The 46,386-nt window shown below is 55.7% G+C and carries 46 protein-coding genes (1 of these 46 running past the window's edge); 25 read left to right on the top strand and 21 right to left on the bottom strand.

Going from position 1 to position 46,386, the window contains the following annotated elements; all coding sequences use genetic code 11:
* The 3 genes from GOV91_RS18665 to GOV91_RS18655 all read right to left on the bottom strand — a co-directional run.
* Positions 1 to 301, bottom strand: a 301-nt coding sequence (locus GOV91_RS18665) for an arginase family protein (RefSeq protein WP_171236534.1), incomplete at its 3' end; no start/stop codon positions are given.
* Positions 301 to 975 carry a hypothetical protein gene (locus tag GOV91_RS18660; RefSeq protein ID WP_170417821.1) on the bottom strand — a complete coding sequence of 225 codons (675 nt, stop codon included), beginning with the start codon at positions 973 to 975 and terminating at the stop codon, positions 301 to 303. The genes GOV91_RS18660 and GOV91_RS18665, both read right to left, overlap by 1 nt.
* Positions 968 to 1,645, bottom strand: a complete 678-nt coding sequence (locus GOV91_RS18655) for an arginase family protein (RefSeq protein ID WP_170474326.1) — start codon at positions 1,643 to 1,645, stop codon at positions 968 to 970. Before GOV91_RS18655 ends, GOV91_RS18660 begins: the two co-directional genes overlap by 8 nt.
* Before the next feature lie 178 nt (positions 1,646 to 1,823).
* Between GOV91_RS18655 and GOV91_RS18650 the strand changes: the two genes are divergently transcribed.
* The gene (locus GOV91_RS18650; RefSeq protein ID WP_170417827.1) at positions 1,824 to 2,531 is read left to right on the top strand and encodes an IclR family transcriptional regulator; all 708 of its coding nucleotides are present in this window, start codon (positions 1,824 to 1,826) and stop codon (positions 2,529 to 2,531) included.
* 8 nt (positions 2,532 to 2,539) lie between these two features.
* On the opposite strand, the gene GOV91_RS18645 is transcribed toward GOV91_RS18650, so the two are convergent.
* Genes GOV91_RS18645 through GOV91_RS18630 form a run of 4 tightly spaced genes read right to left on the bottom strand, consistent with a single transcriptional unit; the run spans position 2,540 to position 6,460 of the window.
* Positions 2,540 to 3,343, bottom strand: coding sequence for an ABC transporter permease (locus GOV91_RS18645; protein WP_170417829.1), 804 nt, complete (start codon positions 3,341 to 3,343; stop codon positions 2,540 to 2,542).
* Between the two features lie 10 nt (positions 3,344 to 3,353).
* Positions 3,354 to 4,256, bottom strand: a complete 903-nt coding sequence (locus tag GOV91_RS18640) for an ABC transporter permease (RefSeq protein ID WP_170417832.1) — start codon at positions 4,254 to 4,256, stop codon at positions 3,354 to 3,356.
* Positions 4,253 to 5,341 carry an ABC transporter ATP-binding protein gene (locus GOV91_RS18635; RefSeq protein WP_170417835.1) on the bottom strand — a complete coding sequence of 363 codons (1,089 nt, stop codon included), beginning with the start codon at positions 5,339 to 5,341 and terminating at the stop codon, positions 4,253 to 4,255. The genes GOV91_RS18640 and GOV91_RS18635 overlap by 4 nt, the downstream gene beginning before the upstream one ends.
* 60 nt (positions 5,342 to 5,401) lie before the next feature.
* A complete protein-coding gene (locus GOV91_RS18630) occupies positions 5,402 to 6,460 on the bottom strand; it encodes an ABC transporter substrate-binding protein (RefSeq protein ID WP_170417838.1) in 1,059 nt (352 codons plus the stop codon).
* 520 nt (positions 6,461 to 6,980) lie between these two features.
* Between GOV91_RS18630 and GOV91_RS18625 the strand changes: the two genes are divergently transcribed.
* On the top strand, positions 6,981 to 7,613 hold the full coding sequence (locus GOV91_RS18625) for a tyrosine-type recombinase/integrase (RefSeq protein WP_093037018.1): 633 nt from the start codon (positions 6,981 to 6,983) through the stop codon (positions 7,611 to 7,613).
* Between the two features lie 122 nt (positions 7,614 to 7,735).
* On the opposite strand, the gene GOV91_RS18620 is transcribed toward GOV91_RS18625, so the two are convergent.
* The 5 genes from GOV91_RS18620 to repA form a co-directional block, all read right to left on the bottom strand.
* Positions 7,736 to 9,397 (bottom strand): caspase family protein, encoded by a 1,662-nt coding sequence (locus GOV91_RS18620; RefSeq protein WP_170417841.1) that lies wholly within the window; start codon positions 9,395 to 9,397, stop codon positions 7,736 to 7,738.
* Positions 9,398 to 9,726: 329 nt separating this feature from the next.
* Positions 9,727 to 10,836 carry a Fic family protein gene (locus GOV91_RS18615; RefSeq protein ID WP_170417844.1) on the bottom strand — a complete coding sequence of 370 codons (1,110 nt, stop codon included), beginning with the start codon at positions 10,834 to 10,836 and terminating at the stop codon, positions 9,727 to 9,729.
* 154 nt (positions 10,837 to 10,990) lie between these two features.
* The gene (locus GOV91_RS18610; RefSeq protein ID WP_170417847.1) at positions 10,991 to 12,046 is read right to left on the bottom strand and encodes a helix-turn-helix domain-containing protein; all 1,056 of its coding nucleotides are present in this window, start codon (positions 12,044 to 12,046) and stop codon (positions 10,991 to 10,993) included.
* Positions 12,047 to 12,223: 177 nt separating this feature from the next.
* Complete coding sequence (gene repB / locus GOV91_RS18605) at positions 12,224 to 13,192, bottom strand: plasmid partitioning protein RepB (protein ID WP_170417850.1); 969 nt, start codon at positions 13,190 to 13,192, stop codon at positions 12,224 to 12,226.
* Complete coding sequence (gene repA / locus GOV91_RS18600; protein WP_170417853.1) at positions 13,192 to 14,376, bottom strand: plasmid partitioning protein RepA; 1,185 nt, start codon at positions 14,374 to 14,376, stop codon at positions 13,192 to 13,194. Before repA ends, repB begins: the two co-directional genes overlap by 1 nt.
* A gap of 836 nt (positions 14,377 to 15,212) precedes the next feature.
* Here repA and GOV91_RS18595 point away from each other — a divergent pair.
* Together GOV91_RS18595 and GOV91_RS18590 are read left to right on the top strand one after the other, a co-directional pair.
* Positions 15,213 to 15,470: a type II toxin-antitoxin system ParD family antitoxin gene (locus GOV91_RS18595; protein ID WP_170417856.1), complete on the top strand. Its 258-nt coding sequence runs from the start codon at positions 15,213 to 15,215 to the stop codon at positions 15,468 to 15,470.
* On the top strand, positions 15,467 to 15,811 hold the full coding sequence (locus GOV91_RS18590) for a type II toxin-antitoxin system RelE/ParE family toxin (protein ID WP_170417859.1): 345 nt from the start codon (positions 15,467 to 15,469) through the stop codon (positions 15,809 to 15,811). The genes GOV91_RS18595 and GOV91_RS18590 overlap by 4 nt, the downstream gene beginning before the upstream one ends.
* Positions 15,812 to 15,865: 54 nt before the next feature.
* Here the strand turns inward: GOV91_RS18590 and GOV91_RS18585 are convergent, their stop codons facing one another.
* Positions 15,866 to 16,921 carry a tyrosine-type recombinase/integrase gene (locus tag GOV91_RS18585; RefSeq protein ID WP_170417862.1) on the bottom strand — a complete coding sequence of 352 codons (1,056 nt, stop codon included), beginning with the start codon at positions 16,919 to 16,921 and terminating at the stop codon, positions 15,866 to 15,868.
* 230 nt (positions 16,922 to 17,151) lie between these two features.
* Here GOV91_RS18585 and GOV91_RS18580 point away from each other — a divergent pair, with 230 nt between their 5' ends.
* Positions 17,152 to 17,817 carry a hypothetical protein gene (locus GOV91_RS18580; RefSeq protein WP_050605729.1) on the top strand — a complete coding sequence of 222 codons (666 nt, stop codon included), beginning with the start codon at positions 17,152 to 17,154 and terminating at the stop codon, positions 17,815 to 17,817.
* A 4-nt stretch (positions 17,818 to 17,821) separates the two neighbouring features.
* On the opposite strand, the gene GOV91_RS18575 is transcribed toward GOV91_RS18580, so the two are convergent.
* Positions 17,822 to 18,931, bottom strand: coding sequence for a transporter (locus tag GOV91_RS18575; protein WP_170417865.1), 1,110 nt, complete (start codon positions 18,929 to 18,931; stop codon positions 17,822 to 17,824).
* A gap of 236 nt (positions 18,932 to 19,167) precedes the next feature.
* Here GOV91_RS18575 and GOV91_RS18570 point away from each other — a divergent pair, with 236 nt between their 5' ends.
* The 5 genes from GOV91_RS18570 (at position 19,168) to GOV91_RS18550 (ending at position 23,939) form a co-directional block, all read left to right on the top strand.
* On the top strand, positions 19,168 to 21,162 hold the full coding sequence (locus GOV91_RS18570; protein WP_170417870.1) for a heme lyase CcmF/NrfE family subunit: 1,995 nt from the start codon (positions 19,168 to 19,170) through the stop codon (positions 21,160 to 21,162).
* 4 nt (positions 21,163 to 21,166) lie between these two features.
* On the top strand, positions 21,167 to 21,736 hold the full coding sequence (locus GOV91_RS18565; RefSeq protein WP_170417873.1) for a DsbE family thiol:disulfide interchange protein: 570 nt from the start codon (positions 21,167 to 21,169) through the stop codon (positions 21,734 to 21,736).
* The gene (locus GOV91_RS18560; RefSeq protein WP_170417876.1) at positions 21,733 to 22,221 is read left to right on the top strand and encodes a cytochrome c-type biogenesis protein; all 489 of its coding nucleotides are present in this window, start codon (positions 21,733 to 21,735) and stop codon (positions 22,219 to 22,221) included. The genes GOV91_RS18565 and GOV91_RS18560 overlap by 4 nt, the downstream gene beginning before the upstream one ends.
* A complete protein-coding gene (ccmI, locus tag GOV91_RS18555; protein ID WP_170417878.1) occupies positions 22,218 to 23,366 on the top strand; it encodes a c-type cytochrome biogenesis protein CcmI in 1,149 nt (382 codons plus the stop codon). Before GOV91_RS18560 ends, ccmI begins: the two co-directional genes overlap by 4 nt.
* A gap of 114 nt (positions 23,367 to 23,480) precedes the next feature.
* Complete coding sequence (locus GOV91_RS18550; RefSeq protein ID WP_170417881.1) at positions 23,481 to 23,939, top strand: ATPase; 459 nt, start codon at positions 23,481 to 23,483, stop codon at positions 23,937 to 23,939.
* Between the two features lie 9 nt (positions 23,940 to 23,948).
* On the opposite strand, the gene GOV91_RS18545 is transcribed toward GOV91_RS18550, so the two are convergent.
* From GOV91_RS18545 to GOV91_RS18535, 3 genes are all read right to left on the bottom strand, one after another.
* Positions 23,949 to 26,075, bottom strand: coding sequence for a protein-disulfide reductase DsbD (locus GOV91_RS18545; protein WP_253285959.1), 2,127 nt, complete (start codon positions 26,073 to 26,075; stop codon positions 23,949 to 23,951).
* An 87-nt stretch (positions 26,076 to 26,162) separates the two neighbouring features.
* Complete coding sequence (locus GOV91_RS18540) at positions 26,163 to 26,336, bottom strand: hypothetical protein (RefSeq protein ID WP_170417885.1); 174 nt, start codon at positions 26,334 to 26,336, stop codon at positions 26,163 to 26,165.
* A 39-nt stretch (positions 26,337 to 26,375) separates the two neighbouring features.
* Complete coding sequence (locus GOV91_RS18535; protein WP_255612174.1) at positions 26,376 to 26,687, bottom strand: DUF2933 domain-containing protein; 312 nt, start codon at positions 26,685 to 26,687, stop codon at positions 26,376 to 26,378.
* Positions 26,688 to 27,061: 374 nt separating this feature from the next.
* Here GOV91_RS18535 and GOV91_RS18530 point away from each other — a divergent pair, with 374 nt between their 5' ends.
* From GOV91_RS18530 to GOV91_RS18490, 9 genes are all read left to right on the top strand, one after another.
* Complete coding sequence (locus tag GOV91_RS18530) at positions 27,062 to 27,715, top strand: L,D-transpeptidase (RefSeq protein ID WP_050605720.1); 654 nt, start codon at positions 27,062 to 27,064, stop codon at positions 27,713 to 27,715.
* A 634-nt stretch (positions 27,716 to 28,349) separates the two neighbouring features.
* Positions 28,350 to 28,940 carry a L,D-transpeptidase gene (locus GOV91_RS18525; protein ID WP_170417888.1) on the top strand — a complete coding sequence of 197 codons (591 nt, stop codon included), beginning with the start codon at positions 28,350 to 28,352 and terminating at the stop codon, positions 28,938 to 28,940.
* Between the two features lie 67 nt (positions 28,941 to 29,007).
* A complete protein-coding gene (locus GOV91_RS18520; protein WP_170417891.1) occupies positions 29,008 to 29,457 on the top strand; it encodes a cytochrome c in 450 nt (149 codons plus the stop codon).
* Positions 29,458 to 29,610: 153 nt separating this feature from the next.
* Positions 29,611 to 29,793: a hypothetical protein gene (locus GOV91_RS18515; RefSeq protein WP_157054267.1), complete on the top strand. Its 183-nt coding sequence runs from the start codon at positions 29,611 to 29,613 to the stop codon at positions 29,791 to 29,793.
* Positions 29,794 to 29,853: 60 nt separating this feature from the next.
* Positions 29,854 to 30,423 carry a cytochrome c gene (locus GOV91_RS18510; protein ID WP_170417895.1) on the top strand — a complete coding sequence of 190 codons (570 nt, stop codon included), beginning with the start codon at positions 29,854 to 29,856 and terminating at the stop codon, positions 30,421 to 30,423.
* Positions 30,424 to 30,432: 9 nt separating this feature from the next.
* Positions 30,433 to 31,332 (top strand): cytochrome c, encoded by a 900-nt coding sequence (locus GOV91_RS18505; protein WP_170417899.1) that lies wholly within the window; start codon positions 30,433 to 30,435, stop codon positions 31,330 to 31,332.
* A gap of 39 nt (positions 31,333 to 31,371) precedes the next feature.
* Complete coding sequence (locus GOV91_RS18500) at positions 31,372 to 32,742, top strand: multicopper oxidase family protein (protein ID WP_170417903.1); 1,371 nt, start codon at positions 31,372 to 31,374, stop codon at positions 32,740 to 32,742.
* Entirely contained in the window at positions 32,742 to 33,215 is a 474-nt protein-coding gene (locus GOV91_RS18495) for a c-type cytochrome (RefSeq protein WP_170418019.1), read from the top strand. The genes GOV91_RS18500 and GOV91_RS18495 overlap by 1 nt, the downstream gene beginning before the upstream one ends.
* 37 nt (positions 33,216 to 33,252) lie before the next feature.
* Positions 33,253 to 33,945, top strand: a complete 693-nt coding sequence (locus GOV91_RS18490) for a DsbA family protein (RefSeq protein WP_170418016.1) — start codon at positions 33,253 to 33,255, stop codon at positions 33,943 to 33,945.
* A 37-nt stretch (positions 33,946 to 33,982) separates the two neighbouring features.
* Here the strand turns inward: GOV91_RS18490 and GOV91_RS18485 are convergent, their stop codons facing one another.
* On the bottom strand, positions 33,983 to 34,180 hold the full coding sequence (locus tag GOV91_RS18485; RefSeq protein WP_170417905.1) for a heavy-metal-associated domain-containing protein: 198 nt from the start codon (positions 34,178 to 34,180) through the stop codon (positions 33,983 to 33,985).
* A 173-nt stretch (positions 34,181 to 34,353) separates the two neighbouring features.
* On the opposite strand from GOV91_RS18485, the gene GOV91_RS18480 reads away from it, so the two are divergent.
* Positions 34,354 to 36,864 carry a heavy metal translocating P-type ATPase gene (locus tag GOV91_RS18480; RefSeq protein WP_170417908.1) on the top strand — a complete coding sequence of 837 codons (2,511 nt, stop codon included), beginning with the start codon at positions 34,354 to 34,356 and terminating at the stop codon, positions 36,862 to 36,864.
* Positions 36,865 to 36,879: 15 nt separating this feature from the next.
* Positions 36,880 to 37,266, top strand: coding sequence for a Cu(I)-responsive transcriptional regulator (gene cueR, locus GOV91_RS18475; RefSeq protein ID WP_152460772.1), 387 nt, complete (start codon positions 36,880 to 36,882; stop codon positions 37,264 to 37,266).
* Positions 37,267 to 37,568: 302 nt separating this feature from the next.
* Here the strand turns inward: cueR and GOV91_RS18470 are convergent, their stop codons facing one another.
* The gene (locus tag GOV91_RS18470) at positions 37,569 to 37,760 is read right to left on the bottom strand and encodes a hypothetical protein (RefSeq protein ID WP_170608328.1); all 192 of its coding nucleotides are present in this window, start codon (positions 37,758 to 37,760) and stop codon (positions 37,569 to 37,571) included.
* Between the two features lie 123 nt (positions 37,761 to 37,883).
* Between GOV91_RS18470 and GOV91_RS18465 the strand changes: the two genes are divergently transcribed.
* The 4 genes from GOV91_RS18465 (at position 37,884) to GOV91_RS18450 (ending at position 44,812) form a co-directional block, all read left to right on the top strand.
* Positions 37,884 to 40,079, top strand: a complete 2,196-nt coding sequence (locus GOV91_RS18465) for an efflux RND transporter periplasmic adaptor subunit (protein WP_170417912.1) — start codon at positions 37,884 to 37,886, stop codon at positions 40,077 to 40,079.
* A complete protein-coding gene (locus tag GOV91_RS18460) occupies positions 40,076 to 43,255 on the top strand; it encodes an efflux RND transporter permease subunit (RefSeq protein ID WP_170417917.1) in 3,180 nt (1,059 codons plus the stop codon). The genes GOV91_RS18465 and GOV91_RS18460 overlap by 4 nt, the downstream gene beginning before the upstream one ends.
* Positions 43,256 to 43,284: 29 nt before the next feature.
* On the top strand, positions 43,285 to 43,626 hold the full coding sequence (locus tag GOV91_RS18455) for a copper-binding protein (RefSeq protein WP_170417920.1): 342 nt from the start codon (positions 43,285 to 43,287) through the stop codon (positions 43,624 to 43,626).
* 565 nt (positions 43,627 to 44,191) lie between these two features.
* Positions 44,192 to 44,812 (top strand): trans-aconitate 2-methyltransferase, encoded by a 621-nt coding sequence (locus tag GOV91_RS18450; RefSeq protein ID WP_170417923.1) that lies wholly within the window; start codon positions 44,192 to 44,194, stop codon positions 44,810 to 44,812.
* 73 nt (positions 44,813 to 44,885) lie between these two features.
* Here GOV91_RS18450 and GOV91_RS18445 read toward each other — a convergent pair whose 3' ends face one another.
* A complete protein-coding gene (locus tag GOV91_RS18445; RefSeq protein WP_050605707.1) occupies positions 44,886 to 46,283 on the bottom strand; it encodes an ATP-binding protein in 1,398 nt (465 codons plus the stop codon).
* Positions 46,280 to 46,386: the end of a response regulator gene (locus GOV91_RS18440; RefSeq protein WP_170417925.1), read on the bottom strand. Its footprint extends 619 nt past the window's final position; only the last 107 of its 726 coding nucleotides appear in the window; its start codon lies off the right edge, out of view — the gene reads right to left on this strand; the stop codon is at positions 46,280 to 46,282. The genes GOV91_RS18445 and GOV91_RS18440 overlap by 4 nt, the downstream gene beginning before the upstream one ends.

Here is a 46,386-nt window from a genome sequence, read left to right as displayed (position 1 = left end):
GTGCAATATCTCCGAGATCACAAAGCCGCTCGTGCAGGCCATCGGTACTGATATCCTGACGCGCATCGATATCTACGGGGTGACTGAATTGTGGATTTGCGTGCCAACCGAAATAGACCGAGGTTTCGCGTAATGCACGCGGCGCCAGAGATTGCCCTGCATGAGGTGCGTTTGTATCTTCAAACGGGATGCCCAGTACGGCCAGATCTCCAGACCGGACGTCGCCGATTGCTTTGGTCTGAGAGCGCATGAACGACAGATGCCCTGCCATGCGCGGCAACGGGGCCGAACGTAGAGGCATCAGCCTGCTCCTTTCTCAAGACGAGCTGTGACCGCTTGCAGGATCGCCAGTGCAGCGCGGGTTTCAGCCTTGCCACGGTTGTCCAGTTCCGGGGCAAGCCCAAAAACCGCAGCCGCGATGGTATCGCCCGGGGTGGCGTCAATTTGCGCGATCATTTGTGCTGGTGACATTCCCGTCAGGCGATGCGGGTGCGATACCCATTTGCCCGCAAGCTCTTGTAAATCCACAGACAGGATGACCGGTTGGGTGCGGGGCAAATGGCTCACTGCGCCGCCATTGACCCCAATGATGGGAACATCCGCACCTGTGACCTGTCTTGCGGCGACGTCAAGCGCTTCCAAACCGCTGGAATCGCCGCCTACCAACACCATGCGGGCACCGGTTTCAAGAACCGATTCACATTGCGAGGCAACTGCGAGAAAATGCTTGTCAGGTTCTAGCGGAAAGACGTTCACGTCCCCAAGGTCAATTGCATTCGCGGGTGTTACTGTGGGGCAGGACGCATACCGAAGCTGGCGCGCGAGATAGCGTTGCCCTGCCGATGGCCGGGCGAGATTGTCACAAAAATAGCCTGCAATCGCGACCTGACCGGGCACGAGATCTTCCAGATCGCCAATGGATGCGCCCAGAAAACTGGGGATCGCGTCAAACTGTATTTGCGCCGCTTCACTCATTGTGCAACGCCGCGTTCAGGGTTTCGATCGCCGCCAGTTCCGACATTCCCCTGGTGTCGCGCGCAGGCGCAAGGCCGGTGATCACAATCGCCTGCCATTTACAGGACATGGCACCAATGACGGAAACCAGCGTTTCAGGTTTCATCCCGCCGGGATTTAGGCCGACGCTGCCAGCTGCATGCCCCAGATCAATGACCGATATGTCGATCCACAAGACAGCGCGCTCGGGCGTGTCAGAATAGTCGCCGTGCCCTTCATCCAACTGCCGCGCGGTGCGCCAATCCATCTTGCGCTGGCTGATCAGATCCCAGACACCAGCAGGTTGATCGCCGTTCAATCCCACCCAGATCGTGTTGGCTGTTCGCGTCGCGATATCACGCCGGGCCAACGGCATGGCCGCGACAACTGGCAGATCAGGCAAGGCCCCCAGCACACCCGAGGCGACATCAGACGCGCCACCCAAGACAACGGGTACAACACCGTGATCCACCATTTGCGTCACAAGTTGTTCCAACGCGGCAGGCCAATCCCCTGACAGGTCCAGATTGCCAAGATCCCGACCATCTACAGGCAGTCCGATCCCAAGTTGGGCAGTCATTTTGCGCAGCGCATCGGGTGCCAGAGAGGTGCCGGATCGGGGCCCGGTGTTAACTTCGCTCGGAACGCCCATAACCCCAACACAATCAGCCTTACATTGCGAATGAATGCCAAAAGGAAGGTCCGCATAACCAGCTGTTATCATTTGTTTCCGCGCGCTATTCATTGCCAGACGCCTTCGTTATTTGCGATTTCCAATTGCGCTCAAACCGGCTATAAAAAGCGACGGATTTGCGTCGAAAGGTCTGCCTATGCCCGACAAGCCCCGATCCCCTGACGCCAATGGTGGTGTCGAAGCGGTAGAGCGCGCATTGCGTGTGCTGGACATCTTTGAGCCGGGCGATGCAGGCCTCTCTTTGAAGGAGGTTGCGGACCGCAGCGGGGTCAACAAGGCGACAATTCTGCGTCTGAGCGTGTCGCTTGAAAAGTTTGGTCATATTACGCGAGACGCCGAGGGTCTGTTTCACCTCGGGCCGTCTTTGTGGCGTCTTGGATCCGTGTTTCGCCAAAACCTGCGGATGGGGCCAATTGTGCGACCGGTGCTTGCGAATTTGGTGAATGCGACCGGCGAAAGTGCGTCGTTTTATGTGCAACGCGGCAACTCTGGCGTGTGCCTCTACCGGGTCAATTCGCCAAGGCTTGCGCGGGATCACGTTCAGGAGGGCGAGATCATTCCGCTGAGCATGGGCTCTTCGGGTCAGGTGCTGGATGCTTATTCCATCCGGCAGGGAAAACAGGCGGCCAGCATCCGAAAGGCCGGGTATTATCTCAGCCTTGGTGAACGCGATCCTGACGTCGCCGGACTGTCGGTTCCTGTTCTTGGGTTCGAAGATGAATTGCTGGGCGCGATCAGCTTGTCCGGCCTGCGCGTCCGCTTCAATGACACAGCCGTCGAAAAGTATCGCGCGGCGGTCCTTGATGCCGCCCGCCAGATTCGGGTGGAGTTTGGCGAAAAATAAGACCCGCATCATTGTGCCTTGTCTTTCCGACGCCCGATCATCTGCACACCGATAAGCGCCGTGATGGACACGACAATCAGACAGGTCGAGATCGCCGCGATTGTCGGATCAAGCTGATCACGCAGTGAATTGAACATGCGCCGGGTGATTGTGGCGTTTTCCCCGCCCGAGACCAGCATCGAGATCACAACCTCGTCCAGCGACGTGATAAATGCCAGAAAAGCCCCTGTCTGGATCGAGAATTTCACCTGCGGTACGGTGATTGTCCACAATGCGTATGCACGGGACGCCCCTAAGCTGCGCGCTGCAAGCTCCTGATCGAAATCATAATTCTGCAATCCCGACATCACCGTCACGATCACGAATGGCAGCGCCAGCGCAGTATGGGCGATCACGATCCCGGTCAGTGTGTAATTGAGCCCCAGCTTGGCATAGAGGCTGAACACTCCAACAGCGATCAGGATCACTGGCACGACAATCGGCATGATCACAAGGATTTGAGCCGCGCTCCTGATACGAGGCGCAGAGCAATGCAGACCATAGGCACAAAGTGAGCCCAGGGGCGTCGCGATTGCCGTGGTCAGCGCCGCCGCGATCAGCGAGGTCTTTGTTGCGCTCATCCATTCCGGCGACGTGACATAGGCCACGTACCAGCGAAACGAGAGCGATGTCGGCGGGAATTCCAGATAGGATGCCCCCGAAAACGACATCGGGATAACGATCAGCGTGGGCAGGATGAGAAAGAACAGCACAGCAATGCCGACCACTGTCAGCCACAGGCCGTCGATTTTACGTTGTCCGACTTGTTCCATTTTCAGATCCTCAGCGCATAAACAGTTTGTCGAGCCCGAAGACACGGTTCATCAGCCAGATCATCGCCAGCGCCAGCAACAGCAGGACCACGCCCAGGGCTGATGCGGCCCCCCAGTTCGAATAGACTGTGATGGTGCTTTCGATACGCTGCGCCAGCATCTGAACCCGGCCACCGCCCAGCAAAGCCGGTGTGACAAAGAACCCAAGCGACAGGATGAAAACCAGCACGATGCCGGCAAAAAGGCCCGGCAGGGACATTGGGAAAAATACCCGCCAAAAGGCCCCGCGCGGGCTGGAACCAAGGCCCACGGCGGCTCGGACCAGGTCGCCGTCAATATTGCGCATAGTGGCGTAGAGCGGCAGAACCAAAAAAGGCAGCATGATATGCACCATGCCAATGATGGAGCCGGTCAGATTGTGCGCCAGTTGCAGCGGTTCTTCGATAATGCCAAGTGACATCAGCGACGAATTGATGATCCCATTGCGCTGCAAAAGCACCAGCCACGCATAGGTCCGCACCAGAACCGAGGTCCAGAAGGGGACCAGCACAAACACCATCAGAATGGCCGCTGTTTTGTTCGGCATCTTTGTCAGCCAGTAGCACAGCGGGTAGCCGAGAAGGACGCAAATCACCGTCACGGCAATGCTGATCTGAAACGTGACGACAAAGGTTCGCCGATAGAGAGCACTACTAAAGATGCGCGTGTAATTTTCCGTGCTCAGTTCGCCTGCCGCATTGAAAAACGACAGCGAAGACAGCCAGAAAATCGGCAGGAAGACGACGATCAAGATCGTCAAAACCGCAGGCATCGAAAGCCCAAGAAACGTCAGTTTTTCGCGGCGTTCTTCGGATTTGAGCGTGCTGGCATTCTGAAGAGTCCCAGCACCTTCATACGTCTCGGCGATACTCATGCCACATGTTCCGGTACGATGATCGTATCTTCGGGATGCAGGGCAAGGCCGATTTGCTCTCCCTTCGACGGCAACCCGGTTTGGCCCGCGCGATTGGCAGGCACACGCACATTGATCTGACCAGCGCTGTCGTGCTGAACGATCACTAGAACGCTGTCGCCCTGATAAATGATGTCATGCACTTGGCCGGACAGGTCATTGGCGGCGTCTGGCACCGCGCCTGCTGTGACTTCCAGCAACTCGGGCCGGATGATCAGACGATGGCCTCCGCTGCCCAGCGCAATAGGCGTATTGGATTTCAGAACGCGCTCGCCAAGCTGCGCCGTGTCATTCGCTACACTAACCGGCAGGGAAATGGATTCCCCGATAAAATCCGCCACAAAGAAACTATGCGGCTGGCGATAGAGCCGCTCAGGCGTCGCGATCTGTTCGATCCGCCCATGATTGACCACTGCAATCCGGTCCGACATCGTCAGGGCTTCGCGCTGGTCATGGGTCACGTAAACGACAGTTGCATCCAGCTTTTCATGCAGCGCCTTCAATTCGATTTGCATATGTTCGCGCAACTTCTTGTCGAGCGCTGACAACGGCTCATCCATCAGAATGATCTGCGGCTCAAAAACCATGGCGCGGGCAAGGGCCACGCGCTGTCTTTGTCCCCCGGATAATTGCGTGATGCGCCGGTCGCCATAACCGCCCAGCTGCACGGTCTCCAGCGCGCGCTCGGCGCGGGCCTTCTGATCGCTTTTGGACACCCCGCGAATTTTCAACGGATAAGCCACGTTTTCTGCGACCGTCATGAACGGAAACAACGCATAGCTTTGGAACACCATGCCAAGGCCGCGCTTGTGGGGCGGCGTTGCAATCATTTCCTGTTCGCCAAACCGGATCGACCCGCCATCAGGACGCACAAATCCGGCCAGCGCCATCAAAAGCGTCGTCTTGCCGGAGCCTGATGGCCCCAGCAATGTCAGGAACTCGCCCGCGGCGATGTTCAAAGACACGTCATTCAGCGCTTTGACCGATCCGTAGGCCTTGCACAGGTTGGATATATCGATGGGAAGGGAGTGGGCTGCAGGTGACATGGGGGCTCCTAACCTGACAAAAATGGGCGCAGCACAAGATGTGCCGCGCCCAGATATTTTTTACTGTTGGATCAGCGTGTCAAACTCTTCGGTCAACTCGCCCAGCTGGCCGATGTAAAAGTTCGGATCGACCAGAAGCTGCTTGCCATAGTTGTCGGGATGTGTGTTGACCTTCACTGCCATCTCATCCGAGATTATCCCGGTGCCGAAGGCACCCGAATTCACCGGACCCAACGGCATGGTCACCGCCAGCCTCGCCTGTGCTTCGGCGCTCAGCAATTCGTTGATAAGGCGCATCGCGTTGTCTTTATTCGGAGCCCCCTTGGGAACCAACAAGCAGTCCACGTCCATCGTGCCGCCATCAAAGGCATAGGCCACATCAATGCCCGACGCGATCACGCTTTCTACGCGGTTATGGCCCATATGGATCACGTCCACTTCGCCGTCACGCAGCAACTGCGCCGATTGCGACCCGCCGCGATACCAAACGGTAACTTCGGGGGCAATCTCACCCAGCTTGTCCCATGCGCGCGCCTTGCCCTCATTCGTGGCCAACGTGTCATAGATCTCGGCCATCGGCACACCATCCGCCATGAGCGCGGCTTCGAGGTTATAGTTCACCTTGCCGTGCATACCGCGCTTGCCGGGGAAGTTTTCCAGATCCCAGAACTCTGCCCAATTGGACGGGCCATTGTCGCCAAATGCATCCTTGCGATAGGCAATCACCTTGGTGAAGTTGATGAAGCCGATGTAATTGTCATGGATCAGCTCTTTCGGAATGCCTGTGGTGTCAACAATCGAATAGTCGATCGGCTCAAGGCTGCCTTCCCGGCTCAGGGTTTCACACGAAGGCAAATCCTGTTCTGTAACGTCCCATGCAACGGCACCCGCCGTGATCTGCGCGCGCACGTCCTGAATGCCGTTTGTCGTATCTTCCTTGACAGTGATATTCAGCGCACCAGCGGCAGGTTCCAGCATGGCTGAGCGCAAGGCATCCTGAAACGAGCCTCCCCAGGACGCAAACACGACCTCTCCCTCGGCAAAGGCAGGCGAAGCAATGGCCAGGCCACCTGCCACTAGCGCCGTGGTGAGCTTCAGTTTTTGGTTATCTTTCATCATGTCAGGCTCCTCCCGAACTGTTGGTTGGTTTGTGGCTTCGCGACATGCGCGGCTCCACATAATCATTCGCAATCGTTTCATCTAGCAAAACGTCATTTCAGTTTTACTAGAGCTGATGTTGGAATTGGTCAAGGATTCTTTTGCCCCGTAGGATTCACACTCCCGTTTCCTGAGCATCAGAGCCTGGAAAATCTCGCAATTCGCGCATTGGTGCAGCATTCATCTGGGTTCGATCTTGCACATATGGCGTCTGAAGCGATCTTCGTCTGACCCGAAGTTAACTGCCACCGATTGAAGCATTTGGTGGAACGTGCGGACCGCAAACTCTCACTCGCTTTGCGTTGATCCGCGAATTTGAGTGGCAGCTTCTTGACAGTATGCGCCAATTGATCCTGACGACAGAATTGGTCAATTTGGGCTCAGCCCCGACCTCGGATGCGACGCAGCATCCCGTGATATGGAGGCATCGTCAACGTCAGGTTGTCGTTGTGGGAGGGCATGGCGGATCGGAGGATCAGTCATGGAAACACCAAACTTACCGGCCATTCGTGCGCTTCGCCCGGCTTGGAACAAAGGGCGCATCGTTGGGCAAAAACGGCCACTGAAACCAAAACACGTCTGGGCAATCCGTGTTCGACTTGAACTCGCCGAGAACCATCGGGACCTGGCGCTGTTCAATATGGCAATCGACAGCAAACTGCGTGGCTGCGATCTCGTGAAGATGAAAGTCGTCGACGTGATGGCGTCCGGCCAGATCAAGGAACGAGCTTCGGTGTTGCAAAGCAAAACGCAGAAGCCGGTTCGTTTTGAAATCTCCGAAGGCACACGCGCCTCGGTTGAAAAGTGGATGGAAGATGAGCTCATGGTCGGCTCGGAGTACCTATGGCCGGGTCGTTTCCATGAACGCTTGCACATCTCGACACGCCAGTACGCCCGGATCGTCCGGGATTGGGTCACGTCGATCGGTCTGGAGGCCAGTGCATACGGAACGCATTCGATGCGGAGGACAAAAGTCACACAGATCTACAAGAAGACCGGCAACCTGCGGGCGGTCCAGCTGCTACTTGGGCACACCAAGATGGACAGCACCGTCCGGTATCTCGGTGTTGAGCTGGAAGATGCGCTTGCGATCGCAGAGGCCATTGAAATCTAACAACTTGGGCCGTCTTCGCGGACGGCCCAAACAAGACCTTGGCGAAATCTGCGGCGAACAGCGACGAGGAGCCCAGAGCGACGGTCTTCTTGCGGAGCAGGCAAGGACATCGCTTTAAAGTTTCAACTGACACGGCGTATTAGAAAATTCAGAAAAAACTGCCCGTCAATCCTGCGCGGCTCGTAGACAAGCCTTCTTCCTGGCGAAAGTCCTTCGGGCAGTTTGACGCTTATATTGACCTTATAGGGTGTCGCCTGCCCGAAATGCGAACTCAATGTGAAGCGCAATTTCAACTGACCGGAGTCATCGAATTTGCCAGTGAAGTCCCTAAACCAAGGCCCTTCGGCCGCAAAGCCTTGGGCAGATAGCAAGGTCAGCTTGTCTCCATTGCGATTGATGCGCAAGGCTGCAAGTGGCTCGATTTTTCCGGGGAAATAGGCCTTGTCGGGCCGACTGGTTGTTTGCCAATAATCATCGTCCCATCTGCGTCTGATTAAGACAATGTAGTCACCATCAAAAGTCGCGAAAGACGGCGCGACCAACTGATTACAGACTCTTCCTTGCTCTCCTCGAAGTGCGGCAAGAGTTTCACTGGTCTCGAGGCTCTCAGGCGTCAGTCCAAGATTCTCTCTAGCGCTGATATACCGAGAGAAAGCAGATCTCGTGCGTGGGCCCGCAACACCGTCCGCTGTGCCAGCGCTGCAGCCAACGCGATTTAGCTCAGTTTGTATATCACGGATCAGGCTGCGCGTCTCTGTATCATCCTTCGCGCTTTGAGGCGATGTCGGCACAAGAGCTGCTACTTTGTCTCGCGCAGTACTACTGTTGCCCGGCACTTCGTCCTTCTGGTGCTCAGCAAGCAAGTCGTCCCGCAACGAAAGGGCGAGCGCGACTGCAAAATGATCCCTTTCGCCTTCGTATCGCTCCAGAAACATCTCGATCGCATCAAGCCTTCCGAGCGAACGCGCAAGTTCAAAGTCCGCATAAATCTGGTCTTCGACACGCTCAATTTCTTCCTCTGGCGTCGAGCCTGCAGCCGCATCTGGAACAAGAAAAATGTCTCTGGCGGGAAGCGAGCCATAAGTAAATGGCTCCTGATAGCCTTCTGTCAGAGTGTAAACCCTGTCGCGGACTCGCCGAAACAACTTGCCAATCTCAAGTCCGGGTTCCTCGATGTGGTTGAGCAGAGCCTGAGCATAGGGGCTGTTGCGGCCATCGCCGTCAAGCGCCAGCGTTCCGCTCCTTGCAGCATATCCAACCAACACACCTCCCGGATCGATACGTGCAAGTCCGCGTCCAATTGAGCGGGTGCTGTTTGTGCGCTCCATAGTCGCGAGGAATGGATTGTTGCGGCAGGCGTCAACCAACACGATCTTCAAGCCGGGTGCGCCCGCGATGGAGCTAATCAATGTGTTGAGGCGGATTGCCTCGAGTTCGATGTCACGGTCGCTCCGCAGTTCCGCACTGACAGGGATCAGGAAGTTCGTGTTGTCCAACTCGATGCCGTGGCCGGCGAAGTATACGATGACCGACTCGGCGTTTTTTGCCTTTTCTCCAAAGTCACGTATGGCAAGGCGCATGTCGCGGTAATCCAGATCAAGACCTGTTGTGACCTCAAACCCGATCCTGCGCAATGCCTCTGCAATGTCGATCGCATCATTCGACGGGTTTTTGAGATTGCTGACATGTTGGTAGTTCGCATTGCCAATTACCAAGGCAACTTTGTCCGCCAGCACCATCGCAGGCAGAAAACAAAACACAACTGAGAACAGGATACGCTTCATGTGAAATATCGCCGTTAACGCGTCTACCATATGAACGTTTCCACACTTTCGGAATTCAATCAATATGACCGGCGTGGACAAGCTCTAGCTCGGCTTAGGCCGCATAGCGGAGTTCGGGATTGACACGACGAAGGTTCGTTTCCCGCCCATTGCGCCAGTTTCGGCATGGACCATTCATATGAAGTACGAACTCGGAGCCGCCTTGCGGCGGGACAGAAAGATGCTCGCTTGGGAAGCTATCTAAACGTCAGCTTCCGCATTTCCTGCGAGCATGCGTAGCGACTGCAGCGAACTTCCACTTCCCGCGCTTCGTGCCGTACTTCAGCCCCCTACCCGTCCCGATCTAGCTTTAACCAATATCGCGTGTACCGGAGTTCACCCGTTCGGATCAAAGCGCCCTTCTCTACCAGGTTCTGGAGATCCCGCGTTGCTGTGGCGCGCGATGTTCCCGTGATCGAGATATAGTTCTCAGCGCTCAATCCCCCTGTGAACCCATCCGGCCCAGCCTTGAACAAACGGGCGATTACCTTGCTTTGGCGAGTGTTGAACTGATCACGGTACCGATCATAGAAGTGCGTCTTGGAAATAAAGAAACCAACCCGCTCAAGCGTCACCTGCTGTGCTGTAAGGACAGTTTCGGCAAACCAGACGAGCCACGGTGTGACTTCCAGCGTCTTTTGATGGCGTTCGAGTTGGTCGTAGTAAGCCTTCCGCTCTCGCTCGATCGTGAAAGCAAGGGCAATCAGACTTGGCTGACCGATATTCTGGGCCAAGGACTTTTCAGCCAGCGCCCTACCCAACCGGCCATTGCCGTCCTCAAAGGGATGAATGCTCTCGAAATACAGATGGCTCAAACCGGCCCGGATCAGTGCGCGCAATGGTTCGGGACCATCCGGTGCGGTCCGGTTGAACCAGGCTACGAACTGGTCCATTTCAGCCGGAACCTGATGTGAAGGTGGAGCTTCGAAATGCACCGTTGGGCGGTCGAGCCTGCCTGAGACGATTTGCATCGCATCCTCATGGCTCCGGTATGATCCAATCGTTTCCAGATGCCTGTCATGGGACAGAAGCATGTCATGCCACCGAAACAGGGTGTCGTGTGACAGTGGTTCCGAATAGTTGGAATAAACATCCACCATCATTTCAGAAACGCCCTGCTCGCGCGGTTTGGATGGATAGCTGTCGGGAGCCAGTCCAAGATGTCGGCGCAAGGAAGATTGCACGCTGAGACGATCCAGCATCTCACCTTCGATCGCGCTGGTCTTCATTGCTTCTTCGCTTAGCAGGTCGATACGCAATTGATCTCGATCCGATGTGTTCACATGATGAACCGCTCCAAGAACTTCCCCTGAGGACAACAGGAACTGTTGCTCGTATGGTTCGAGTCTTGCGGCGTCGTAACGAAAGGTAGGCCAGTCAGGGTTCTGCCAGTTCCACATCGTGAGGTATAAGCTTCCTTTCTATAACTCACTATTTATGGTTGCGTGATTTATAGAGGTCAATCCTATAGCTCACCTTTTTCAGACCCTTCGATCCAGTCATCACTTGGAGGTGTAATCTGAAAACGGTAAATTTCATCCTGTTTCCCCAAATTTACGTAGCATTGGATGTCCGCGAGAGCATTGCCTTTGGAGACAATTCGCCCTTTTCGATCTTGGCCAGCAACGAAATCAGGTAAGCCCCTGGAGATTGTATGTTCTCAGCACGTTGAAAGATGTATCCGAGAACAATGAAGCGAATAGCTGGGCCAAAAGTTGATTTCATTGCATACCAGGTTTGGCCAAGCCGTAGATACTCGGCGATATCATCCATAAGCCGATCACAGTGGTGCTGATCTTTTGCAAAGCGTAGTTCTGAGCATAGCCGTGGAAAACTGCGCTCCATTTGGTCTGGAGAAACCTGAATCTGAGAAAGCTTTTCTTTCTTAACTTCCGGATTCAAAGAGTCCTCTTTGTGCCCCTCAATTTCACTGTCACTGGCCCTCAAATTTTCTGTATCAGTCTGTGTTATCTCGGAGATTTCCACAGAGATTTCTGCCAACAGCTCGCTGAGTACATTCGCATCTGGTTTGCGACGCAGAGCATTGCGTACGGTGGTCACCAAATCAGAGATCGCGGTGTCATTTGCTACGAGTTCCTTAAGGCGCGCCAGAGCGGCGGAAACTTTGTCACGGAGTACAGTGAACTCGAGAACGCGATCAGCATGCCTCTGGGCTTCCTGAATGAACTCAGCGTGCCGTTCAGACAAAGGCATCAAGGAGAGCCCAGTTGCGGTGACCACCCTGCCCTGGCGATCCCGGCGCGCCCATCGCTTACCGTTTGCGCTCATGACGCGGCGGATAAGTCCAAGGTCCACCAGCGTCGAGATATGACGCTCAACTGTCTGCACGCTGACATGAGTTCGTTTGGCTATCGCCGCGTTGGACGCGAAACAGATGTGATGATCATCCTGGTCCGCAGCAATCTGATCACCGCCCATAAAGGAAACCATCGCTCTCAGGACATTGAGAGTTGTGGATTTTAACCCAAGAGGTTCTCTGGCCTCTTCAACGGCGCGAAGAAGTATCCATTTTTTGGGCGTACTGTTCCCCTGCCCTGCCGTTCCCGACAAGGTCGCTCCAATTGGAGCCAATGCTGTTAGTGTTTTCATGATTATCTATCGGCAGACAAAAATTACCCGTTCGCTCAAGAGCGTTTTTTCTTGTGTGGCGATTCGGGTGCTGCTAGATTCTAGGTGTCTAATCTAAGAATTGCGCTTTGCGCAGCAGCCCTCGAAGCTCCGGTTTCGGGGGTTTTGTTTGTTTGCCTTCCTCCTTTCTGCTCGTCCTCAGTTCTTTTTCTTGGCGTTTACAGCTGTAAACTCAGCGTGTGAGCGCTTAATGATTTCAGCCATGTTTTCGTCCAACCAGCTAGCGAAGCCAGCGTTAGCTCCGGTCCTTTTGACCGAAACAGTTAGTGATCCGTTGGTAGATTTGATTGTAACGCCTTCGATTGGGTTGAGTTCGGCTGCACCTTCTCTTTGTCTTGCACCGCGTTTGGCAGCTGCTTTTAGGAGCATTTCCAGCCGATCATCTGACGACATCGATGGCTCAATGGTTGCAAGAAGATTTGCAGCTTCATCTTCCGCTAGCTTGCCTGCAACGAAGTGCTCTGCAAGCACGGTCCATTTTGGGCGGCCTGATTTTGGGGCTGCGCCGATCATGTCACCAATCTTTGCAGGAACATGTTGCGTAATTTTTGTCAGGTGAGACAGCCCTGATTTCGAAACGTTCAATACTTGCCGCACCGTTGCCGTGTCATGCCCGGAAGTCAGGATCGCCTCGGCGAAACGTGCTTTCTCGTAGAAGGAAAGATTGCGCCTCGCAGCATTCTCAAGCCCTTTGGCGAGAAGCGCTGAAGCATCGTCGATATCCTGAACATTGGCGCGGACTTTAATACCAAGTTCACGACAGGCTTTGAGCCTCCTCCGTCCATAAATTGCCTCGTATCGACCGTCGGATTTCGATCTTCTGACAAGAATGGGAACTTGTTGGCCACCGTCTTGTATACTCGACATCAAGCTTTCAAAACTATCGTCTTCTTCGTCAATGTTTACAGCTGTAAACTCACCGAGCCTATCGGCAGGCCCCCAGTCGTCGATCAGAGCAGGGTCAATTTCCCTGATTGCGGCAAGAGAGCCCTGAAGCGCACCAAGAGCAGGGGCATTGGGTTTTGGAGTTTTATCGATGGCCTTGGGGCCAGAGCGCGCGATGGTGTTTGCGATCCCCGACATCTCCTGAAGCGACTTTCTAGCCATTAGCTGCGTCCCCATGCTTGATGGATCATTTGCTCTACCTCAGAGCCGATCGCATCCATTGAGTTCTTTGCCCGATCATAAGTTGCGCGTGTCATTTCTGACCGCACGACTTCGTAAATTGATTGTTTGAGCATTGTGGCGTCACTGACCGCGGTGCTTTTGAGGGCTGTGGCTGACATAACGCGATCCTGAAACAGTGCCCGCATGAACGAAGCCAGTTGTTGAGACGGTACGTCTGTTGGCTCGTCACGCGTTATCAGGAATTTGAAGTTGTCGTATTCGAGCGTAGCGCCGGCATCTTCAATGACTGCCATGTAAGCACCAGCGAGTTCGAGAAATTGAGCCGTCGAAGACACGTCCAGCATCGAAGGTGTAAGTGGCACAAGCAATGAACTGGCGGCCGCCATCCCAGCAATTGTCAAGAATCCTAGCTGAGGTGGGCTATCAATCAGAACAAGGTCAAAATCTCCTTCCACCTGGGCCAGGGCATTCCGTATTCTTGTAAAGAACGGATGGTCTGGGTTGGAGTGAACGGCAGATTCTGTCTCAAATTCGGAAAGAACAAGCCGTGACGGAGCCACAGAGAGACCGGGGAAGTACGTCGGAAGCACGACGTCCGCCATATCTACCGGATCTTCATATCGAATAGCATCGTAAATCGTCAGCCCGTCAAACTCTATTTCGGGGCTTATGCCGCACATGGATGTAAGAGAGCCTTGAGGATCCAGATCAACAGCCAGCACACGGTAACCGCGAAGCGCAAAATAGTGAGCCAAGTGAATTGTTGTGGTGCTCTTACTGCTGCCGCCTTTGAAGTTCATCAACTGCCAGACTTGGAGCTTTTCTCCTTCAGTCCGGCGAGGGACATAGCGCCCTTTTTTGCGTGAGGTTTTCTCAAGCGTTTCGCGAGCCTCCCAAAGTTCTTGGGCAGTATAGTAACGCCTACCGCTGCGTACGTCATTCGGTTCAGGAATCGTTCCCTCTGCGTGGACTTTGCGCATGAATTGACCTGAGACTCCTAAGAGTTCAGCAGCTTCTGGCGCTGCAAAATTTCGCAGTGATTTGGTGTTGTCGGGGGCAAATGCAGCAAGTAGATGTTCCCGGATAGCCGAGTTTAATCTCTCAGATATTTCCGTGGCGAGTGCCGATGGTCTTTCTGCCGCAAGTGGTGTCACGGGAATCATGTAGTTGCCTCAAATTAAAGAATGTGGTCATTTTTGCGCCACTTGAGATAAACAGCCGTGATTCATAGCACTAAGTCAAGGATTTTCGCCTATATTGTAGGTTTTCCAACGCGGAGGACTACATACGCTTTGCATCAGAGCAGGGTGGTTTACAGTTGTAAACTCGGTTGAGCGGGATCATGGGTTCTTTCAGTCGATGAAGTTCTAACGTAGGCATGCGAAGGCATTCCTGTAAAACTCCTCCCTATGCTCCGCTTTGAGTAGAACGCCTCTAGCATGGAGTTGGAGTGAAGGCCGAACGGCTTTTGGCGCAAATTGCGCAATTGGGAAGGGCAGGGAGCTAGTTGAGCTGATTGGTCAAATTCTCTCACCAACAATTTCGTTATCGAGTTTTCTGCGATACCAACTTCGTAACAATACTTCTGCGCCAGTACGGGAGTACGATGCGGTGAGAATGGCATGGCGATCTGGGTCAGATACACCGAGCTCAGCCCGTGCGCAGAGGAAAACACGCGAACATTCCGGCTAGAGTCAGCCGCTCGCCAATTGCCCAAGAAATGGCATACCGTGAGGGCGGGGTTTCGGGAATTGTGCGCCTGTAAGTTGCGACGGAACACGGAACTGTCCTCGATCCAGTGCAGCTGTGCTTGCGCGGCGCGGCTTTTGACGCAAGTCTCTACCGTCATTGGATTCATATGGGATCACAGACATGATCCGTGTGTTCACGTCCCATTAGCGTCCATAAAACCAGCTTGCTCGAATTAGTGATTTTGGGCTCCTCAATCGTTGAACAGACGGTCTCGTTGGCATATATTGCCAAAAAGGAGGCTTACGCCATGGTAACCCGCAATGTTGTACTTACAGAATCGCAGGATCAACTGGTGCAGAATCTGGTTGCGTCCGGTCGATATCAGAACGCCAGTGAAGCGTTGCGCGCCGGCCTTCGGCTTTTGGAGCGGGAAGAAGCGGGGCTGGAGTCTCTCAAACAAGGCTTGCAGGAGGGTGTAGCGCAGGCTCAGGCCGGAGATTTGGCAGAAGGCAGGGGTTCGGATGCGATCCGTCGTGCCTTTGCAAGGGCACGAGCCAAGGCGTGACCAGACCCTTTCGACTGACACGCCGCGCTGAATCCAGCCTGGTGGAAATTGCCCGATGGACCATCGACAAGTTTGGATCGCATCAAGCCGATCTTTATGAACAAGAACTAATAGCGCGCTGTCAGGCCATCACAGAGGGCAGGGTGGCCAGCCGAAGTTGTTCTATATTGGTCGAAGAGGCGGCGGATCTCAGATATGTGCGCGCAGGAGAGCATTTCCTGGTTTATCTGGATCAGCCGGACGCGGTGATCATTGTTGATATCCTGCATTCCCGTTGCGATCTGCCGCGACATGTTTCCGCGCTGGCCACGTTAACAGATGCGACAGGAAACAAGACATAGGCACAGCAGCCGGAGTTTCCCTCAAGCGGGGATTATTAAATAGTCAGTAACTACTCACCCCAGTAGATCAGTCGCCGGGTTATCCGCGATGTCCACATCGTCGTAGTATTTCTGCGCCTGGGCCATGGAGCGATGCAGGGAGAGGCGCATCGCGGCCTGGATCGGGGCGCCGTCCAGCGCGGCCTGGGTCAGGAAGCCCGAGCGCAGCCCATGGGGGGAAGCGAACCCGTCCGGCAGGCCCGCCAGTTTCGCCCGACGCTTGACGATCTGCGCGATGGCATCCGGGCTGAGGCGGCGGGTTAACACCCGATCGGCTTTTGAAACAGGCCGGAACAAGGGGCCGTCCTGAATCTCACCCACCTCGATCCAATGGGCCAGCGCTTGGGCTGCGCGGCCTTTCAACACCAGCCGCGGCGTTTCACCTTTGGTTGTCGTCTTGGTCTCCAGCAGTGAAATCCAAACCAGGCTTTTCTCGTCGAACTCCTTCAGCGAGACGTCTTCAAACATCAACCCGGTGATCTCCGAGCGCCGTCTACCACCCGAAGCCCAACCCAGCATCAAGATGGCGCGGTCGCGGCAATCCCGCCGGGACCCCCGACAAGTGGACAGCAACTGCTCGAGCACATCGCGGGTAATCGGTTGCTGCGATTTTGGGGCAGGGGGCCGGGCGGCGGCGCGGCGCGCCTTGGCACGGGCCTGCTTCACCTGCGGCGCATCAAAAGGGCTGGTCAGGTTCTTCATTCGATGAAAGGCCAGCCAGGAGGCGATGCGCCGGTCCAGCGTAGAAGGGGCCGGGCAGGCGAGGGACTTGCGTAGCCCTTGCGCGATCAACATCTCGGCACTCTGACGCGCGACATCCTCGGGCGCGGCATCTCCCAGATCGCGGGCGTGATCGAGAATGAAGGCCAGCGCTGTGGCCTCGCTCTCGGGCCAGTCCAACGGCACTCCGAACCGTGCTGCCTTCCAGGCCGTTACATAGAGCAAATCGCGCTCATAGGCCCTGAGCGTGTTGGCGGGTGTGCCGCGGACATAGAGATCGGTCAGGGCGTCCTGGTCAGACTGCGACAGGGCAGGGGAGGGGGCGGGGAGATAGGGCTCAGGGGTGCTCATACGGCCCACTCTGCGCCCATTTTCCCGCAAAATCAATTATACTTGATAAGGGATACTTATCGAGTGTAACTTGAAACTGATAGCGCAACAAAAGTAACGAGCAAAAGTAACAGATTTTGCGCGTAAAGTAGGTAGAGGGCTTGCGGAATAATAAAATCGGAGGTTCTGTCGCAGGTCTGTAAACCAATTGGCATCGACATTGCGCTGGAACCGTTGGCAAACTAAATGAAATGAACAGATATTTTGCCACTGAATTGCCTTTCTGGAAGTTTGCCAGAAACACGCTGATCGTCAGTTGCCTTGCGTTGTTTCCGCTGTTGGCCATCTTCGTTTTGCGCACGCCGGGCTTTGCGACGCACCTCCTGAACAGTGGTCCCGCGTTTGTTCGGTTTTTGCGTCAGGTGGTGACGAATGGGTTGCCGGTCGTTTTCCTTTTAAATTATCTCAGCTTTTTTCTTTTCGCCGTTGGGGTAAGGGCGCGGGGCAGGGGGGCCATCCCGGCCCGGTATCTGCTAATTGACCTGCTGCTACGGGCCGTCCTGTTCATCGCGCTGCACGCGCTGATCTACGCGCTTTCGGCAGACTGGTTCGGGTCTTTCGGCGGTGATCCCGTAGTGGCGTTGCGGGTAGTCGGTCCGACGCTGGTACGCTCCGCCTACTTCGAGAACATCTCAGGCGTTTACCTGTACGCCACGCTGGTCGGAGCGCTGCCGCTATACCTATCCGTCGTTCAGAGCCAGATCGCCCACGGTACTGGATTTGCAGCCCAACTGGCACGTCGCGTACCTGGGCGCGGCGGACCTGTGACATTGGCCCTGCTACTGATGGCGGTGTCAGTGGTCGTTCTGACCACCGCGGCGGCGCTGATTGTCCGTTTACAGTCGGTTTGGGGCTGAAGGGTCAGAACGCCCTGCGTATCGCGAAGGAGACTGCGTAATCGCGTTCAAGCTGGGGCCCATCCAGATCTTGATACACAGGGATCACGCCCTCGATACCCAGGCGCGTGCCCGCCAAAACGCCCGACCCCGGCACAAGGTAATTCACTCCGATTCCGATACTCAGAAACTGGCCGCCGCGCAGGGTCGGATCAGCGGTGGGCACCATGCCTGGGTTCAGGCGCGCATCCGACCCGTCAATGTTTTCCACGATGTCGCCGACCACCCGCAACGAGGAGCTGAACTGGTCATTCCAGCGCCGTGCACCCCAAACTGTTGCTGAATAGACGTCACCCAAGGTGTAACCGGCATCATTCTCACCCATCCGGATCACGGCGGCCAGCTGGGCGCCCCAAGACCAATCCGCGTTCTGGCCCGTATAGGTGACGCCCGGCAGCAGGTCGTAGGTGCCTGAACCCAGTTGCATGGGGTAGGGCAGCAGCTGGTCCGGCCCAGCTGGCGTGGTGTCGGTCTCGTCTATCGAGCCAGTCGGCAGACTGAGGCCAAGAGATAGTTCCAGCACCTGCCCGTCGGATTTGTAGATATCATATCCGCCGATGATCTTCAGATCGCCAAACCCCTGTGCCCTGGTCTTAAAGGTCTGGCCCATGCGGGTCTGGTGCTTCATCGTCTTGCGGGTATAGGGCAGCATCGCCATCACCGAGATCTCGTCGGTCACACCGTACATCAGGCCGACCATCGCCATGTTCATGCTCATGCTGAGCGGCGCGATCGGATACTGCGACAGAACGTTCGAGGTAGACAGCGACTGCGTTCCGGTACGATTCCCGTCCATCTCCATGTTCATGTAAGAGAACACAGGCATCAAAACACCCTCGGGTGGATGCATACCGCCAACGACACCCGTTGGCGGCACCGCGTCGGGGCGCATCATCCTGGACATGCTTCCCATACCTGACATGTTGCTGGAGGCTTGCGGGTTCATCGCCACGTTGTCAGCCGGACGGGTTTCCGGTTGGGCCATGGCAGTTGACCCAAGGCTCAGCCCCCCAGCCAGTATTACAGCCTGGAGGCGTTGCCAGACGCACGTAATCTTGCTGTTGCTCCGTGTCATGATGCCCTCGTGTTCGTTTGTTTCCTGAGTCCCTGCCCTGAAAACAAAGTGTTCGGTACGTCCATCGGTGAAGTCGAAATGGTGGGGGTCTCCAGCGCTGGAAGGTCAAGGCCGCCGGCCAGATTTGCGCTCGTCAAGCATGCATCAGCCGAAGGGGGTGCGGCAATAATGCGCTTGACCCTCCAGCGCTGGATTGTCGGACAAGGCCGCAAAACCGGAAATCCGGAGGGATTGGAATGATACCGGAAATCGGGCAGTTCGCCCTGGCGCTTGCCCTGGCCGTGTCCTTGGTGCAAAGCGTATTTCCCTTGATTGGAGCAGCACGGAACAATGTCATGTGGATGCGATCGGCATCTGCGACCTCGGTCCTACTGACAGCGCTGGTTGCTATCGCCTTCGCCGCTCTGATGTGGTCCTTCGTGGTCAGCGATTTCACTGTGCTAAATGTGGCCAGCAATTCTCATTCGCTGAAACCGATGCTTTTCAAGGTGGCTGCGACCTGGGGTAGCCACGAAGGGTCGCTGCTGTTGTGGATTCTGATATTGGTGATTTTCGGGCTGGGTGTGTCTCTGTTGGCTCGGAACATCCCACTGAAACTCAAGGCGCGCACTCTGGCAGTGCAGGCCTGGATCAGCGCGGGGTTCCTGTCATTCATGCTGTTCACCTCGAACCCGTTTGACCGGGTGTTTCCGGCACCGCTGGATGGTCAGGATTTAAATCCGCTGTTGCAGGATGTCGGCCTGGCTATGCACCCGCCGTTCCTATACCTGGGTTACGTCGGCTTCTCTATCGTATTTTCTTTCGCCGTGGCTGCCCTGATTGAGGGGCGGGTCGATCCGGCATGGGCGCGGTGGGTCCGACCCTGGACATTGGCGGCCTGGGTGTTTCTGACACTTGGTATCGTTCTGGGCAGCTGGTGGGCCTATTACGAACTGGGTTGGGGCGGCTGGTGGTTCTGGGATCCGGTCGAGAATGTCTCGTTTATGCCCTGGCTTGCTGGCACAGCGCTGTTCCATTCGGCCATTGTGACCGAAAAGCGCGGCAGCTTCAAAAGTTGGACGATCCTACTGGCCGTTTTGACCTTCTCGTTGTCCTTGTTGGGGACATTCATTGTCCGCTCAGGCTTGCTTACATCGGTCCATGCGTTTTCGGTCGATCCCGAACGCGGCATTTACATCTTGGCGCTGTTGGCTGTCGCGATCGGTGGTTCATTGACGCTGTTTGCCATACGCGCACCGGAGATGGAGGGCGGCGGTCTTTTTGCCCCGATCAGCCGCGAGGCCGGTTTGCTTATTAACAACCTGCTGCTGGCCACCGCAACGGCGACGGTTCTATTCGGTACGCTTTATCCGCTTTTGCTTGAGGCTGTGACAGGTGAAAAGATTTCGGTTGGACCACCTTATTACAACGCCAGTTTCGTGCCGATCATGCTGGTTCTAGTCGTTGTAATGGGGATTGGGCCGCTGTTGTCATGGAAGCGGGCGGATTTGCGCGGTGTTCTGTCCCGGCTCAAATGGGTGGCCGGGGTTAGCCTGCTCGTAGCGTTGCTTGTGTGGTATCTGGATACCGGCGGCCCAGCCTTGGCGGTAGTGTCGATCGGCCTTGCGGTTTGGTTGCTGGGCGCTGTGCTGACAGAGTGGGCCAGCCGAATTAAGCTGGGTGAGGCACCGTTGGCCGAGTCCCTGCGTCGGGCCCGCAGCCTACCGCGTTCTCATTACGGCATGGTCGTGGCCCATGCGGGGTTGGCTGTCTGTATGATCGGCTTTATCGGGTCCAGCGCTTGGAAATCCGAGGTCGTGACTTTTGCCGAGCCCGGAACACAGATTGAGATAGCAGGGTTCGACGTGCGTTTTGACGGTGTGGAACAGCTTCGCGGTCCGAACTATCTGTCTCGCGCGGCCACACTGACGGTATTTCGCGATGGCGCTTATGTCACCACGCTTCAACCCGAGCGCAGGGCCTATCTCGTGGCGGGTACCAGTACGACCGAGTCAGCAATTCGAACGACGTTGGCAGGGGACCTTTACGCCTCAATATCGGAACCGGCGGCGGAATCAGAACAGAGCAAATGGACCCTGCGTATCTTGTATGAGCCATTGGTGGTCTGGATCTGGATAGGTTCAGGATTGTTAGCATTTGGTGGTGTCTTGTCACTCTCCGATCGGCGTCTACGCGTCGGTGCACCACGAAAACGGACTGGGCAGAGCTCCGTTGCGGTGGCGGCGGAGTAGGGCAATGAAACGTCTATTTGCACTGTTCCCAATTACGATTGCCGGCATCCTGGGTGCCTTCCTGCTATGGGGACTGAATCCCGATCGCGATCCAAACGAAATCCCGTCTGTTTTGATCTCGCAGCCGGTGCCTGAGTTCGACTTGCCGCCGGTCGAAGGGCTGGATACCCACGGGCTGTCCAGTACCGATCTGGTGGAAAATGACGGGTCAGCTCCGATCGTGGTCAACGTGTTTGCGTCCTGGTGCGTGCCCTGCCGGGCCGAACATGCGGTGCTGACGCGTATGGTACGCGATGAGGGCATTCGCCTGATGGGCATTAACTACAAAGACAAGCCGCAGGACGCGCGGAAATGGCTCGACGATCTGGGCAACCCTTATGAGCGCATCGGTTCCGACCTGGACGGCCGAGCCGGGATCGAATGGGGGATTTCCGGCGTGCCGGAGACCTTTGTGATTGATGGCGCGGGCAAGGTCGTATTCCGTTTTGTCGGCCCGGTGCTGGGCGACGAGGCAATTTCAAAGATGCGCACCGCGCTGGATCAGGCGCGGGCGGCCGGAGGAGAGGCGTCATGATACGTCGCATTGTAATTACCGCGGTCACTCTGGCGATGCTGGTGTCGCAGCCGGCATTCGCGGTTGAGCCCGACGAGATACTTGCAGATCCGGTATTGGAAGAGCGGGCCCGGGCGATTTCGAAACAGGTGCGATGCGTGGTGTGCCAGAACCAAGACATCGACAGTTCTAACGCTGGCGTGGCGCGCGACCTTCGTCTGCTTGTGCGCGAACGGCTGGTGGCAGGCGACACGGACCAGCAGGTTATGGACTTTCTGGTTGCGCGTTATGGCGACTATGTTCTGTTCAACCCGCCATGGAAGCCATCAACTTACATTCTGTGGGTTGCGCCTATCGTCATCCTGGGGCTGGGTGGTATCGCGACTGCAGCGGTATTGACCCAAAATGCGCGCCGATATCGGAAGTCGCGAAAACAAGAGACGGAACGCGGCGCGAGCGAAGAACGGAATCCCGAAAACCATTCACTCACGGAGCCGCACGCATGATCTGGATTATCTTTTCATTCATGGCCGTGGCGGTGTTTCTGACGCTCGCCCTCTCCGGCCTGGGGCGCAAGACCTCGGACTTGTCGAGACGCGAAAGCGCCTCTGCCATCTTTTCCGACCAGATCGGCGAAGTGGAGAAGGACCTGGAACGAGGAATTATCTCAGCCGAAGAGGCCAAGGCCGCCAGAGCCGAGATAGAACGTCGCCTGAAGGCGATTGACCGGCAATCGGACGACAAAGCGATAATGGGCCATTCCGGGCGTGCGCTGATTTTACTTGCCGCGCTGGTAGTTCCAGCGCTCGGAGCCGGTCTTTATTGGCAACTGGGTAGTCCCTACATCCCCAGCCAGCCATTTGCCCAACGCGAGGGGGAGCAGGCCGAAGCCCGTGAAATCGCCGACCTTGCCGTGCGCCTGAAGTCGCGGCTTGAGGCGGATGAAACCGGCGGGCCAACCGAGGGATGGGTGTTGTTGGCTCAGACCTATATGCGTATGGGACGCTTTGGAGATGCCGCAGACGCGTTCGAGGGGTTGCTGGACCGACCCAATGCGAATTCAGCGCTGGTGTCGCAATATGGCGAGGCGTTGGTCTATGCCGATGACGGTGTCGTTACGCCCAAGGCCGATCGGGCGTTTGAACGAGCCTTGGAACTGGACCCATCGAACCCAGCAGCGACATTCTACAAAGCCATTGGTCTGGAGCAGGCTGGATCGCCTGATAAGGCCTATGACCTACTGAAGACGCGGATGGACGCCGAAGAGGAGTTCCGGCCATGGATGGAGAGTTTTGTGGCCCAGCTTAACCGCATCGCCCCGTCGATCGGACGGGCTCCGGTGAATCTGGCGGCTTTTGCCCCTTCCATGCCCGGCCCAACTGCCGATCAGGTGGCGGCGGCCGAGGAGATGTCAGACGAAGACCGGCAGGCCTTCATCCGCTCGATGGTCGAACGGCTTGCGAGCCGGATGCAGGAAAACCCAGGCGATCTGGACGGCTGGATGCGGCTGGGCAACGCCTATTCGGTGCTGGGCGAGACCGACGGCGCCCGGAACGCCTATGGCAGGGCAAGGGATCTGGCGGATGACCTGCCGCAGGGGGATCCGCGCAAGGTGGCAATCGACCGGGCATTGCTGGAACTGGGGGGTTGATTCCCGCAGCCCGGCGTGGATCGGGCCGGCGCCGACTTCGCGCTGATGCCCAGTGAGCCATCTGGAAAATTCCGGTTTAGGCTATCGCATGCCGATCTTTAGGAGGTTGAGACCATGAAAGTTGAAACGTTTTCTGATCTAATTGTCTGGACGCGGGAAATGCATCATTGGCTCGCCGAATGTTTGGCCCACTGTTCGACACAGTCAGAGCAGGAGCTGGCCAGGATGTTGCTTACCTACCTCGCCGATCATGAGGCTGCTCTGGAGAAAATCGTCGATGGTTTCGTGAAACGAGCCGATCCCAAAGCGCTCAACACCTGGGTATATGACTATTTGGGCAATGAGCCGATCGACCCACATCGCGCCTGCGACAGGCCGTTCGCACAGATGAGCGTCGATGAGATCTGCGAAGCGGTCTTCGATCTTCACAATCAGGTGATCGACTTATATCGGTATTTGCACGGGCGTGCCGAGATACCCGAGGCACGCGAACTCTTTCAGGCGATACTGGATATGGAAGAGCACGAGACCATGCGTTTAGCGCAGCAGAGCAACCGCGTCCGGGATATGTGAACTCCGGGGTCAGGATCCGCTTTCCACGGCTCCGCCCGCAATCGGCGCGGCCTGTTCCATCGCGTCGAGAATGGCGTTCGTGGTCAAGATCTCTGGCAGGGCGATGCCTTCGGGGGCCGACGGGCCGTAGACGATGTTGAAGGGGATCCCGAACCGTCCATTGTCCTCAAGGAAACGGGCGATCACATCGTCGGGGCGGGTCCAGTCGGCCTGCATCGGAATTGCTTTGTCCGATTGCAGTGTTGCCAGAACCTCGCCGCGTTCCAGCACCAGCGCTTTGTTGGCCTTGCAGGTCAGACACCAGTCGGCTGTGACATCGACGAAAACCACCTCGCCGCGCGACACAAGGCGGGCGATTTCGGGGCGGCTGAAGGTAATCCAAGGGATCTCTCCGGCTGGTTCAAGCAGCCTGGACCGGTCTTTGCCGGCAATCGCAACCGGTGCGGCAAACGCTGCGGTCAGCGTCAGCAACAGGGCTGTCCAGCGCAAAACGGGTGGCATCATCGTACTTTTCCAGATCAACAGGACCAGAACAGTTGCAGCCAGCACGGTAGCAGTTGCAGCAGTGTCTCCGGCCACCCCGACCATCACCCAGACCAACCAGCCGATCGTGGTCAGCAGTGCCGCCGACAGGGCCCATTTTAATCCCACCATCCAACGCCCCGGTTTAGGCAGAGCGGCGGTAAGTTTCGGGTGCACTGCAACCAGCAGGTAAGGAATGGCCAGCCCGACCCCCATTGCGGTGAAGATCGCCACGATATCCACCGGTCGGCCGGTCAGGGCAAAGGCCACCGCCGTGCCGAGGAAGGGGGCCGAGCAGGGCGTCGCCAGAACTGCTGAGAAGGCTCCGGTCAGGAAATCCCCGACCAGCGACACGCGGCCCTTTTCGACATGGGCAAGCCGGGTGTTCAGCGACTGCGGCAGCGTGATCTCGAACAAGCCCGCGAGGCTGGTTGCAAAAACCGCCAGCACCACGATCATCACCGCAAGGAAAAGCGGATTCTGGAACTGGATGCCCCAGCCGACGGAATAGCCCAGCGACCGCGCCGCAATGGTGATAGCCGCCAACAGCCACATGAATGTCAGGATTCCGGCTGCCGAAGCCAGGAACCCGGCGCGAATCTGAGCCGCAGAGCGGTCGCGAGCCTTTACCGCCGAGGAAAGCTTGATCGAAAGCACTGGCAGTACGCAGGGCATGACATTCAGAATCAACCCGCCGCCCACCGCCAGCAAAATGATCCAGACCAGCGCGCTGGCTGAAGTTTCGGCGGCCGCGATCTCATATGGTGGCGGGGTAGGGGGAGCGTCGGTACGGGGCGAAAACTCGGCCACGCGGTTGGTGTCGGTAACCGTGACGGACAAGGCGGGGGGGTCCTGTGCCAGAGCGAGGACCGGGAACTGCACCCATAGCTGACGCCTGTCGCCAGCGAGCCGGATGTCGGGTGCACCAAACGCGGTGTCACGTCCCATGTCGGGAAAGACATCAGGCGCATCAAAGGGCAGGTCGCTGGTGAAATTCAGCGTCAGCATCTCGGACTCGGTATCCAGGGTCGCGGCGTCGGACTTCATTCCGCTTGTGTTTCCCGTGGTTGGCACCCGCGACAGAAAGGCATTTATAAGCCGGGCCGAGTCCTGATCCCGACCCGTTCCCTGAGTCAGCGACAAGTCCAGCGAAAACTCGACCGGCACACAGATATCGGAACAGATCAGCGTTGTCACAGCGGCCTTCAAGTCAACTGGCGCTCCGGGGTTCTCGAGTGTGACGGTCAGCGGAAAGACCACTTCGTCCTTGTACCCGAAATTCTCGATCCCGAAGGCGCGAAAACGGATCGGCGCGGGCCAGTGAAACTGTACGTCGCTGACGTTTTGCGAGCCGTTCCAAGTGATCTTGGGCGGAATTCCCACCTCACCAGGCGACTTCCAGTAGGTTTTCCAATCTTCGCCCAGTTTCAGATGCAGTCCTGCAGTGATCGTCTTGACGTCAGGCGCGATCCCGTCCTGCGCGGTAATTATGTGTGCGACCAGGGGCTCTGATTCATACGCTTGGGATGTAGCTGCAAGGCTTGTCCCGGCGGAAGTCTGGCCAAAGATTAACCCCAAGATCATAATACATAAATTTAGGAGTGTTCTTGCCATTGCGCGTTGCCATCGGTTGTTTTGCACCCGTCTCTGCCAGATTCCAGCGCTGGAGGGTCAACGAGCCGGAATGTCACATCCCCACGATCAGCTCACGAAACCTTCGCGCCCGTCTTCGCAGATGAAATAGGCCCCGCCATCCGCGCCCTCCCATTGAACCCGGCAACCTTGGGGCAGGGCGTATTCAGGCTGCGGCGGTTGCAGCGGGCATAGTTTAGGGCGTGGTGCGCAAGCCGCCAGCGAAAGAGCGGCCAGCGACATGGCGGCCAACCTTGAGCACCAAAGCTTCATGATTGAAGATTATTGCCGGTGTACTGGGTTCGGTCCGACCGCGGCGTCTGTTGCCTTTGGTCTTTCCGATTCAGATTTGTTCGAATGACAGGATTTTTCCATCGCCTTGTGCATAAAGAAATGGGCTCCGAGGCACAGGATCAACGGTGCGAAAAGACCCAAGGAGTCAGAAAGCCCACCAACCGTCCCGCCGGCGATCAAGTAGAGAGCGATCGGCGTTATCATGGCAATGCAACATACCATCATGCCCCATTTCATTATCTTGCCGCCGCTAACCGGTACTGACGCCTGCGGCGCGTTTGCAGTCTGTTTTTCTTTCACATTCAACTCCAAAATTTGGATTGGAGACCTCTGCTAACGCCTTCCCACGATGGAAGGTCAAGCTGTTTTGGCGCGAAGCGAATTTGACGCTGTCAAACCAGTCCAGCATTTGCTTGGGCCTTACTTGGTGCATAGACACGGCCGGAACAGGGAAGTTTTTAGGGGTATGAACAGCAGGCATTGTCGTCCCGACGCCTGGTGAAGTTTCAGGTTAAACACGAAGCTGCCTAGGTCACTTTAAGCCTTGAAAACTCGCGGGTGGGTCGAAGCGATATCGAACGAATAATTGAATGGACAAATCTTCCCCCGTCGCGGATTGTCTAATCCCCTGGGTACTAACTCCAGACACCAACCAGCCAATAGGAGCGCTATCAATGCTGACCAGACGACATTTTGTTGCAGCCTCGCTCGCCATTTTCTCTCAGCCGGTTTTTGGAGTGACGTCGGCGGCGGCCTCGCAATGGTCGGAGTGGGATGCGCAAGTAACTCCAGCCAATTTTGATCCCGCAACATCCAATCCCTGGGGTTTACACCCACGTTTCCTGCCTCAGCGTGTGCAAACCAATCGACCACTTACTCCGGGTGACATTCATGTCGACGCGGTGGCACGATATCTGTATTTCATCGAAGACGGTGGCACAGCAATGCGTTACGGCGTAGCCATTGCCCGAGGCAATCTTTACGAGCCCGGAGTCTACACGATCAAGCGAAAGGCCAAATGGCCGCGTTGGACTCCTACAGCCGAAATGATTGAGCGCGACCCTGATGAATATGCGCAATTCGCAGATGGTGTGCCCGGTGGGCCGACAAACCCATTGGGATCAAGGGCGTTTTATCTGTTCGAAGGTGGTCGCGACACATACCTGCGAATTCACGGAACGCCTTATCCAAGATCTATCGGAGGTCGCGCAAGTTCTGGCTGCGTAAGGATGGCGATGCCACATATCATCGGGCTTTATGATCGTGTCAGGCCAGGGTCCACGGCTCATCTCTACCCTCCCGAGCGGCTTCTGACCGCGACCAGCTGACAGGCGCTTGTCAGGCGCGCGTACAGATTGGGCGCCCTTCAATAGTCCTAAGTGGTAGGTAGGTTGTTTCAACTGGCCCAACATAGCGATACCAATAGCAACCGTCCTCAGGCATGATTTTCACTGCGTTCAGGTCCTGGCCCGGAGCAGCAATCTGGGCTACGGCGTCAGGAACTTGGGAAAGCGTTCCGGGCTCGCTATCTGCAGATATTGACGTTGTTTCGGTACAAGCGCCGATGAACAAAAGTGCGGCCAGTGCTTGGAAAGCTTTCCTGAAGGACATGGTGTTTAGTCCACTGTGATTGTCATTTGTAGTGCCTGCTACCCTCGCATCGACGGGTGATCACATCAATTCACCAAGAACTAAGCAATTGTTAGCGTTGCTTTTTTGTGTTCGGTTGATTCAAGAAAGTCAGGTTTTGCTTAAAGCAGCCTGGAGTTACGTCCAAGAAAAATTGCTTTTCCACAATGACTTGATGATTTGGGTCCGCCTTCTAAGGAAATATCCCTGCGCCAACGGCAACGACAATTCAGACGAGACATCCCATATGAAATGTCATTTGCGTGTTGACCTTCCAGCGCAGGAACCGGGCATACGAGTTATTTGAGTCGGAAAAAAAGAATAAACTTTGGGATGGCAGGCATGAAACGGAGCAAAGAAGGAAAGGTTGTTACGCGACGTGGAGTGATTGCCGCGTTTGCTGCGACGACGCTTTTTCCAGCACCGGCCGTTTGGGCCCAATCAACGGCAACTGAGGGGACGCGCCGCAATGTTTCCTCATTCCGCGTTGCTAAATGGCAGGACCACTTTGATACGCTTAAGAATGGTGTGATCCTGTCCGATACACAGTCCAAGGTCCTGCAATATTGGTCGGAAGACGAAAGCGTCTACCGAATGTATCCAACCAGCGTACCGCTGACGGAAGACCTTACAAGGCTGGGCTACACCACAGTTACTCGCAAGGTCGAAGGGCCGTCTTGGCGACCGACACCAGCAATGAAAAAGCGCAACCCCGCTTGGCCCGATTATGTGGGCCCGGGTCCGGAGAATCCTCTGGGGACACATGCACTTTATTTGAGCTGGCAATACTACCGGATCCACGGCACCAACGACACGCGCAAGATCGGGAGAAGATCCTCCAACGGCTGCATTGGCTTGTACAACGAGCAGATTGCGGAATTGTTCGAACTGGCCACTGTGGGCACTCAGGTAAAACTGATCTGACCTTGGTCAGGCCGATTTTTTTTGCGCGCGTTGAACCTAAGAACTGACAATCATGTGAAGAACAGAGATGGATAAACTTACACTCTTGATCGGCGGAGTAGTGATCGCAGGCGCCGCCGCGTTCGTCTACAACTTAAATCAGCAACCAACAGGTCACTCGATGACGCCGCCCGATACGTCAGCACTGGAGCAAGGAGACCCAATCGAAAACGTCACTCTGCCGGACCAGCTAAGCGAATTTGCGGCCGTCGGCAAAGTGGCATTCGACGCCAAATGCTCGGCGTGCCATGGCGCGAATGCAACAGGTCTGGAAGGCCTTGCACCACCTTTGGTGCATAAAATCTATGAACCAAGCCACCATTCGGACGAGTCATTTTATGTGGCAGTCCAGAATGGAGTTCGGGCACACCATTGGAAGTTCGGCAATATGCCGCCGGTCGATGGCTTGACCCGTGCGGATGTGAAGGGCATCGTGGCGTATATCAGAGAGCTGCAGCAGGAAAACGGGATTTTCTGAAGGTGACGAGCCGAATGGGCAGTGCAATTCGTTACATCATACTGTCAATGGTGCTGACCATTGGCGGGCTGCTTGTGACGGCCGATTCTGCTCATGCACATGGCAGTGGTTCTCAGCACGTGATTGACCAAACGGACTCCGCGGACGTTGAGCATGTCAAGCAGGGTCATCCCGGACATTGTCATGGCGGAACGATTTGCAACGCTGTTGGTCTATTTTCGATGGGTCCACCACCGCCTGGCCCCCAAGATACTGAACAAAGATACTCGATCCCTCGAGCCCAATACCGGGTTCTCGGTATCGCGGCGTTTGACCCACCACCGCCGCGTGTCCTGATCTGACCAGTCGAATTGCGCTCAACCTGGGCGCGTCGAAGCAGACGACAAGGACAAAACAATGAACATTCTGAAAATGACCACAGGCGTTGCCCTGGTTTCTCTGTTTGCAGCCGCCGCCCTGGCGCATGGTGGCGCAACCGGCATCGTCAAAGAACGCATGGATGGTATGTCCGCGATGAAGGACAGCATGAAGATCCTTACGCCGATGATGCAGGGGAAAACGCCCTACAATGCGCAAACGGTACGAAGCGAGGCCAAGAAAATCGGGCGTCACGCTGGCGAGAGCATGACAAAGCTGTTTCCAGAGGGATCTGATGGCAAACCCTCGGAGGCCAAATCGGAGATCTGGCAGGATTGGGGTTCATTTGCAGAGTTAGCCAGGCAGTTGGAATCCTACTCTGAAGGCCTTGTGCTTGCGGCGGACAACGGGTTGATGATGTCCGGGTCGGGCCATGGTTCGGGCATGATGGGCGGCGCATCCATGATGGGTGGCGGTTCTATGATGGGTGCCGGAATGATGGGCGGCAGTCCAAACCAGGCACAACTTTCTGAAATGCCGGCAGATGGTGTGTTCATGATGCTGAGCCAGACATGCTCGGCGTGTCACACGCAATTTCGGTCGGAATAGGAATGCGTCATGAGACCGATATTCCGATTGGGCCTTGCTGCCGCCGTAGCGGCGTCAGCGGGACTTGTTGCTGTGATGGCTTGGCCGATTGGCCAGCCCTTACAAGCTCTCGACATTCAGGGTGACGTTAACCGCGGGGCGTATCTGGCAAGGGCAAGTGGTTGTATCGCTTGCCACACAGATTTTGCCAAAGGGGGCGCGGCCTTGGCCGGTGGGGTGGAGTTGGATACCCCGTTCGGCACGCTCTTTTCGCCGAACCTGACCACAGATCCCGATCACGGGATCGGTGATTGGACAATCGAGGAGTTCGCCCGCGCGGTGCGTCAAGGCGTATCACCCGGCGGACAACCCTATTACCCGGCCTTTCCTTATCCATTCTATGCCAATTTCACGGATCAGGACATCGCCGATCTCTGGGCCGCATGGCAAACAGTTCCACCGGTAGCGGAACCGTCAAAAGAACAGGAAATGGCGTTCCCCTTCAATCAGAGATGGGGCCTGAAGCTGTGGCGCGCGGCTTTTCTGGAACCACCCCGCACTGATCCCGTGCCGGGCAATGACGAAGTGTGGAACCGGGGCCGGCTACTGGTCGAAGGTGCCACACATTGTGCGGCCTGCCACACCGGGAGGAACCTGGCTGGCGCAAGAAATTCGGACACGGAACACTTCAAGGGAAGTGACTCTCTGCCGGGCGGTGACAAGGCACCGGCCATCGACTTTGAGACCCTGCAAAAGCGTGGTTGGACGGTAGATGATTTGGCCTACGCGTTGCGCACCGGCGTCATGCCTGATGGCGATGTCTTCGGCGGCGCCATGGGAGAGGTCGTAAACTATGGCACCAGCTTTCTGACAGACGAAGACCGGAAGGCAATGGCGACCTATCTGCTGGATGTGCACGACGGGGGGTAATCGAGTGAGAGATCAAATTTTCTTTGGAGGGAAGTCCTCATGAAGCTCAATCGCAGGCAATTCGTTGCAGGCACGTCGGCACTAATCGCAGTGCCGACTATCGGGAGGGCGGCTACCGCCCCCCGAATAATCGAGGCGCGTTCAGGATTGGCACGTGTTGCCCCCGACAGCTATCCTGAAACCGAGATATGGGGATATGATGGCGGTGTTCCGGGCCCCGAAATTCGTGCCCGGCAGGGCGAAACGGTTCGCCGGACACTCCTGAACTCACTGCCTCAGCCTACGGCAATCCATTGGCATGGACTGCGGGTTCCAAACAACATGGATGGGGTGCCGGGTCTTACACAGGAGGCTGTACCAACAAGCGGCGAGTTTCAGTATGACTTGCCTCTGAAGGATGCAGGAACCTTCTGGTACCACTCTCATAACCAGTCAACGGAACAAGTGGCCAGGGGCCTTTACGGCGCGTTCATCGTCGACGAAATGGACCCGCCGGACACGGATCATGACATTACGATCCTGCTGGATGACTGGAGGTTGGGTCAGGACGCCCAAATCGTCGATGATTTCGGCGCGATGCATGACTGGACGCATGCAGGCCGAATGGGAAACTACGTTCACGCACACATATCGCCCATGACAGAAGTTCTGACAAACCAGCGTTTGCGACTTCGAATGGTCAACGTGGCAACTGATCGGATCATGTATGTCTCAGTAGGTGGCGCAAACGGGAAACTGGTCGCTTATGATGGCATGCCTGTAAGGCAGCCAGAGGATTTTGAAACCCTTGTTTTTGGGCCTGCACAGCGAGCAGACTTAATTGTTGATGTCACAGCGGAATCGAACGAAGCCGTTCAAATAACTCTTCACGAACGCGATGAATCGTTTGTCATTGCTGAAATCCCGGTTTCGGGAAGCGGTGCATCCGCAAACCGCGGTGCAATAGAAGCCCTGCCACCCAACCCTGTTTCCTTTCTCGAAGATGTTTCTGACGCTTTGACAATCCCATTAGTGATGGAAGGCGGGGCGATGGGCGGACTGCGTCAAGGCACTTTTAACGGCCAGGTCATGAGCACCAATGAATTGGTTCAGGAAGGGCAGATCTGGACATTCAACGGTGTCGCCGGGTTACCTGAAAACCCCCTTGCTGCCGTTTCGCGTGGCGACATAGTCCGGATTCAGATGCAGAACGACACCGTCTTTCCGCACGCTATGCACTTGCACGGGACGCACTTTCAGGAAGTTCTGCCAAACGGCAACCTAGGGCCGCTGCGGGACACAATCCTGGTTGACCGGATAGAAAAGCGGGAGATTGCGTTCGTTGCGGATAACCCGGGGGATTGGCTGTTTCATTGCCATATGCTGTCGCATCAGGCCGCTGGTATGAAGACCTGGCTGAGCGTGGCATGATGAACAAGAGTTCGGCGAAATGGGTGTCACTGGCTGCTGTAGTGATCATTGTCGCGGTCGCTGGCTGGGGCCTGAGTGGGCGTGCGCAGAACAGTGCATCAGCGGATTCGGCACGTGGTGCAGTTTTGTACGCCGAAAACTGCGCGTCATGCCACGGGGCAAATTTGGAGGGTCAGCAGGATTGGCAAACACCTGATCCGGATGGCGTCTTGCGGGCGCCCCCGCATGACCGAACCGGGCATACCTGGCATCACGGCGACAAGCTGTTGTTCGACTATACAAAGTTTGGCGGGGACCAAACTTTGAAACAGATGGGTGTCGCTGACGTCAAAAGCGGCATGCCAGGCTTCGGGGACACTCTGTCGGATCAGGATATCTGGGACATCCTCGCCTTCATCAAGGAGAGTTGGCCGGATCGGGAACGCAAGCTGCAAGAGCAACGCACCGAAGCAGAACAAACGGAAGGAAACTGATGTGAAACGAATACTTGCAGGCTTAGTCGCTATCGCCATGTCGATTGGCATTCCTATGGCACGCGCCGACGAGCTGTCTGACTCCGATGTAAAACGGCTGGCTCTCGAAGCCATTTTGGAAAACCCTGAGATCATCATGCAGGCGATTCAATTGCTTCAACAGCGCGAGGATCAGGCAAAAGCCGAAGCAATTGGAAGCGTCTTGGAAAATCAGCGTGAATTGCTGGAACAGGATCCGAATGCGCCTGTAATCGGAAACCCGGAAGGCGATGTAACCGTGGTCGAGTTTTTCGACTATAACTGCCCATATTGCAAACGCGCTGCCCCGGTCGTGAAGAACGTAATCGCGGGCGATTCCGATGTGCGAATTGTTTATCGAGAATGGCCCATACTTGGAGAAGGTTCCGACTTCGCGGCACGCGCTGCGCTGGCCTCACGAAACCAGGGAAAATACGAAGAATTTCATTGGGCGCTTATGGCTCTGAACGGTCGTGCCACTGAGGCCAGTGTACTGAAAGTTGTTCGGGAACTTGGCCTGGACGAGGATCAATTGCGCGCAGATATGGAAGCGCCGGAAGTCGACGCGCATATTCAGATTTCCATGGAATTGGCCCGACAGCTTGGCTTCAGTGGCACTCCTTCGTTTGTGATTGGAGATGCGCTTGCCCCGGGTCTGATCACCGAAGATGAAATGACCCGGTTAATCGTGGCAGTCAGAGACGCAAGATAGAACCAAGGGGGCGACAGCATGTGCGCTCCTAAGTTTATCATGCGATCGTGGCTTCGTATCCCTCGGACTTCAGCGCTGCAAGGATATGATCAAGTGAATTGGTGCTTAAGACACGTACCCTGCGGTTTTCCATGTCAAAGTCCAACTGTGCGGAGGAATCCACCGTGGCAACGGCTTTTTCGATAGCTGACTTGCAGTGCCCGCAGCTCATATCCGGGATATTTAGGGTCGTCATGGATGTTTGCTCCTGTGTTCCGTCGTCCCGGCTAAAGTATTCCAGCACAGGAAGGTCAAGTCGTGATTATTGGATCGTCAAAATTAGTGGCAAAGAAAGTCAGCCCCATCCCTTGACCTTCCACTTGCTGGAACCCTTATGTTTCCCGTCAGCAGAACATTGGTGGTGACAATATGACTGAAATTTCACATGCAAGGTTTCAAGTTCAGGGTATGAGCTGTGCGTCCTGCGTAGGGCGGGTTGAGCGCGCGTTGAAAGATGTGCCAGGGGTAGATGCCGCTTCGGTTAATCTCGCCAGCGAAAGCGTTCAGGTCGATTTCCGCGATCCAGCCGATAAAGCGGCCATTGCTGATGCGTTAAACAGCGCCGGATATCTGGCACGGACGGAAGAGGTAACGCTGGATATTCAGAACATGTCCTGCGCATCGTGCGTGGGGCGCGTTGAACGGGCATTGCAAGCAGATGATGGCGTCTTGTCCGCGTCGGTCAATCTGGCCACCGAAAGTGCAACTGTACGTTATGCTGAGGGAGTCACAACACCCGAAGCCATCGCGGCGCTTGCGGCATCTGCTGGCTATCCGGCGAGCCTGCGATCCGCGACGCAGACCGAACCACAAGACCGCAAAGCCAAAGAGATTCGCCAATTGGCCCGGCGAACAAGCTTTGCCGCCTTGCTCGCTTTGCCGGTCTTTATCCTTGAAATGGGCTCGCATGTTATTCCGGGCATGCACCACCTGATAGCGAGCACGATCGGCATCCAGAACAGCTATTACCTGCAATTCCTTCTAACCACGATCGTTCTTTTTGGGCCAGGTTTGCAGTTCTATACTAAGGGATTCCCTTCCTTGTTCAAAGGCGCGCCGGACATGAATTCTCTGGTGGCTCTGGGCACTTCGGCGGCTTATGGGTTCTCGCTTGTTTCCACCTTTGCGCCGGGTGTTCTTCCCGCCGGAACCGCAAACGTCTACTACGAGGCCGCAGCGGTGATCGTGGTTCTCATATTGCTGGGGAGGTTCCTCGAGGCGCGCGCCAAGGGGCGAACTGGTGAAGCGATCCGAAAACTGGTCGGTCTGCAGGCAAAAACAGCGCGCGTTGAGCGCGACGGATCGGTTGTCGAGCTACCGATCGAGCAGATCGTTGTAGGGGATATTGTGCACGTTCGACCGGGCGAAAAAATCGCGGTGGATGGTGCCGTAGTGACCGGCGCGTCATATGTCGATGAAAGCATGATCACCGGCGAGCCGGTTCCTGCCGAAAAGACCGAGGGCGCAACTGTGGTCGGCGGAACAGTTAATGGCGCGGGCGCATTGACGTACCGGGCTGAAAAGATCGGCGCAGACACTATGTTGGCCCAGATCATTCAAATGGTCGAACAAGCACAGGGTGCCAAGCTTCCGATTCAAGGCTTGGTTGACCGCATCACGCTGTGGTTCGTGCCGGTAGTGATCGCTGTGGCCGTAATGACTGTGCTGGTTTGGATGTTGTTCGGACCCGATCCTGCGCTCAGCTTGGCGTTGGTAGCCGGGGTTGCGGTACTGATCATTGCTTGCCCCTGCGCCATGGGGTTGGCCACACCCACCTCAATCATGGTCGGCACCGGCCGCGCGGCCGAGATGGGTGTCCTGTTTCGAAAGGGCGACGCCTTGCAAATGCTGCAGGAAACCACCGTTGTTGCGGTGGACAAGACGGGGACCTTGACCGAAGGGCGTCCGGAGCTGACCGACCTGATTGTGGCCGAAGGATTGGCCGAGGATGAGGTTCTGCGCCTTGTTGCTGCCGTTGAGGTCACATCCGAACATCCGATCGCCACGGCCATCGTGCGCGCGGCTGAAACCCGTGGTCTGGAGCTTTCGAAGCCAGAAGACTTCACGTCGATCACCGGTTACGGGGTAAGCGCCTCAGTCGAAGGCCATACAATCCTGATCGGGGCCGACCGCCTGATGAGTCGCGAAGGGGTTGAAATGGGCGCGTTGTCTGATCGGGGCGCTGAACTCGCAATCAACGGAAAGACTCCACTTTATGCCTCCGTAGACGGAGTTATCGCAGCCGTCATCGCCGTGGCGGACCCAATCAAGACCACCACGCCAGACGCAATTGAAGCTTTGCACGGACTGGGGCTGAAAGTAGCGATGATTACCGGCGACAATACCGCTACAGCCAAATCCATCGCGGCGCAGCTTGGCATCGATCATGTCGTGGCCGAGGTTCTGCCAGAGGGTAAAGTATCCGCGTTGCAAGATCTGCGCTCAAATGGCGGAAAACTGGCCTTTGTGGGTGATGGCATCAATGATGCCCCCGCTCTGGCGGCGGCTGACGTAGGAATTGCGATCGGGACAGGCACTGACATCGCCATCGAGGCGGCTGACGTCGTTCTGATGTCAGGCGACCTGACAGGCGTGGTCAACGCCTTCGATATTAGTCAGCGCACCATGCGTAACATCCGCCAAAACCTGTTCTGGGCTTTCAGCTACAACACGCTGCTCATACCGGTTGCAGCGGGGGTGCTCTATCCGTTTGGCGGCCCGTTGCTGTCGCCGGTTTTGGCTGCAGGTGCCATGGCGCTGTCCAGTGTATTTGTCCTGACCAACGCGCTGCGGTTGCGCTGGGTTAAGCCGATCAAAGTTGGGCGAGAACAGATCTCGCAGAATGAAGAGCAGGCGCTGCGATCAGCGCCTGCTGAATAGAATAGGAGAACCGCTGTGAATATCGGAGATGTAGCAGAACGTTCGGGTCTGCCTGCCAAAACCATCCGTTATTACGAGGATATCGGATTCATCAAACCCAGGCGCAGTCTGAACGGGTATCGACATTTCGACGAAAAGGAACTGCACAAACTGGCCTTCATCGGGCGGGCCCGCTCATTGGGCTTTACCATTGAGGATTGCCGTTCACTACTGGCGTTGTACGAGGACAAAGAACGCGCAAGCGCGGACGTGAAGGATATCGCCAAACAGAACCTAAAAGAAATAGATGCCAAGATCGCGGACCTGAAGGCCATGCATGCTACACTGTCTCATTTAATCGATGAATGTGCCGGAGACCACCGTCCCGACTGCCCGATCCTGAAGAACCTCGGCCAAACTTAGATGCGCTCATCGTATGAACTGCCTCCTATTTTGGCAGTTTGTTACGTGTATTCGCGGGAATCCGCTTCATTTCGATACAGCGCACCAACTCACCTGTTTTTTCCTCCGACTGGCTTGAACACTCGTTACGTTCGTCCTAACTGCACGGGATGAAGTGGAAGTTTTTCTCAGTGTTGCGAATGACGTTTCTGACATGCGTCTGCTTGGCGATGACCTTCGTCGGCACTGTTGTGGTCGCGAGCAGTGACGTCAAAAACAGTAGCACCTCTGAGCCTCACGGCGTTTCAATGGCTGCAAAGTCATCAGACTTCAAACACGACCATAGCGGTTTGCATCCGACGACTGGCCAAATCCACACGGATAGCCACGTAAATCACAGCGGAGAATGTCATTCCGGTATCTGTTGTGTTGGCGAATATCCGACCCACGTAGGACTTGCGGTTTTGGCTGAAGCTTTTGGCCAGAAAAACCGTAACATGGATTCCGACATCCACAACTCTCAAGCGCCTCTGACGCCCGATCGTCCTCCACAAATCTCCTAACATCCACAGGCCCGTCAGCGCGGGTTTTCATGTTGTTTCGGTTCGAGCATGCACTGCGACCGTCAGGAGATTATTATGCGTGGAAGATATGCGGCACTATCAGTACTTGCCTTGGCGATTGGCCTGGGTGGAGGTGTCTTTCTTGAAAGACTGTACCTGAATCCAATTGATCAGGGCCAGTCGAACGAACCAGAGGTCCTTTATTGGGTAGCACCGATGGATCCGAATTTTCGGCAGCCTGGACCTGGAAAATCGCCGATGGGTATGGACTTGATCCCGGTTTATTCTGGGCAGGAACCTACCGGCGACCCTGAAGAAGTCACCCTGAGCGCTGCGGAAATCAACGCAATTGGTGTGCGAACTGCGGTTGCACGCATGACTGATATCGAACCTCGCATCGAAACGGTGGGTTTCGTCGGCTTTGACGAACACCTGACCAATCACGTTCATACGCGTGTTGAAGGTTGGATTGAGCAACTGAAAGTTCGAGCGGTCGGTGATCGCGTTGAGAAGGGGCAAGTTTTATTTGAACTCTTTTCACCACTGATCGCAGCTGCGACCGGCGATCTTGTACGCGCAGTCGAAGCTGGTGACCCGCGGATTTTGGACGCGGCGCGCAATAAGTTGATCAGCCACGGTATGTCCGCTCGTCAGGTTGCTGAGATTGAGGCGGGCGGTGAGTTGGTTCGAAATGTGGAAATTGAGGCACCTCAAAACGGTGTCGTCATAGCTCTGAATGCCGCCGATGGCATGTACCTGCAGCCAGGCACGCTTGCTTTTTCGGTAACCGATCTTTCTGAAGTATGGCTGATCGTTGATGTATTTGAACGAGATATTGCACGTTTGTCGGAAGATATGCGCGCGATAGCAAGGTTCGAGCACCTACCCGGTCGCACCTTCGAAGGCGACATCGACTATGTTTACCCTGAGCTTGATCCGCAAACCCGAACTCTTCCCGTAAGGCTTAGTTTCGATAACACCGACGGCGTGCTGCGGCCGGGCATGTTTGGCAGTGTTAGCCTTATACCGGATGAAAGCCGAAATGTTCTCACTGTTCCATCAGAGGCGTTAATTCGTACCGGTTCGGCGGAACGCGTCATCTTAAAAACAGGCGATGGTACTTTTCGCCCGAGACTGGTGACTACAGGTCTTCGAGACAGTTTCGGCGAGGGGGGTCGAACAGAAGTTCTGCAAGGGCTTGAACCTGGTGAGGAAGTTGTCGCATCCGCACAGTTTCTAATCGACAGTGAAAGTGCTTTGAGCGCCGGTTTCACCCGAATGGCACCAACGGATACCGAACCAGCACGCGGGGCAGGCACCCTGGTTTCACTCGATGCCCAAAATCGTATGGCAACTGTTCGTCACGATGTTCTCGAAAGCCTCGATTGGCCCGCAATGACTTCGCAGTTTCCGGTGAGGTCTGGTGTTTCGCTCGACAGCTTGAGTGCAGGCGACGCAGTCGCTTTCGTGATCGCACGGGGTGCGGATGGGCTTCTGAGCCTGATGGAGCTTGCACCAGACGATGGTATTGCCGGAACTGGTGCCGGAATCGCGCGCGCCGTCACTTCAGACGGCAAATTGACGCTTGAGCACGGACCGATCCCCGAGCTCGGTTGGGCCGCCATGACAATGGATTTGCCTGTTGTAGGAGTAGATCTCACTACCGTGCCAATCGACATGCCAATTGAGTTTGATCTGGCTGAGGGAGAAGGGGGGATGTTCTCGATTGTGGCAATTCGCGAAGAGGGCTCGCCGCCGACGGATTCCGTTGAACCCGAAGAAACCGACACGCCTTCTGCTCCACCGATTGTAGTCACCGGCACGATCAACCTCGTTAATGCTGAGGCGGGAACGGCAACCATCACTCACGGGCCGATGACTGAGATTGGCATGCCCGGAATGACCATGGATTTCCCATTAGAACCTACATTGGACACAAGCATGCTCGAAGTCGGTTCTGAAATGACTCTGACTTTCGCGCGTGCAGATGGCATGACAATGGTGTTGGCTGCGGCAACGCCTATTGCACCGCCACTTCAGGTTTCTGGCCGGATTAACAGTATCGACCCGAACGCGCGTACCGCGAACGTAACACACGGTCCGATGACTGAGATCGGCATGCCGGGCATGACCATGGATTTCCCGGTTGCGGAGGGGATTGAGGTTTCTAACTTGCCTGTAGGGATTGATGTTTCTTTGATCCTTCGCCGCAATCCCGACTTTTCGATGACGCTGTTAGAGGTCGCGCTTGATGGGAGTGTTACGCAGTGATCACGGCCATCATTCGTTCTTCGCTCGCCAACAGGTTCGTCATCTTGGCCCTCGCATTCATGATAGGAGTTGCGGGTATTTGGGCCATTCGTGAGACGCCGGTTGATGCAATCCCGGATCTGTCGGATGTCCAGGTAATTGTTCGCACGCCATATCCCGGGCAAGCGCCTCAAGTTGTCGAAAACCAAATCACATATCCACTTGCGACAGCCCTATTGGCCGTACCCGGTGCAAAAGACGTTCGCGGGTTCTCGTTCTTTGGAGACAGCTTTGTATATGTTGTCTTTGAGGACGGGACGGACCTCTACTGGGCTCGGTCGCGTGTGCTCGAATACTTGGGCCAGATTACCGGCAGCTTACCTGAGGGCGTGTCACCACAACTTGGCCCTGATGCGACTGGGGTCGGGTGGATTTATCAGTATGCGCTGGTTGACAGAACCGGAAATCATGATCTGGCTCAGCTCAGGACTCTGCAGGATTGGTTTCTGAAATACGAATTACAAGCCGTGGAAGGCGTCTCAGAAGTCGCCACCATCGGCGGAATGGTCAAACAGTACCAGGTCGTCGTCGACCCAAACAAACTACGTGCCTATGACATAACACTTGCACAATTGAGGACGGCTATTCAGGCGGCCAACCGCGAGACGGGCGGCAGCGTCATTGAGATGGGGGAAGCCGAATTCATGGTCAGGTCCTCGGGCTACATTGACGAATTGTCAGACCTTGCAAGCGCGCCGTTGATGGTCAACGACCGTGGCGCCGCTCTGACGCTTGGAGACGTCGCTGAAATCCGTCTGGGGCCGGAAATGCGGCGCGGTGTCGGAGAACTCGACGGGCAAGGAGACGCGGTTGGTGGAGTAGTCATTCTGCGATGGGGTGGGAATGCGTTGGCAACGATCAAAGCGGTGGAGGCGCGCATCGAAGAGTTGCGCTCAAACCTGCCGGAGGGGGTCGAAATCATAACGACCTACGACCGATCTGGTGTGATCGAGCGTGCTATCGATAACCTCCAGAAGAAACTGACGCAGGAATTCATTGTCGTTGTTCTTGTGTGCGCGGCTTTTCTACTTCATCTGCGGTCATCCCTCGTAATTCTTCTGTCGCTCCCTCTGGGAATCTTTGCCGCATTTATTCTGATGAAGGCGCAAGGAGTAAACGCAAACATCATGTCGCTCGGCGGCATAGCCATCGCTATTGGTGCGATGGTCGACGCATCGATTGTGATGATCGAGGCGATGCACAGGCGGTTGGAAAAAGAAAAGCTCACAGCAGAGAACCGATGGCGGATTGTGCAAGAGTGCGCTTCTGAGGTGGGACCAGCCCTTTTTTATTCTCTGGCGATTATCACGGTTAGTTTTTTGCCTGTTTTCGTTCTGGAAAATCAGGAAGGTAGGCTCTTCTCGCCACTCGCTTATACCAAAACCTACGCCATGGCTGCAGCCGCCATCCTTTCGATAACGCTGGTTCCGGTCTTGATGGGTTACTTTGTAAGGGGGCGTATTCTACCGGAGCGAAAAAATCCGCTAAATCGCTTGGTTGTGTTCGTGTACCGCCCATTTCTGGACGCGGCAATTGCCTGGCCATGGGCAACAACACTGTTGGCCGGCGTTCTGGTGACGTCCATGTGGTACCCGTACCAGAGAATTGGCTCTGAATTCATGCCCGAGTTGAACGAAGGTGATTTTCTCTACATGCCGAGCTTCTACCCCGGGATCTCGACGGGAAAAGCCCGTGAGGTACTGCAGCAGACCAACCGCCTGATCGCGACCGTGCCTGAAGTCGAAACTGTTCACGGTAAAGTTGGGCGTGCGGAGACTGCAACCGATCCAGCACCTCTAACGATGGTGGAGACCACAATCCAACTCAAGCCGGAAGAAGAATGGCGCCCCGGCATGACAATGGAGAAAATCCGGAATGAGCTCGATCGTATCGTTCAGGTTCCGGGCGTTACAAATGTTTGGATCCAACCTATCAAGAACCGCATCGATATGCTTGCGACAGGTATCCGTACTCCTGTCGGTGTCAAAATATCCGGCACCGACTTGGAGGTCATTACAGATATAGGGATCGAAGTAGAGCGTGCGGTCGCTGATATTGATGGAACGGCTTCCGCCTACGCAGAGCGACCTGTTGGCGGGCGTTTCATCGAAATCGACGTCAAACGAGATGCCGCCTCCCGATACATGATGAGTGTTCGAGAAGTTCAGGACGTAGTGCAGACCGCAATTGGCGGTATGCAAGTGTCGGAATCTGTGGAGGGGCTGGAGAGGTTTCCTATAAACCTTCGGTACCCTCAGGCATGGCGAGACAGCCCGGAACGGCTCGAAAATCTTCCTGTCGTCACGCCGTCGGGTGCTCATGTGCCACTGTCCGCTCTCGCCGATATTCGAATAGTTGACGGGCCGGGAATGATACGATCAGAGAACGCTCGACGAACTGGGTTCGTGTTCATCGACATCGCGGGGCGCGACCTGGGCGGCTATGTGGCCGAAGCACAAGAGGTGGTTACAGAAAAGGTCGACCTGCCTCCAGGTTACTCGCTGACTTGGTCAGGGCAGTATGAGTACATAGAGAGAATGCAGGACAGGTTGACGATCGTTGCTCCTGCAACCCTGCTAATTATCACGCTCATGCTTTTCTTGGCGTTCAATCGGGTGATTGAGGTCGGGATAATTCTTGCGGCGCTCCCGGTCGCATTGGCAGGTGGGGTTTGGTTCTTATGGTATCTTAACTTCGATATCTCAATTGCTGTGCTCGTGGGCTTCATCGCGCTGGCGGGAGTTGCCGTGGAAACAGCGATTGTCATGTTGTTGTACCTCAATCTTGCTTGGGAGAAACGTCGAGGGCTGGCGCAATCGGAACAGCGAAAGCTGACACGTGACGATATCGAAGACGCGGTGTTCGAAGGAGCCGTTCTTCGGGTTCGGCCGAAGGTAATGACTGTAGCCACGATCTTTGCAGCACTGATACCCATCATGTACGGCACCGGTACAGGCTCTGAAATCATGCAGCGGATCGCTGCGCCGATGATTGGGGGCATGGTGACAGCGACCCTTCTTACGCTTTTTGTCATTCCCGCAATATTCGTGATTTGGAAACGGCTCGCGCTCAATCGCGTGAACCGAGAGATCTCCCACACGATCCAGGAAGTGCCCCCTGCGCTTCCGGCAGAATAATACCCACAACCTTGAAACAGGAGCATCTGATGAAAACTTTGACTGCAATTTTGGCCCTATTGGCCGTGTCTACAACATCCGGCATCGCGCAAACGAACCACGGCATGGACCATTCCAACATGCCCATGTCTTCCGAACAGATGGAAGGTGCGGTCCACGCAAAGGCTTTGGTGAACTCAATTGGCGACGAAACCGCTAACGTCAGCCATGATCCGATCCCCGAGATCGGGTGGCCCGCGATGACGATGGATTTGCAGCTTCTTGAGAATGCCCAGATGATGGGTGAGATCAGCGCAGGTGACGAAGTCACACTGATGTTGGTCAAAAGCGATGATGGTATGTATGCGATCGGCGCGATCATGAAAAACTGAGTCTGTTGATGCGGCAGCTATTCACCAATGATGTGATTGTTCGCCGTTTCAACGACTGTAGGAAATTCTATGAACTAAGAGAAATGGAGTAGGAGCCACTCAAGAACCAAATCGTATTTCAACGATCTGTGGCTCTGCTCATAAGTTATCAGTCCATTGTCGGTTAAAGGCGCTTTAAGCAATTCGTTGACTGATTGAAGCTCCAAAGCTCAGAAAATCTTCCGGCTATACTGATTGAACAGAGCAATCCAGGCAAGCAGTACACAAACTGCCAACGCTTCGGTATCTCCGGCCCGCGCCACTGCAGTTAAACTGCGCAAAATTCTGGAGCTACTTGCGCAGCCCAGTGGAAATCTGACCGACAAGCAAATCCCACCTAAAACATTTCACAATTGGAATGTGTGTACTACATTGTCGCCGAGATGACTTCACGCGGCCATTCAACGGACCAGCGTCGAATTGTCTGGGGCGTTGCCTTGTTGGTTTTTGCTTCAGTCGAAAACGCAGCGCGGAGCGGTCAAAATGAGGATATCTCCAGGGCGACGACTTGGGAAAACGATACGACATGACAGCTAACACAAGAGAGCACTGGGACGATGTCTATGGCGAGAAGTTTGACACCCAATTGAGTTGGCACGAGGATGATCCAGAGATATCGCTTGAACTCATCGAGTTGATCAGAGTGTCTAAGCCTTCATCCGTCATCGACATTGGTGGAGGTACATCTCGTCTTGCTGGAGCGTTGCTTGCGAAGGGGCTCCATGACGTGACAGTTCTCGATCTATCGCAGGTCGCGTTGGACACGGCCCGGGAAAGGTTGGGGCGCGCCGCTGAAACAGTCACTTGGATTTCTGCAGATATAACTTCTTGGGTCCCCGATCGCAGATATGACGTCTGGCATGATAGGGCGGTTTTTCACTTTCTCGTGGATACATCGCAACGCGCGGCCTATCTGGAAAGCGTGAAGAAAGGGGTAAAAATTGGCGGCCATGTGATCATTGCTACGTTTGCACTTGATGGGCCGGAGACTTGCAGTGGTCTCCCTGTCGCCCGCTATAGTCCGAGCGATATCGCCGTGCTTTTTGAGGAACACTTTGAACTCGTCGCGCATCGCCATCACCTGCACCAAACCTCTTGGGGGGAAAGTCAGTCTTTCCAGTTCAGTGTTCTCCGCCGCTGCGTTTGAGCCCACACCTGAAACTGGCCCAAAGCGGTACGCTTCCAATAAGCTTTCGGGGCATGCCGATTGTGTTCACAAGTTACGTTTGGCCCTCAAAAACTGGCAGAACCACCTTAGCGCACAAGCCGCCAGTTTCCCCGTTTAGCAATTCTATCGTGCCACCGTGCGACTGGATGATCGTACGTGCGATCGACAGCCCCAAGCCGGTTCCGCCAGTCTCTCGCGAGCGGGATGTTTCAAGCCGCACGAATGGGTCGAATACCGCATCGAGCATATGCTCGGGGATGCCGGGCCCCTGATCCTGGATCAATATTTTTGCCTCATTCCCCTCTTGCATGACTGAGACGTTGGCCCGGGCACCATACCGGCAGGCGTTTTCAATGATATTGCGCAGAGCTCGCTTCATCAGCATCGGCCGAAGCGTGACGGCCGGATTGTCTGCGACCGATACTTCAACCGTGTCACCGGCTTGCACAATGTCTTCGGTCGTTTTGGTTACGAATTCACCAATTGGGACGGTACTGGAAGGTTCGCGCGTGGCCACGCCCTTGGCAAATGACAGGGTGGAGTCCACCATCTCCTGCATTTCCTCGATGGTCTCGATCAGATGGTCACGGGTCTCCTCTTCCTCCACCAGTTCGGCGCGAACCCGCAATCCCGTCAGTGGCGACCGCAAATCGTGACCCAGCGCCCCCAATAGTCTGGTCCGATCGGCAACATAGCGAGTCAGCCTATCACGCATATGGTTGAACGCCTGCGTCAAATCTCGCACCTCGGTCGGACCAGAAACCGTCAGTTCCTGGACGTCTTCACCGCGACCAAACTGGTCTGCAGCCAGTGACAGGCGGCGCAACGGGCCGGTCAGCCGTGTCAGTAGAAACCAAATGGCTGCTCCAAGAATTAAAGTTGCAGTGAAACCGAAGCTGACGAAGGACTGCAAAGGCCATTGCAGAGGAGGGTTATGGAACCGGGTATCCACGTTGAGCCATTGATCGGTCGTCAGAGCGATCGACAGCTGCATTTCAATTGCGGAAACGTGATCACGCATCATTGCCATGTGCATTTCAGCCATTGTAGACGGAACACCTTCAACCGGCAGCATATCGGGAGAGAACTCATGCAACTCTACCCGGATGGGACGGTTTTCATAGCCTGGCAGAATTCTGCGGATTGTGTTTTCGACCGTCCCACCAGCGCTATGTCCGGTGTGATCGACTGCGGGCGTATCTGTAAGGCTGAAACGCACCAGTGGAGAACTTGCCGCCCGCAGGATCGCGTCGTGCATCTCGGGTGGAGCTTCTTCAATCAGCCGCGCGATGTTTGCGGCGCGTCCGGCGGTTTCCAGGCCAAGGGCCATGTGCACTGCCATTGAGCGTTCGTCGACGAACAGCCACAGGCTGACCAGTTGCGCGGCAGCCAGCGCGGCGATGATCAAAAGGATAAGCTGACCGCGCAGACTTTGGGCAAAGGCTTTCATCCCGTAAGCTCGCTCACGTCGGTCGACAGGCAATAACCGCCACCTCTTATCGTGGTGATGAGCTTCGGCCGCGTTGGGTCAGCTTCGATCTTGCGACGCAAGC

Origin of the sequence: Ruegeria sp. HKCCA6837 (assembly GCF_013034475.1) — a bacterium.
Taxonomy (GTDB): Bacteria; Pseudomonadota; Alphaproteobacteria; order Rhodobacterales; family Rhodobacteraceae; genus Ruegeria.
Note: the sequence above shows the minus strand (reverse complement) of the source record. Positions and strands in the feature narration are given on the sequence as shown.

Bases quoted from the DNA above. Each gene is read 5' to 3' on its own strand.
- GOV91_RS18660 (WP_170417821.1), bottom strand. From the start codon at position 975: ATGAGTGAAGCGGCGCAAATACAGTTTGACGCGATCCCCAGTTTTCTG.
- GOV91_RS18655 (WP_170474326.1), bottom strand. From the start codon at position 1,645: ATGGGCGTTCCGAGCGAAGTTAACACCGGGCCCCGATCCGGCACCTCT.
- GOV91_RS18650 (WP_170417827.1), top strand. From the start codon at position 1,824: ATGCCCGACAAGCCCCGATCCCCTGACGCCAATGGTGGTGTCGAAGCG.
- GOV91_RS18645 (WP_170417829.1), bottom strand. From the start codon at position 3,343: ATGGAACAAGTCGGACAACGTAAAATCGACGGCCTGTGGCTGACAGTG.
- GOV91_RS18640 (WP_170417832.1), bottom strand. From the start codon at position 4,256: ATGAGTATCGCCGAGACGTATGAAGGTGCTGGGACTCTTCAGAATGCC.
- GOV91_RS18635 (WP_170417835.1), bottom strand. From the start codon at position 5,341: ATGTCACCTGCAGCCCACTCCCTTCCCATCGATATATCCAACCTGTGC.
- GOV91_RS18630 (WP_170417838.1), bottom strand. From the start codon at position 6,460: ATGATGAAAGATAACCAAAAACTGAAGCTCACCACGGCGCTAGTGGCA.
- GOV91_RS18625 (WP_093037018.1), top strand. From the start codon at position 6,981: ATGGAAACACCAAACTTACCGGCCATTCGTGCGCTTCGCCCGGCTTGG.
- GOV91_RS18620 (WP_170417841.1), bottom strand. From the start codon at position 9,397: ATGAAGCGTATCCTGTTCTCAGTTGTGTTTTGTTTTCTGCCTGCGATG.
- GOV91_RS18615 (WP_170417844.1), bottom strand. From the start codon at position 10,836: ATGTGGAACTGGCAGAACCCTGACTGGCCTACCTTTCGTTACGACGCC.
- GOV91_RS18610 (WP_170417847.1), bottom strand. From the start codon at position 12,046: ATGAAAACACTAACAGCATTGGCTCCAATTGGAGCGACCTTGTCGGGA.
- repB (WP_170417850.1), bottom strand. From the start codon at position 13,192: ATGGCTAGAAAGTCGCTTCAGGAGATGTCGGGGATCGCAAACACCATC.
- repA (WP_170417853.1), bottom strand. From the start codon at position 14,376: ATGATTCCCGTGACACCACTTGCGGCAGAAAGACCATCGGCACTCGCC.
- GOV91_RS18595 (WP_170417856.1), top strand. From the start codon at position 15,213: ATGGTAACCCGCAATGTTGTACTTACAGAATCGCAGGATCAACTGGTG.
- GOV91_RS18585 (WP_170417862.1), bottom strand. From the start codon at position 16,921: ATGAGCACCCCTGAGCCCTATCTCCCCGCCCCCTCCCCTGCCCTGTCG.
- GOV91_RS18580 (WP_050605729.1), top strand. From the start codon at position 17,152: ATGAACAGATATTTTGCCACTGAATTGCCTTTCTGGAAGTTTGCCAGA.
- GOV91_RS18575 (WP_170417865.1), bottom strand. From the start codon at position 18,931: ATGACACGGAGCAACAGCAAGATTACGTGCGTCTGGCAACGCCTCCAG.
- GOV91_RS18570 (WP_170417870.1), top strand. From the start codon at position 19,168: ATGATACCGGAAATCGGGCAGTTCGCCCTGGCGCTTGCCCTGGCCGTG.
- GOV91_RS18565 (WP_170417873.1), top strand. From the start codon at position 21,167: ATGAAACGTCTATTTGCACTGTTCCCAATTACGATTGCCGGCATCCTG.
- GOV91_RS18560 (WP_170417876.1), top strand. From the start codon at position 21,733: ATGATACGTCGCATTGTAATTACCGCGGTCACTCTGGCGATGCTGGTG.
- ccmI (WP_170417878.1), top strand. From the start codon at position 22,218: ATGATCTGGATTATCTTTTCATTCATGGCCGTGGCGGTGTTTCTGACG.
- GOV91_RS18550 (WP_170417881.1), top strand. From the start codon at position 23,481: ATGAAAGTTGAAACGTTTTCTGATCTAATTGTCTGGACGCGGGAAATG.
- GOV91_RS18545 (WP_253285959.1), bottom strand. From the start codon at position 26,075: ATGGCAAGAACACTCCTAAATTTATGTATTATGATCTTGGGGTTAATC.
- GOV91_RS18540 (WP_170417885.1), bottom strand. From the start codon at position 26,336: ATGTCGCTGGCCGCTCTTTCGCTGGCGGCTTGCGCACCACGCCCTAAA.
- GOV91_RS18530 (WP_050605720.1), top strand. From the start codon at position 27,062: ATGCTGACCAGACGACATTTTGTTGCAGCCTCGCTCGCCATTTTCTCT.
- GOV91_RS18525 (WP_170417888.1), top strand. From the start codon at position 28,350: ATGGCAGGCATGAAACGGAGCAAAGAAGGAAAGGTTGTTACGCGACGT.
- GOV91_RS18520 (WP_170417891.1), top strand. From the start codon at position 29,008: ATGGATAAACTTACACTCTTGATCGGCGGAGTAGTGATCGCAGGCGCC.
- GOV91_RS18515 (WP_157054267.1), top strand. From the start codon at position 29,611: ATGTCAAGCAGGGTCATCCCGGACATTGTCATGGCGGAACGATTTGCA.
- GOV91_RS18510 (WP_170417895.1), top strand. From the start codon at position 29,854: ATGAACATTCTGAAAATGACCACAGGCGTTGCCCTGGTTTCTCTGTTT.
- GOV91_RS18505 (WP_170417899.1), top strand. From the start codon at position 30,433: ATGAGACCGATATTCCGATTGGGCCTTGCTGCCGCCGTAGCGGCGTCA.
- GOV91_RS18500 (WP_170417903.1), top strand. From the start codon at position 31,372: ATGAAGCTCAATCGCAGGCAATTCGTTGCAGGCACGTCGGCACTAATC.
- GOV91_RS18495 (WP_170418019.1), top strand. From the start codon at position 32,742: ATGAACAAGAGTTCGGCGAAATGGGTGTCACTGGCTGCTGTAGTGATC.
- GOV91_RS18490 (WP_170418016.1), top strand. From the start codon at position 33,253: ATGTCGATTGGCATTCCTATGGCACGCGCCGACGAGCTGTCTGACTCC.
- GOV91_RS18485 (WP_170417905.1), bottom strand. From the start codon at position 34,180: ATGACGACCCTAAATATCCCGGATATGAGCTGCGGGCACTGCAAGTCA.
- GOV91_RS18480 (WP_170417908.1), top strand. From the start codon at position 34,354: ATGACTGAAATTTCACATGCAAGGTTTCAAGTTCAGGGTATGAGCTGT.
- GOV91_RS18465 (WP_170417912.1), top strand. From the start codon at position 37,884: ATGCGTGGAAGATATGCGGCACTATCAGTACTTGCCTTGGCGATTGGC.
- GOV91_RS18455 (WP_170417920.1), top strand. From the start codon at position 43,285: ATGAAAACTTTGACTGCAATTTTGGCCCTATTGGCCGTGTCTACAACA.
- GOV91_RS18450 (WP_170417923.1), top strand. From the start codon at position 44,192: ATGACAGCTAACACAAGAGAGCACTGGGACGATGTCTATGGCGAGAAG.
- GOV91_RS18445 (WP_050605707.1), bottom strand. From the start codon at position 46,283: ATGAAAGCCTTTGCCCAAAGTCTGCGCGGTCAGCTTATCCTTTTGATC.